60 protein-coding genes (1 of these 60 only partly in view) are annotated in these 55013 nt (G+C 61.3%); 27 read left to right on the top strand and 33 right to left on the bottom strand.

Features of this window, described 5'->3' with window-relative positions; genetic code table 11:
- Positions 1-498 precede the first annotated feature (498 nt).
- The gene (locus tag ACZ500_RS26620; RefSeq protein WP_464230461.1) at positions 499-666 is read left to right on the top strand and encodes a hypothetical protein; all 168 of its coding nucleotides are present in this window, start codon (positions 499-501) and stop codon (positions 664-666) included.
- Positions 667-889: 223 nt separating this feature from the next.
- Here ACZ500_RS26620 and ACZ500_RS26615 read toward each other — a convergent pair whose 3' ends face one another.
- Both ACZ500_RS26615 and ACZ500_RS26610 read right to left on the bottom strand, forming a co-directional pair.
- On the bottom strand, positions 890-1336 hold the full coding sequence (locus ACZ500_RS26615; protein WP_464230460.1) for a hypothetical protein: 447 nt from the start codon (positions 1334-1336) through the stop codon (positions 890-892).
- Between the two features lie 184 nt (positions 1337-1520).
- Entirely contained in the window at positions 1521-2747 is a 1227-nt protein-coding gene (locus tag ACZ500_RS26610) for a D-alanyl-D-alanine carboxypeptidase/D-alanyl-D-alanine-endopeptidase (protein WP_464230459.1), read from the bottom strand.
- A 114-nt stretch (positions 2748-2861) separates the two neighbouring features.
- Here ACZ500_RS26610 and ACZ500_RS26605 point away from each other — a divergent pair, with 114 nt between their 5' ends.
- The 3 genes from ACZ500_RS26605 (at position 2862) to ACZ500_RS26595 (ending at position 5504) form a co-directional block, all read left to right on the top strand.
- Complete coding sequence (locus ACZ500_RS26605) at positions 2862-3293, top strand: FeoB-associated Cys-rich membrane protein (RefSeq protein ID WP_464230458.1); 432 nt, start codon at positions 2862-2864, stop codon at positions 3291-3293.
- 140 nt (positions 3294-3433) lie between these two features.
- Positions 3434-4330 (top strand): AAA family ATPase, encoded by an 897-nt coding sequence (locus ACZ500_RS26600; RefSeq protein ID WP_464230457.1) that lies wholly within the window; start codon positions 3434-3436, stop codon positions 4328-4330.
- Positions 4305-5504, top strand: coding sequence for a vWA domain-containing protein (locus ACZ500_RS26595; RefSeq protein ID WP_464230456.1), 1200 nt, complete (start codon positions 4305-4307; stop codon positions 5502-5504). The genes ACZ500_RS26600 and ACZ500_RS26595 overlap by 26 nt, the downstream gene beginning before the upstream one ends.
- A 39-nt stretch (positions 5505-5543) precedes the next feature.
- Here ACZ500_RS26595 and ACZ500_RS26590 read toward each other — a convergent pair whose 3' ends face one another.
- The 3 genes from ACZ500_RS26590 to ACZ500_RS26580 form a co-directional block, all read right to left on the bottom strand.
- Positions 5544-6227, bottom strand: a complete 684-nt coding sequence (locus tag ACZ500_RS26590) for a LolA family protein (protein ID WP_464230455.1) — start codon at positions 6225-6227, stop codon at positions 5544-5546.
- Between the two features lie 339 nt (positions 6228-6566).
- Positions 6567-8951, bottom strand: coding sequence for a DNA translocase FtsK (locus ACZ500_RS26585; RefSeq protein ID WP_464230454.1), 2385 nt, complete (start codon positions 8949-8951; stop codon positions 6567-6569).
- A gap of 22 nt (positions 8952-8973) precedes the next feature.
- Entirely contained in the window at positions 8974-10626 is a 1653-nt protein-coding gene (locus ACZ500_RS26580; protein WP_464230453.1) for a ribonuclease J, read from the bottom strand.
- Between the two features lie 419 nt (positions 10627-11045).
- Between ACZ500_RS26580 and ACZ500_RS26575 the strand changes: the two genes are divergently transcribed.
- On the top strand, positions 11046-11468 hold the full coding sequence (locus ACZ500_RS26575) for a single-stranded DNA-binding protein (RefSeq protein ID WP_464230452.1): 423 nt from the start codon (positions 11046-11048) through the stop codon (positions 11466-11468).
- Between the two features lie 82 nt (positions 11469-11550).
- On the opposite strand, the gene ACZ500_RS26570 is transcribed toward ACZ500_RS26575, so the two are convergent.
- From ACZ500_RS26570 to sucC, 4 genes are all read right to left on the bottom strand, one after another.
- Positions 11551-11745: a twin-arginine translocase TatA/TatE family subunit gene (locus ACZ500_RS26570; protein WP_464230451.1), complete on the bottom strand. Its 195-nt coding sequence runs from the start codon at positions 11743-11745 to the stop codon at positions 11551-11553.
- Between the two features lie 23 nt (positions 11746-11768).
- Positions 11769-12161 (bottom strand): hypothetical protein, encoded by a 393-nt coding sequence (locus ACZ500_RS26565; protein WP_464230450.1) that lies wholly within the window; start codon positions 12159-12161, stop codon positions 11769-11771.
- Positions 12162-12311: 150 nt separating this feature from the next.
- Positions 12312-13211, bottom strand: a complete 900-nt coding sequence (sucD, locus tag ACZ500_RS26560) for a succinate--CoA ligase subunit alpha (protein ID WP_464230449.1) — start codon at positions 13209-13211, stop codon at positions 12312-12314.
- A 12-nt stretch (positions 13212-13223) separates the two neighbouring features.
- Positions 13224-14390, bottom strand: coding sequence for an ADP-forming succinate--CoA ligase subunit beta (gene sucC, locus ACZ500_RS26555; RefSeq protein WP_464230448.1), 1167 nt, complete (start codon positions 14388-14390; stop codon positions 13224-13226).
- A 157-nt stretch (positions 14391-14547) separates the two neighbouring features.
- On the opposite strand from sucC, the gene ACZ500_RS26550 reads away from it, so the two are divergent.
- A complete protein-coding gene (locus ACZ500_RS26550; protein ID WP_464230447.1) occupies positions 14548-15291 on the top strand; it encodes a YkgJ family cysteine cluster protein in 744 nt (247 codons plus the stop codon).
- Between the two features lie 367 nt (positions 15292-15658).
- Here the strand turns inward: ACZ500_RS26550 and ACZ500_RS26545 are convergent, their stop codons facing one another.
- The 4 genes from ACZ500_RS26545 to orn form a co-directional block, all read right to left on the bottom strand.
- Positions 15659-16126: a CBS domain-containing protein gene (locus ACZ500_RS26545; RefSeq protein WP_464230446.1), complete on the bottom strand. Its 468-nt coding sequence runs from the start codon at positions 16124-16126 to the stop codon at positions 15659-15661.
- A 127-nt stretch (positions 16127-16253) separates the two neighbouring features.
- The gene (locus tag ACZ500_RS26540; protein WP_464230445.1) at positions 16254-16616 is read right to left on the bottom strand and encodes a cupin domain-containing protein; all 363 of its coding nucleotides are present in this window, start codon (positions 16614-16616) and stop codon (positions 16254-16256) included.
- Positions 16617-16695: 79 nt separating this feature from the next.
- Positions 16696-16926, bottom strand: a complete 231-nt coding sequence (locus tag ACZ500_RS26535) for a hypothetical protein (protein WP_464230444.1) — start codon at positions 16924-16926, stop codon at positions 16696-16698.
- 66 nt (positions 16927-16992) lie between these two features.
- On the bottom strand, positions 16993-17595 hold the full coding sequence (orn, locus tag ACZ500_RS26530) for an oligoribonuclease (protein ID WP_464230443.1): 603 nt from the start codon (positions 17593-17595) through the stop codon (positions 16993-16995).
- Positions 17596-18323: 728 nt separating this feature from the next.
- Here orn and ACZ500_RS26525 point away from each other — a divergent pair.
- Positions 18324-18602 (top strand): hypothetical protein, encoded by a 279-nt coding sequence (locus ACZ500_RS26525; RefSeq protein ID WP_464230442.1) that lies wholly within the window; start codon positions 18324-18326, stop codon positions 18600-18602.
- A gap of 254 nt (positions 18603-18856) precedes the next feature.
- On the opposite strand, the gene ACZ500_RS26520 is transcribed toward ACZ500_RS26525, so the two are convergent.
- Both ACZ500_RS26520 and ACZ500_RS26515 read right to left on the bottom strand, forming a co-directional pair.
- Entirely contained in the window at positions 18857-19159 is a 303-nt protein-coding gene (locus ACZ500_RS26520; RefSeq protein ID WP_464230441.1) for a hypothetical protein, read from the bottom strand.
- 12 nt (positions 19160-19171) lie between these two features.
- Entirely contained in the window at positions 19172-19474 is a 303-nt protein-coding gene (locus ACZ500_RS26515; protein ID WP_464230440.1) for a hypothetical protein, read from the bottom strand.
- A 282-nt stretch (positions 19475-19756) separates the two neighbouring features.
- Between ACZ500_RS26515 and ACZ500_RS26510 the strand changes: the two genes are divergently transcribed.
- From ACZ500_RS26510 to ACZ500_RS26495, 4 genes are all read left to right on the top strand, one after another.
- Complete coding sequence (locus tag ACZ500_RS26510) at positions 19757-20416, top strand: MBL fold metallo-hydrolase (protein ID WP_464230439.1); 660 nt, start codon at positions 19757-19759, stop codon at positions 20414-20416.
- Positions 20417-20431: 15 nt separating this feature from the next.
- Positions 20432-21388, top strand: a complete 957-nt coding sequence (locus tag ACZ500_RS26505; RefSeq protein ID WP_464230438.1) for a selenium metabolism-associated LysR family transcriptional regulator — start codon at positions 20432-20434, stop codon at positions 21386-21388.
- A gap of 257 nt (positions 21389-21645) precedes the next feature.
- Complete coding sequence (locus ACZ500_RS26500; protein WP_464230437.1) at positions 21646-22950, top strand: 3-deoxy-D-manno-octulosonic acid transferase; 1305 nt, start codon at positions 21646-21648, stop codon at positions 22948-22950.
- Complete coding sequence (locus tag ACZ500_RS26495; RefSeq protein WP_464230436.1) at positions 22947-24203, top strand: hypothetical protein; 1257 nt, start codon at positions 22947-22949, stop codon at positions 24201-24203. Before ACZ500_RS26500 ends, ACZ500_RS26495 begins: the two co-directional genes overlap by 4 nt.
- A 132-nt stretch (positions 24204-24335) precedes the next feature.
- Here ACZ500_RS26495 and ACZ500_RS26490 read toward each other — a convergent pair whose 3' ends face one another.
- Genes ACZ500_RS26490 through ACZ500_RS26480 form a run of 3 tightly spaced genes read right to left on the bottom strand, consistent with a single transcriptional unit; the run spans position 24336 to position 26006 of the window.
- Positions 24336-25187, bottom strand: a complete 852-nt coding sequence (locus ACZ500_RS26490) for a YeeE/YedE thiosulfate transporter family protein (RefSeq protein ID WP_464230435.1) — start codon at positions 25185-25187, stop codon at positions 24336-24338.
- Positions 25187-25699, bottom strand: a complete 513-nt coding sequence (locus ACZ500_RS26485; protein WP_464230434.1) for a YeeE/YedE thiosulfate transporter family protein — start codon at positions 25697-25699, stop codon at positions 25187-25189. Before ACZ500_RS26485 ends, ACZ500_RS26490 begins: the two co-directional genes overlap by 1 nt.
- Positions 25692-26006 carry a Smr/MutS family protein gene (locus tag ACZ500_RS26480; protein WP_464230433.1) on the bottom strand — a complete coding sequence of 105 codons (315 nt, stop codon included), beginning with the start codon at positions 26004-26006 and terminating at the stop codon, positions 25692-25694. The genes ACZ500_RS26485 and ACZ500_RS26480 overlap by 8 nt, the downstream gene beginning before the upstream one ends.
- 237 nt (positions 26007-26243) lie before the next feature.
- On the opposite strand from ACZ500_RS26480, the gene ACZ500_RS26475 reads away from it, so the two are divergent.
- Positions 26244-26636 (top strand): helix-turn-helix domain-containing protein, encoded by a 393-nt coding sequence (locus ACZ500_RS26475; RefSeq protein WP_464230432.1) that lies wholly within the window; start codon positions 26244-26246, stop codon positions 26634-26636.
- Between the two features lie 14 nt (positions 26637-26650).
- On the opposite strand, the gene ACZ500_RS26470 is transcribed toward ACZ500_RS26475, so the two are convergent.
- The 3 genes from ACZ500_RS26470 to ACZ500_RS26460 are packed head-to-tail and all read right to left on the bottom strand — an operon-like array spanning position 26651 to position 28834.
- Positions 26651-27226 (bottom strand): LemA family protein, encoded by a 576-nt coding sequence (locus tag ACZ500_RS26470; RefSeq protein ID WP_464230431.1) that lies wholly within the window; start codon positions 27224-27226, stop codon positions 26651-26653.
- 1 nt (position 27227) lies between these two features.
- Positions 27228-27959: a nucleotidyltransferase family protein gene (locus ACZ500_RS26465; RefSeq protein ID WP_464230430.1), complete on the bottom strand. Its 732-nt coding sequence runs from the start codon at positions 27957-27959 to the stop codon at positions 27228-27230.
- 20 nt (positions 27960-27979) lie between these two features.
- Positions 27980-28834: a TPM domain-containing protein gene (locus ACZ500_RS26460; RefSeq protein WP_464230429.1), complete on the bottom strand. Its 855-nt coding sequence runs from the start codon at positions 28832-28834 to the stop codon at positions 27980-27982.
- Between the two features lie 847 nt (positions 28835-29681).
- Here ACZ500_RS26460 and ACZ500_RS26455 point away from each other — a divergent pair.
- From ACZ500_RS26455 to ACZ500_RS26435, 5 genes are all read left to right on the top strand, one after another.
- Positions 29682-30902 carry a SpvB/TcaC N-terminal domain-containing protein gene (locus tag ACZ500_RS26455; RefSeq protein WP_464230428.1) on the top strand — a complete coding sequence of 407 codons (1221 nt, stop codon included), beginning with the start codon at positions 29682-29684 and terminating at the stop codon, positions 30900-30902.
- Positions 30838-33699, top strand: coding sequence for an RHS repeat-associated core domain-containing protein (locus ACZ500_RS26450; RefSeq protein ID WP_464233127.1), 2862 nt, complete (start codon positions 30838-30840; stop codon positions 33697-33699). The genes ACZ500_RS26455 and ACZ500_RS26450 overlap by 65 nt, the downstream gene beginning before the upstream one ends.
- Before the next feature lie 86 nt (positions 33700-33785).
- The gene (locus ACZ500_RS26445; protein WP_464230427.1) at positions 33786-34160 is read left to right on the top strand and encodes a HEAT repeat domain-containing protein; all 375 of its coding nucleotides are present in this window, start codon (positions 33786-33788) and stop codon (positions 34158-34160) included.
- A gap of 134 nt (positions 34161-34294) precedes the next feature.
- Positions 34295-34465: a hypothetical protein gene (locus ACZ500_RS26440; protein ID WP_464230426.1), complete on the top strand. Its 171-nt coding sequence runs from the start codon at positions 34295-34297 to the stop codon at positions 34463-34465.
- 165 nt (positions 34466-34630) lie between these two features.
- On the top strand, positions 34631-34897 hold the full coding sequence (locus ACZ500_RS26435; RefSeq protein WP_464230425.1) for a hypothetical protein: 267 nt from the start codon (positions 34631-34633) through the stop codon (positions 34895-34897).
- Between the two features lie 91 nt (positions 34898-34988).
- Here ACZ500_RS26435 and ACZ500_RS26430 read toward each other — a convergent pair whose 3' ends face one another.
- The 8 genes from ACZ500_RS26430 to ACZ500_RS26395 all read right to left on the bottom strand — a co-directional run bounded on the left by ACZ500_RS26430 (position 34989) and on the right by ACZ500_RS26395 (position 41605).
- On the bottom strand, positions 34989-35969 hold the full coding sequence (locus ACZ500_RS26430) for a thioredoxin family protein (RefSeq protein WP_464230424.1): 981 nt from the start codon (positions 35967-35969) through the stop codon (positions 34989-34991).
- A 363-nt stretch (positions 35970-36332) separates the two neighbouring features.
- Positions 36333-37355, bottom strand: a complete 1023-nt coding sequence (locus tag ACZ500_RS26425; RefSeq protein ID WP_464230423.1) for a uroporphyrinogen decarboxylase/cobalamine-independent methonine synthase family protein — start codon at positions 37353-37355, stop codon at positions 36333-36335.
- Positions 37356-37373: 18 nt separating this feature from the next.
- Entirely contained in the window at positions 37374-37565 is a 192-nt protein-coding gene (locus ACZ500_RS26420; RefSeq protein ID WP_464230422.1) for a ferredoxin, read from the bottom strand.
- A gap of 77 nt (positions 37566-37642) precedes the next feature.
- Positions 37643-37957 carry a cupin domain-containing protein gene (locus tag ACZ500_RS26415; protein WP_464230421.1) on the bottom strand — a complete coding sequence of 105 codons (315 nt, stop codon included), beginning with the start codon at positions 37955-37957 and terminating at the stop codon, positions 37643-37645.
- Between the two features lie 106 nt (positions 37958-38063).
- Positions 38064-38819, bottom strand: coding sequence for an ATP-binding protein (locus tag ACZ500_RS26410; protein ID WP_464230420.1), 756 nt, complete (start codon positions 38817-38819; stop codon positions 38064-38066).
- Positions 38816-39553 carry an HD domain-containing protein gene (locus ACZ500_RS26405; protein WP_464230419.1) on the bottom strand — a complete coding sequence of 246 codons (738 nt, stop codon included), beginning with the start codon at positions 39551-39553 and terminating at the stop codon, positions 38816-38818. The genes ACZ500_RS26410 and ACZ500_RS26405 overlap by 4 nt, the downstream gene beginning before the upstream one ends.
- Before the next feature lie 199 nt (positions 39554-39752).
- A complete protein-coding gene (gene hcp / locus ACZ500_RS26400) occupies positions 39753-41378 on the bottom strand; it encodes a hydroxylamine reductase (RefSeq protein ID WP_464230418.1) in 1626 nt (541 codons plus the stop codon).
- Positions 41379-41404: 26 nt separating this feature from the next.
- Positions 41405-41605 (bottom strand): hypothetical protein, encoded by a 201-nt coding sequence (locus ACZ500_RS26395; protein WP_464230417.1) that lies wholly within the window; start codon positions 41603-41605, stop codon positions 41405-41407.
- Between the two features lie 21 nt (positions 41606-41626).
- Here ACZ500_RS26395 and ACZ500_RS26390 point away from each other — a divergent pair, with 21 nt between their 5' ends.
- From ACZ500_RS26390 to ACZ500_RS26360, 7 genes are all read left to right on the top strand, one after another.
- A complete protein-coding gene (locus ACZ500_RS26390) occupies positions 41627-42652 on the top strand; it encodes a DUF2156 domain-containing protein (RefSeq protein ID WP_464230416.1) in 1026 nt (341 codons plus the stop codon).
- A 101-nt stretch (positions 42653-42753) separates the two neighbouring features.
- Positions 42754-42987 carry a hypothetical protein gene (locus ACZ500_RS26385; RefSeq protein ID WP_464230415.1) on the top strand — a complete coding sequence of 78 codons (234 nt, stop codon included), beginning with the start codon at positions 42754-42756 and terminating at the stop codon, positions 42985-42987.
- A gap of 67 nt (positions 42988-43054) precedes the next feature.
- Positions 43055-43672: an arylesterase gene (locus ACZ500_RS26380; protein WP_464230414.1), complete on the top strand. Its 618-nt coding sequence runs from the start codon at positions 43055-43057 to the stop codon at positions 43670-43672.
- Between the two features lie 62 nt (positions 43673-43734).
- Positions 43735-44178 (top strand): PPC domain-containing DNA-binding protein, encoded by a 444-nt coding sequence (locus tag ACZ500_RS26375; RefSeq protein WP_464230413.1) that lies wholly within the window; start codon positions 43735-43737, stop codon positions 44176-44178.
- Between the two features lie 17 nt (positions 44179-44195).
- The gene (locus tag ACZ500_RS26370) at positions 44196-44354 is read left to right on the top strand and encodes a hypothetical protein (protein ID WP_464230412.1); all 159 of its coding nucleotides are present in this window, start codon (positions 44196-44198) and stop codon (positions 44352-44354) included.
- A gap of 318 nt (positions 44355-44672) precedes the next feature.
- Positions 44673-45212, top strand: a complete 540-nt coding sequence (locus tag ACZ500_RS26365) for a YcbK family protein (RefSeq protein ID WP_464230411.1) — start codon at positions 44673-44675, stop codon at positions 45210-45212.
- Positions 45209-46231 (top strand): queuosine 5'-phosphate N-glycosylase/hydrolase, encoded by a 1023-nt coding sequence (locus tag ACZ500_RS26360; protein ID WP_464230410.1) that lies wholly within the window; start codon positions 45209-45211, stop codon positions 46229-46231. The genes ACZ500_RS26365 and ACZ500_RS26360 overlap by 4 nt, the downstream gene beginning before the upstream one ends.
- A gap of 225 nt (positions 46232-46456) precedes the next feature.
- On the opposite strand, the gene ACZ500_RS26355 is transcribed toward ACZ500_RS26360, so the two are convergent.
- Positions 46457-47668, bottom strand: a complete 1212-nt coding sequence (locus ACZ500_RS26355; protein ID WP_464230409.1) for a Tm-1-like ATP-binding domain-containing protein — start codon at positions 47666-47668, stop codon at positions 46457-46459.
- Positions 47669-47876: 208 nt separating this feature from the next.
- Entirely contained in the window at positions 47877-49316 is a 1440-nt protein-coding gene (locus tag ACZ500_RS26350; protein ID WP_464230408.1) for a UbiD family decarboxylase, read from the bottom strand.
- Positions 49317-49541: 225 nt separating this feature from the next.
- Here ACZ500_RS26350 and ACZ500_RS26345 point away from each other — a divergent pair, with 225 nt between their 5' ends.
- From ACZ500_RS26345 to ACZ500_RS26335, 3 genes are all read left to right on the top strand, one after another.
- The gene (locus ACZ500_RS26345; protein ID WP_464230407.1) at positions 49542-50339 is read left to right on the top strand and encodes an IclR family transcriptional regulator; all 798 of its coding nucleotides are present in this window, start codon (positions 49542-49544) and stop codon (positions 50337-50339) included.
- A 93-nt stretch (positions 50340-50432) separates the two neighbouring features.
- Positions 50433-51653 carry an ATP-binding protein gene (locus ACZ500_RS26340; protein WP_464230406.1) on the top strand — a complete coding sequence of 407 codons (1221 nt, stop codon included), beginning with the start codon at positions 50433-50435 and terminating at the stop codon, positions 51651-51653.
- 140 nt (positions 51654-51793) lie between these two features.
- Positions 51794-52585, top strand: a complete 792-nt coding sequence (locus ACZ500_RS26335; RefSeq protein ID WP_464230405.1) for an HAD-IIA family hydrolase — start codon at positions 51794-51796, stop codon at positions 52583-52585.
- Between the two features lie 150 nt (positions 52586-52735).
- Here ACZ500_RS26335 and ppcB read toward each other — a convergent pair whose 3' ends face one another.
- On the bottom strand, positions 52736-54136 hold the full coding sequence (ppcB, locus tag ACZ500_RS26330; RefSeq protein WP_464230404.1) for a phenylphosphate carboxylase subunit beta: 1401 nt from the start codon (positions 54134-54136) through the stop codon (positions 52736-52738).
- Positions 54137-54572: 436 nt separating this feature from the next.
- A protein-coding gene (locus tag ACZ500_RS26325; RefSeq protein WP_464230403.1) for a hypothetical protein crosses the window boundary here: on the bottom strand, positions 54573-55013 show its final stretch. It continues 699 nt past the right edge of the window; 441 of the gene's 1140 nt are visible here — the last part of the coding sequence; the start codon falls outside the window, past its right edge; its stop codon occupies positions 54573-54575.

Here is a 55013-nt window from a genome sequence, read left to right as displayed (position 1 = left end):
CCATCGTTTGAAGTTACCAGGTGAGCAAAAGACCATGCTACAAAACGGGACCTGACCTTGCACCGGTTCTCGACGGGACCAGCATATAACCTTGAGCGAGTTGTTCGGTTTCAGAATGTTGAAGGATGTCAATGTTTCAGATCAAGTATGGAATCAATCGACGCAGCTGACCGAGCGTACTGTTCTTGAATGAAGGGGAATCCACCGCGCTCTCACAGGAGAACGACCCTGTTTCACACCCACGTTGGCCTCAATCTGCCAGCGCTGCTGCGCGCTGACTCGCACACGACACGCATCCACTCAGATTGGGGCCTTGTCCAACTCCGCAGGAAAGTGCGTCTTCCCCGGTGGAAACACTCGGATATATACCAATCGCCCTTGGACGGGCGCAGATTAGAATAGTCAGATTGAAGGAGACGACCTAGATGATTGTGCCAGGAGCACAGGGCACACTATAAATACCGTTTTACACATCTGTCAATGAGTTTCCGTCCGGAAATGGGCTTATCGGCCGATCTCGGCAGCAATCTGCATGTCTGCTTCCGCGGTGACATGCAAGTCGCCCACGCGCAACCGTTTGATTTCCTTGATATTAGCAAAGAGCCCTCATCTCCGCATAAAAAACTCGACCATGATTGCCAACAATTTCCGCTGGGTATCCATTAAAAAACAAGTCCCGCCGGCATCGGCCCACGCACCACGCCCGAAAAAACAGGTGATGAAAACGCTTCCATCCTCAGATTCGAGGCCTTGTTGAAGCAAAGTAAATTTTCGATAAGAGAAGACTTCAAGAACCGAAAGAGCACAGCGCGCCGGAGTCCTTCAGCCGCGGAACGCATCCCCCGCATCTGGAAACGGACCGGCAGGATATCTTCCCCAGCCGGCACGTTCACCGGAAGCGGTGGGGCACCCTGTCGTCGCACTCAGTGACGATATCCACTTCGATGCAGCCGCTTTCGCTCTTTGGCGGCACTCCTCCGAAAGAAACATCTTCGGCCGCCCCCCTGCAGTAAAACCCCGTGCCGCCGATGCGCTGGGCACCCCAGACACGCAGGTCCACCCGTCCGTCCTGCTGCACCGGCAAATCGATACGGTAGGCCCCGTCGGCGCCTGTTTTCGTCTCGCCGAGCCCTTCCTCCGTGCCGTGCCGCCAGGCCGAAACCGTGACCTCAGGATAGGGGACCAGACCGGCATCGACGGGAGAACGATAAAAGACCTTTCCCTGCACGCAGACCACACCCGTCTGCAACTCCGATTCCGACTGCGCGAAGGCGCACAGGGAAACAGCCACCACCAGCATAATCGCCCCGATCAAGGATGAAAGCGAATGTCGCATGGTACAATCCACTCCTGTCTTTAGTGTTTCCGTCCGGAAATGGACCTTCTTGTCCACCTCGGCGTCCATCTGCGCGCTTACTCGATAATTGATGAAACCGGGACACGCCCCGAGGGGGTGGGGTCGACCGGCGAAGCCGATAAAGAAACATTCCCGTTTCCGGATTGGAAACGGCCCGGCCACCCTACGGCAACCCCAGGCGGATGCAGTCCATAAGCCCATCGAGCTGCGCACCGCTCGGGCCCAGAAAGACCGCGAACGCGTACGAAATTCCACTCTGCCCTTCCAGATACCCCGCAAGATTCTTGACGCCGGTCAGGGTCCCGGTCTTGAATAGCATGCCGGGCTTCTTCCGCAGCAGCTCCCGATAGGGGCTGAAAGCCTCGAGGATGCGGATCATCTGAAGCGGGCTCAGCCTATTTTCCCTTGAAAGCCCCGAGCCTTCGGCAATCCGGATGCCGTCCAGATCGAGCACGTTCGAGGCGATATCCTCCATGACCCGCACCCCTTTCGACACCGTGCCGGGCGCCCCGTACCGCCGCGCCCCCATGGCGATGAAGACCTGGTTCGCGACGAAATTGTTGGAGAATTCGAGCATGCGCTCGAGAACCGTCTCGAGGGTGAAAGCCGATTCGAAGCGCAGAACCCGCTCGGCATCGGCCGGGACAGCCCCCCTGCGAACCTCCCCCAGCATACGGCACCCCTCCTTCTCGAGAAAGTGCCGGAGCAGATGCCCGGCGTAATACGTCGCCTCGGCCCTCTCATGGGTGAAGGTCACACGCCCCTCACGAACACCGAGCGCGCGGACCTTTTCGTAGGCAAAAGGGATGAGGGGCGTCTCCGGTTCGGCCGAAACCAGCCGGCCCCGGCCGTCCCGCGTGACGCAGACCGTGTTGAAGTTGGCGCACAGCGCCCCGACGGGCGCATCATACGGGTTCGTGGACGCGCCTCGACCGCAGATGCGGATGTCCTGGTCGAAATAGGTATCGTCCATCACGAGATCGTTGAAGCTGGATACCCTGCCGGACAACCGGTGTGCGAGGTCCGCTAAGGACTCGGAGGTCAGAAGCGGATCCCCCCAGCCCTTGACGATCAGGTTTCTGGACGGGTCGAGAAAAATGTCGGTGGGGAACCGGTGATCCAGCCCCATTTCGTGGATGGCCGCGAAGGCCGTCAGGATCTTCAAGGTCGAGGCCGGCACACAGCCCAGGGATTCGTTCCGCGCCAGGACCGCCCGGCTGGACGGTGCGCTCACGAGCACCGCCTCCCCGCCCTGGAGCGCACCCAGGCACCTCGACCCGGCGGCGACCGTCGCTGCAACCGGCAAGACCCACCAGAGCAGAACCCACCCCATCAGGATACGGATGCCAAGGGCCGCCGCCCGCAGCCGTTTTTCAGGATCCTTTTCCATTCGCACCACCCTCCCGGAGCGTATTCTGTGGCCATTATCCATTTTGGTCAAGCAATGAAACAGCCACGGGCCTTGAAAAGATGTCCGAAAGCCATAGTATTAAGTAATACCAAAATGGTCTTGCTTGTCGACCCGGGCGTCAATCTGCGCGTTTGCTTGTGCGGCGATCACCGGCTCGCTTCAGAGGCAAACGTGCAGATTGACGCCGAGATAGGTAAAAAGGACCATTTCCGGATGGAAACTCATTTGTATTCATCCGCAAATGATTTCCCGGTACAACCCCGTTTCCAATCCGCAAATCCGGATCATCGTTTCCGGACGGCCGCTGGTTCACAAACCATCAGGGGCAAAAACGGAACAGGAGGCATCACCGCCATGCTGGAAACCATCGTCGTTTGGGTGCTCGTAGTCCTGGCCGCCGTGTACGTGGTACGTCACATTTACCGGCGTTTTTCGCGCAAAGACCCCTGCGCCTCGTGCGGGTGCAGCGGGCAGGGGTGTCCCCTCAGCAACCGCGGCCCGAATCGGGACGGCGAAGAGGGTTGACTTTTGTTTCCCTCCCTGATAGGCCATTCCTGCATCTGCACACTCGCCCGGTCAACGCACGGCCCGCCGCGGCCTGTGCTTTATCCATCGCCTTTGAGAGAGCCCATTTCAAGCGCATCGCCTGTCAGGAGGAACCCATCTTGATCGCCCGATTCGAAAATATCGACCAGGTTGTGGAAGAACTGGGCAAAGCCCATTACATTGCCGACCGCGCTCTCGCAACCGTCCTCTATCTCGCTCACCGCCTGGAAAAACCCATCTTCCTCGAGGGGGAACCGGGGGTGGGAAAAACGGAAGTCGCCGTCGTCATGTCGCACCTGTTTCAGACCGACCTGATCCGTCTGCAGTGTTACGAAGGGCTGGACGCCTCCACCTCTCTTTACGAGTGGGACTATCCCAAACAGCTCATGCACATTCGGCTCCAGCAGGATGGAAACAGCAACCCGGAGGACATCGAGCAAGCCATCTACAGCCCGAAATTCCTCATCAAACGCCCCCTGCTGGAGGCCATCCTCCGATCGGACGACAACCCGCCGGTCCTCCTCATCGACGAAATCGATCGGTCGGATGAGGAATTCGAGGCCTTCCTGCTGGAAATCCTCTCGGACTTCCAGATCACGATCCCCGAGATGGGGACCATCAAGGCCCGGAAGCGCCCGATGGTCATCGTCACATCCAACCGCACCCGCGATGTCCACGACGCACTCAAGAGGCGCTGCTTATACCACTGGATCGACTACCCCTCTTTCGAGAAGGAATACGCCATCATCATGGCCAAAATCCCGGACATCGAGGCCCGTTTCGCCGCGCAGATCACCCGCTTCATGCAGAAAATCAGGGGGATCGACCTTCTGAAAAAACCCGGGATCTCCGAAACGCTCGACTGGGCGCAGGCCCTGCTTGCCCTGCACAAAGAGTATCTCGAAGAGGCGGTCGTCATCGAAACCCTGGGGTGCATCCTCAAGTACCAGGAAGACCTGAAGCGATTCCGGGAAGAGATCTGGGTAAGCCATGAACAAGCGGCCGCATTCCTCTGATCCGGAGGGCGGAATCCCCTCCGGCCTGGCCGGAAAGGTCGTCCACTTCGCCGATTTCCTGCGGGGACAGGGCTTTCGGATGTTCCAGAGCAGCGTTCACGACGCGCTGCGGAGCATCGGCTGTCTGAGCCTGGACAGGGACGTGTTCGCGGCCGCCCTGCGGACCAATCTCTGCACCAATCAGATCGAATGGAGCCAGTTCGGAGATCTCTTCGACCGGTTCTGGCAGGATATCGAGATCGATGAACCGCCCCCGCCCGAGACGACCCCGGGGCATCCCACCCAGGACGAAGGCGAAGACGGCTCATCGCCCCCGGATCAACCCGAGCAGGATATGCCGGCCGAGAAGATCGTGCATTCGAGGAAACCGGAGCCCTCCCAGGAGTGGATGGAAGGCAGGACCTACAGCCCGATCTCCACGATCGGCAAGAAGGATCTATCGCGCTTCGACCAGACAGACATCCCGGTGGCAAGGCTGGCCCTCAAACGGCTGATGGAGCCCTTCCGGATCGAGCGGTCGCGCAGGCCCAAGGCCACCGTCAAACACGGCCGGCTGGACTTCCGGAGGATCATGCGCCGGAGCCTCAAATACGAAGGCATGCCGGTCGAGCTCTTCTTCCGCCGCAAAAAGCAGCGCCTCAAGCGGCTCGTGATCCTGGCCGACGTGAGCGGCTCCATGGACAAGTACGCCCGGTTTATCATGCCCTTTCTGCTCGGACTGCGCGGGATAGGCTCCAAGGCCGAGGTGTTCGTCTTTTCCACCGTGCTGCAATCCATCACCTTCGTCGTCAAGCATCTGAACATCGAAAAAGCACTCCAGCGCATGTCGGAAGAGATGCCCGAATGGTCGGGGGGGACCCGCATCGGGTACAGCCTGCACCAGTTCAACACCACACAGGGCATGCGGATGCTGAACCGGCGCACCGTCCTCCTCATCCTGAGCGACGGCTGGGATCTCGGCGGCAAGACCCTCCTGGAAAAAGAGATGAAGGTCCTTCGCCGAAAGGCCCACACCGTCATCTGGCTCAACCCGCTCGCCGGCGACCCCGGTTACCAGCCTGTCTGCCGGGGGATGCAGGCGGCTCTGCCGTATATCCACCACTTCATGCCGGCAACGAGCCTCCAGGACCTGAACCGGGTCGGGCACCTGCTCTCGCATGTCATGGTTCACTGACATCGCACTTCGCCAACGCGCCGGCATCGCCCACCCGGGTTATTGCTCCCCGTTCACGATCGTGCGGACCCCTTCGGGCGGCACAAAACGGAAAAAACCCTCGGGAAAGGACGTCTTGGGTTCGGGTTCCTCGAGGGTGAACGTGGTGACACTCCCCAGCATGTTATGGATAGCCACCTTCCGGATCCTGTGATCCGGGGCGACGCCGATCACGACGTGATCGATCTCCTCCCAGGGCGGATCCGGCCGCAGGACGATCTGCTCGGACCCATCCTCCGCGGCCCCGCCGTAGGAGACGGCAAACCGCTCTTCCACCGTCAGAAGCCCCTGGAAGATATCGTTCAAAAGCCGCAGTTCCTGACCGAAGCGATCGGCGGAGTTGCGATGCACCACCCGCTCATCGGGGACGTACCACCAGATCGTCTCGCCGTCCGTTACAAGGAGTTCCACCCGCGGGCTCGCCTGCTCCATACGCAGGAAATGGGGCGACTTGAAAAAAATCCTCCCCGCGGCCGAGTCGCCGCCGCCCTTGGTGCCCAGCATGCTCATCGACCGCGTGAGAACCTCCCGGGTATAGGGCATCGTCAACCCCGCCAGGGATCCATAACGCTCCCGGATCCCATCGAAAAGGGCTCCCAGCTCCGGCTCGTCCCCGGCATGGGCCAAGACTGCCGGCATCGCCAACATCACCATCAGACAAACAACCAACCACCGTTTTACCATCTCTGCCAAGCTCCTTCTTGCCCGGTTTCCATTGGGAAACTGTCTTCTTGGCGGACGTCGGCGTCGATCTGCAGGTTTCCCGCACAGCAACCTGCAGGTCGTCTCGGCACATCCGCTTGTTTTTATGGGTTTCAACCAAACCATCACCCACCCCGGAGGGGCGGGACTGAGCAGGCGCAGAGGCGCCGGTCACGATCGCAAACCCCTCGGCACCGTATAGACGCTTCCGGATGGGCACACCATCGACCACATCCGGCGCCGCACAGATCCACGGCCGCTCTTCACCCGTCGGGACGGGTGCAGCGGCAAGGGCGCCTCAACACCACGGCCGCCCCCGCCCTATCGGCTGCCGTAGACCTCGCGTGGACGGACACCGTCCGACGGCCCGACGATCCCCTGCCTCTCCATCGCCTCGATCATGCGTGCAGCACGATTGTACCCGACCCGGAGCCTCCGTTGCACCATGGAAATGGAAGCCTGGCCGGTCTGCAGGACCAGCGCGACCGCCTCGTCGTATTTTTCGTCAAGTTCGGCTCCCTCTTCGGCCGCCTCCTCGTCCTGAGCCACCTCCGCCAGAACGGATTCGTCGTACTGCGGCTTCCGCTGCCCCCGCAGAAACTCCGTCACCCGCTGAACCTCCTCCTCAGATACATAGGCGCCGTGGATGCGGGTCAGGCGCCCCACCCCGGGCGGCAGGAAGAGCATATCGCCATCCCCGAGGAGGGTCTCGGCACCCATGCGGTCCAGGATCGTCCGCGAGTCCACCTTGCAGGATACCTGGAAAGAGATCCGGGCCGGAAAGTTGGCCTTGATGACACCGGTCAGGACATCCACGGACGGCCGCTGCGTGGCGATGATCAGGTGGATCCCGGCCGCGCGGGACATCTGGGCCAACCGGGCGATGGCGTCTTCGACCTCCTTGGACGAAACCATCATCAGGTCGGCCAGTTCGTCAATGACCAGGATGATGTAAGGCAGTACCCGCGGCCTGCCATCATCGGCCGCTTCACCCTCCGCCGGAGGGGTGTCTTCCTTCAGCACCTTGGCGTTGTATGTCTGGATATTCCGGACACCCCGGTCGGAGAGCAGCATGTAGCGCCGCTCCATCTCCCTCACCGCCCATCGAAGGGCCTTCGTCGCCTCCTTCGGCTGGGTCACGACGGGGTGGAGGAGATGCGGGATGTCCTGGTAAACGGAGAGTTCGATCCGCTTCGGGTCGATCATCAGGAACCGGACGGTCTCCGGCAGCATCTTGAAAAGCAGGCTGTTGACGATGGTGTTGATCGAGACGCTCTTGCCCGTGCCGGTCGCCCCGGCAACCAGCAGGTGAGGCATTTTGGCGAGATCGGCAATGACCGGCTCCCCGGTGATATCCTTGCCGAGCGCGATGGGGAGCTTGAACGTTGTCTGCTTGAATGTTTCGCTCCACAAAATTTCTTTCAGACAAACCAGTTCGCGCTGATGATTGGGGATCTCGATCCCGATGGCGGCCTTGCCCGGGATCGGAGCGACAATCCGGATGCTCGCCGCCCGCAGGGCGAGCGCGAGGTCGTCCGAAAGCCCCGCCACCTTGCTGATCTTCACACCGGGCGCCGGCTTGTACTCATAGAGCGTGATCACGGGCCCGGGCAGGATCTCCACGACCTCGCCCTCCACCCCGAAATCCCCGAGCTTCTTTTCCAGCATGCGCGCGTTCATTTCGAGGCTTTCTTTTTGAACCCGGGCATCCTGCCTCTCCGGTGGATCGTTCAGGAGGTCGAGAGGAGGAAGCGCAAACCCGCCGCTCTCCTTCACGAAGGCGAAGACCTCCTGCTCGGGGGCCTTTTCCGGGCGCCTCGGCGGCTCGACAATCGTGACCTTCCGCCGGGACTTGAGCCGTTCGTGCGCGGTTTTCGTCTTGTGGATGCGGACCCTCCGTTCGCGGCGCTCGAGGATCCCTTCCGAGACCCTGCGCACGCCCCGCATGACGAAGGACCAGAGGGTATCGCAAAGCCAGCCGAGCGACAAGCGGGTCGATATCATGAACGCGACGACAAACACCGTCAGGCCCAGGATGTAGGCGCCGGTCGGATTGAAAAGCCGGATGCTCATACGGGCCGCCATCATGCCGACCAACCCCCCGCTCATGAGCGTCCCGCCGCGGATCAGGACCCCCCCAGGAAAATGCAGGTGCATCAGAACGGCAGTCGAAACGAGCAAGGCCAGCATCGCCGACGCTGTTTTCAACCCAGGCGGCATCGGGCGCCGCTTGAAGGCCAGGATGGAAAACACCCCCAGCAGCAGCACCAGCCACAAGGCCCCAAAACCCGTCAGGGTCAGGCAAAAACCGGCCAGGTGCGCCCCCGCCGTACCGAAGAGATTGCCTGCCTTCCAGGAAAAAACGGTCACATTCCAGAAAAGGGGATCCTGCGGGTGGTAGCTCAACAGGCTCCCCCCGAGGAAAACCGTCAGGCAGGAAAGCAGGAGACCTTTGATCTCGCTCTTGATGGAATACGTTCGCGCAGCCGGTCTGCCCTCTGTCGCCTCTTTCGCCTTCACGTTCCGCTTCCCCTCTCGATCCGTTTCGGTATTCAGGATTGTCGACAGGCGATCGCATCCCTCCCCGGCAAAAACCGGCTCCCGGAAGCCTGCCGCCCGTTCGCTCGGGCTGATGTCGAACCGGTTGATTCGGCTGCATCCACAATCTTGTGCAGTCGATGGTGCACGCCATGATTTCCGCAGCATCGGAAGCGCATCCGACAGACGATCAAACCGAGATGATCAGTGGCAGCACCAATGGATTCCGCTCGATAGATTTGTAGAAAAAGCGCCTGAGACGCCGTTCGATCTCCTCTTCGACATCACTCCAATTGACAGGCGGGGCCGATGCAGCCAACTCGTCGGTGACGGCCCGCACCAGCTCCCTGGCCTCCTGAAGGATATAGCCGCCCTGATCCTCCAGAACGAAGCCCCGCGACAGGATATCCGGCCCGTAAACCGGCTCGCCGGTCTGTGCATCGATCGCGAGCAGAACGATCACCATGCCGTGACCGCTCAGCCGCCGCCGGTCTCTCAGCACCATTTCGGCCACATCCCCGACGCCCTTGCCGTCCACCATGATGCGGCCGGTCTCCACCTGGCCCTGAACACTCACCTTCCCTCCTTCGCAGACCAGGACGGCGCCGTCCTCTACGACCAGGGTCTGTTCGGGGGCCATTCCCATCTCCACGCCCAGGCGGGCATGCTTGATCAGATGGCGATACTCCCCGTGGACCGGCACGAGATAGCGCGGCCTGACCAGACTCAGCATCGTCTTCAGTTCCTCCTGCCTGGCATGGCCGGAGGTATGGATCTCGGAAACCTTTTCGTAGATGACATCGGCCCCCAGACGGTAAAGGCGGTTGATGATATTGGTGATCGCCCGCTCGTTTCCGGGAATGAACCGCGATGAGAGCACCACCGTATCGCCCGGTTTGATCTGGATCGTCCGGTGGGCGCCCTGGGCCATCCGCGCCAGCGCCGACATGGGCTCGCCTTGCGTGCCGGTCGTGAGCACGGTGATTTTCTCGTCGGCGAACTGGCCGATCTGCCGCTCGCTGATCTCGAGGTCATCCGGCATATCGATGAAGCCGAGCCTCCTCGCAATCATGACATTGGTCATCATGCTCTTGCCGTTGAACACGATGCGGCGGCCGTATTTCATGGCAAGCAGGATCACCTGCTGGATCCGGGTGATGTTCGACGCGAAGGCCGCGACAATGACCCTTCCTTTCGCCTGGCGAAAGATCTCCTCGATCGTCCGGGTCACCTCCCGTTCGCTCAGCGTGGAACCCTCCTTTTCGGCGTTGGTGGAATCCGAAAAGAACAGGAGCACCCCGCTTTCTCCATAGTGCGCAAAACGGACCAGGTCGGTGAACTGACTATCCACGGGCGTCGGATCGATCCTGAAATCGCCGGAATGGATCAGCAGGCCTTCGGGCGTCTGAATCGCGAGCCCCACGCCGTCGACGATGCTGTGGCTGACCGAGATGTACTCGACATGGAAGGGCGGCACACTGGTCCGCCCCCCGGCCCGGACTTCTCTCAGATCCACCTTTCCCGCCAGGTTGTGCTCCTTCAGCTTTTCCTCCAGAAGGGCCAGGGTAAACCGCGTCCCATAGACAGGCACATCGAACTCACGGAGGAAGAAGGGCATGGCACCGATGTGGTCCTCGTGGCCGTGCGTCAGAATCACCGCCTTGACCCGCTCCCGCTTGTCCTCGAGATACCCGAAGCTGGGGATCACCAGATCGACCCCCGGCATATGTTCATCCGGGAACATCAAACCGCAGTCCACCACCAGGATGGTCTCCGCGGCCTCGAAGAGCATCATGTTCAACCCGATCTCGCCCAATCCCCCCAAGGGAATCACCTTCAGCATGACAAACCTCCAAACACCACCACCAATGCAGGACATCCCACGAAGACGTCTGAACCAAACCCCAAACCGGCAGGTGCAGACACCTTCAAACCGGCTCTCGGCCCGCCGCCGGGCAACGAAAGTCCAAAGCGCCGGGGAATAGTTTTATTCATAAAATAAACAGGACCTTACCCTTTTCGTTCACCTGAGTCAAGCAAAGAACCGCCCGTACGCCGAAGGTCGACCCGCCTTCCGGGGGATTGATCAATATGCGATCCCGTGATATAAGAAACCCCCAAACCGGATGCCACCGCTCAAGGGTCTTAGCCCGCCGGTTTTCGGCTCTGAAAGGCCCCCCTGCCTCGCATTCGCTCTCGAATCGGAGCAGCGCAGAGGCATCGACATCAATCCGCAATTTAAAACACAAGGAGAGAAAAGGCATGGCGGGAGTCAACAAAGTCATTTTGGTCGGGCGACTGGGAAAGGATCCTGAGATTCGCTATACACCGGGCGGTGACGCCGTGGCGACTTTGAGCCTGGCCACCTCCGATGAGTGGAAAGACAAGAACACCGGGGAAAGGCAGGAAAGGACCGAATGGCACCGCATCGTACTGTGGCGCCGGCTGGCTGAAGTCAGCGGCGAATATCTCAAGAAAGGCAGTCAGATTTACATCGAAGGCAAGCTGCAGACACGATCCTGGGAAGACCGCGACGGCAACAAGCGGTACACCACCGAGATTGTTGCCCAGAACATGCAGATGCTCGACTCGGCCTCCGGCGCCGGGCGCCCGAGCGCCCCGGACAAACCGCCGTTCCCGGATGAGGCACCCGGTTCCATGCCCGAGGACGATATCCCGTTCTAGAGCCTGTCCAAGCAACGCCCATACCCGGACGAGGGTCCCGGTATGGGCGTCTTTTCAACCTTAGGCAAACCCCGCATGAGCATCAGGATTTACCCTTGTCTTCCTTTTCCTGATCTGCAGGGGCTTCGATCTCTTCCTGTGCTTCGTGTGTCGCCTTCTTGAAATTCTTGATCCCCTTGCCGATACCGCTCCCGATCTCCGGAAGCTTTCCCGCCCCGAAGATGATCAGGATGATGATCAGGATGATAATCAGTTCGGGCATGCCGATGCCAAACATACAGCGACCTCCAACCTCAGGAATCAGACATCCAATTCCTGGATCAAACGCCTGAATTCGTAAGATTTCCTAAAATTCACGATGGCTTCACGATAGTCGAGCCAAGCCGACCAGAGCTGAACCCATTCCTTGTTATGCCAGAACATCCGGCGGCCCTTCCTGCCCGACACCTGCGCCAGAAAGTCCTCGAACTCCTCTCGGCAGCTTTCGCAGAGACTGATCTCGGCAGTAGCGGTTTCCGGAGGGCAAAAGGCATCGGTGCTGTTGAAATGATGCCCGCACATGCCGCACTTGAAAGAGCAAAGAGAACAATGGATCGTCCTCTGAATCGTTTCCAGCTTCTGGCGGTTCGCTTCGATCTGCTCTTCGCGCTGCTTTTCCTTCAGGCGTTCAGCGATATCCAGGATCTTGTTCATGCGTCCCCCCTCAGCCGCAAATGCAAAGATGACATCGGAAAGGCGGCTCTTATCGTCCTGGCAGGATGCTTGCCTCCGCAGTGCAAAGCTCGGCAAAGGCCCCATCCCCGCTTACGAATAGAAATATGCTATCACTCGCCTATGCAGGAGTCAAGCAAGGTTCGGTTGGACGCCCGCGGCCGCCATCACCTCGAGGGCGGTCTGCCCGAAGCGGCCGAGGTCGTGCGCCACGGTAACTCCGGCCCGTTCGAGCGCCTCGATCTTGTCCTGGGCCTTCCCCTTCCCGCCGGAGATGATGGCGCCCGCGTGGCCCATCCGCCTCCCCGGCGGCGCCGTCCGCCCGGCGATGAAAGCGATCACCGGTTTGGGGAAAGACGCCGCCACATAGCTGGCAGCCTCCTCCTCGGCGGTCCCGCCGATCTCTCCGATCAGAACGACCCCTTTCGTCTCCGGATCGTCCTTCAGCCGTTCGAGGTGGTCGATAAAGCAGGTCCCGACGATGGGGTCCCCGCCGATCCCGATGCAGGTCGACTGCCCCAACCCCACGCGCGTGAGTTGGTCGACCACCTCGTAGGTGAGGGTCCCGCTGCGCGAGAGGACCGCCATCGGCCCCGGCCTGTGAATATCCCCCGGCATGATCCCCACCTTGGTCTTGCCCGGCGAGATGATGCCGGGGCAGTTCGGCCCGATCAGAACGCATTCCTTCCCGCGCAAAAAATGCGCGACCCGCACCATGTCCAGCACCGGGATCCCCTCGGTGATGCAGACGATCACCCGGATCTGCGCCGCAGCGGCCTCCATCACCGCATCGGCCGCAAACGGAGGCGGAACGAAGATGCAGGCGACGTTGACGCCCTCCTCCGCCACCGCCCTGGCAACGGAGTGGAAGACCGGCACACCGCGCACCGCCTTGCCGCCCCCCTTGCCCGGGGTGACACCCGCCGCCACCACCGTGCCGTAATCGATCATCCGCTCCGTATGGAAGGTGCCTTCCTTGCCCGTGATCCCCTGGACCACCACCCGACTTGTTTCATCCACCCATATACTCATAATCGACCCGCTTCAGGAAAGATTTCTGGATACGAGTTGCGCCGCTTCGGCCAGATCGTGGGCCACCAAGAACTTCAGATCCGACGCCTTCAGGATGGCCCGCCCCTCTTCGACATTCGTGCCCTCGAGGCGCACGATCAGCGGGACCCCGATGCCGGTCTTGCGGGCCGCGGCGACGACGCCCCTGGCCAGGACATCGCAGCGCAGAATCCCTCCGAAGATATTGATCAGGATCGCCTTGACCCGGTCATCCGACAGAATGATCTCGAACCCCCTGGTGATCATCTCCTCCGTGGCCCCGCCTCCCACATCCAGGAAATTCGCCGGCTCGGCCCCAGCCATCTTGATGACGTCCATGGTCGCCATCGCAAGGCCCGCGCCGTTGACCATCGCCCCCACGTTGCCGTCGAGGCGGATGTAGTTGAGGTGATGCCTCTCGGCGATCAGTTCGAGCGGATCCTTTTCCCGCGGATCGTCTAGCTCGAGCAAGTTTTTCTGTCTGAAAAGGGCGTTGTCGTCGATCGTCAATTTGGAATCGAGCGCCACGACCTTCCCGTCACGGGTGATCGCCAGCGGGTTGATCTCGACCAGGGAGCAGTCATGGGCCATGAAGATCTCGTAGACACGCTGCATCACCTGCATCAATCCCTTGACCGCAGCGGGTTCGGGCAGCGGATCCAAGGCGTAGGCCAGGTTCCGACCCTGGAACGGCATCCACCCCGTCGCCGGGTCGACACCCTCTTCGAAGATACGCTCCGGCATCTCTACCGCCACCGCCTCGATGTCCATCCCCCCCGAAGGGCTGAAGATCATCGCAGGGCAGGCCGACGTCCGATCGATCACCATGCCGAGGTAGAGCTCCCGGTCGATCTCCATCCCCTCCTCGATCAGGACCTGGTTCACCCGCACCCCCCGGGAACCCGTCTGTTTGGTAACAAGCGGCGCCCCGAGAAGCTTTCCAGTAGCCGCCACCGCCTCCTCCGGACTGCCGACCACCTTGACGCCCCCTCCCTGACCCCGTCCACCGGCATGCACCTGGGCCTTGACAACCCAGGGCGGACCTTTCACGCGCCGCACCGCTTCGGCAGCCTCTTCCGGCGAACTCGCCACCACTCCATCGGGCACCGGGACACCGGCCCCCCTGAAGATCTCCTTGGCCTGATACTCGTGTAACTTCATGTCAGCGGACACCCCCTCGAAAATAAGGTCATCCAAGTCTGCAAAGGCACGCAAGCCATTCGCCGCTTGCAGAGACCAGCCCGCAGGGATACAATACTTCCCCGTGCCGTGTCCGATCTACGGCTGTTTTGCAATCCACCACCATCACAGAGGCATCATGTTCGTCGAAACCGCACCACCCCCCGAAAAACGCCTGACCCTCCAAGACACCTTCCGCTTCGACTGCCACCAGGGGTTGTCCTGTTTCAACACATGCTGCCAAAACAAACATCTCCCGTTGACGCCCTACGATGTCCTCAGACTCCGCAGGAATCTGAACCTGCACTCCGACACCTTCCTGGAGCGGCACACCCTCTACCGTACGGACCCCCACTCCGGGTTTCCCGTCGTCCTGCTGAGGATGAACGAAGCCGCCGGCGGGCGGTGCCCCTTCCTTGGCGTTGAAGGATGCAACGTTTATGCCGATCGGCCGACCGCCTGCCGCCTCTATCCATTGTGCCGCGTATCGGGTTACGCCCCGGCCAACAGGCGGCCCGAAGCCTTTTTCTATATGCTCGACCTGCCCCGGTGCCTCGGCAGGCAGGAAAGCAGGACATGGACGGTGGGCGCCTGGCATGCGGCGCAGGGGCTCGACCCTTACTCCGCGATGAACGACAGGATGCTGGAGCTCATTTTTCACCCGCGGCGCGCCTCGGCGCAAGGCCTCGACGAACGTCAGCTCCAGAAGATCCTGGTGGCATGCTACAATCTGGACATTTTTCGTGAATTCGTCTTGACGACCGGCTTTCTGGATCGTTTCGAGGTCCCGGCGAAAGCCAGAGAGCATATTGCCGAAGACGACTCTGCCCTGCTCGACCTGGGCTTTGCCTTCCTGCGGAAAACCCTCTTCCCCCCCGATTGACGACCACCCTGAAAGGCTCCAGCCCCTGGAAAATGTCCAGCCGGAAATGGTGATGAGCCACGACCCGGTTCCCAATCCGGAAATGAGGATTTTTCTTCTCCAGCCGCGCGTCGTCGGTTCCACCCTTTCGAGGCCGGTCCCACTTCGGTCCATATCGCGGCGTCGGCATCAGGTTGCCTGAGGAGTGGCCTCCCGGTGGTTGCACATGAAATTGTGCAAACCTTCATCGGGCTCGGCAAGACCCAGCCCCGCTCAAAAGGGATAGACCCGAATAGGCGCAGCCCGTGAATAAACCCCGCCGCGCCCTCGAGGGCTTATGCTCGGCAGGCGCAGCCGGCGGGGGAAACCCCTTGTCGGATGGGAACCGCTACAACCAGCTCTTGCAGAGGTAGTGGAAGACGTCCGAAAGATAGACCATCCCGATGATCCGGTTGCCCTCCACCACGGGCAGCCGCCGGGCTCTTTTCTTGACCATGCGGTCCATGACGATCATCACGTGGTCATCCGCCTCGGCCGTGGCAACGGGAGAAGTCATCACCTCTTCGACCTTCAGATTTTCGAACCGCTCGAGGTAGGGCGCCAGCTCGCCTTCCCAGACGGAAAAACTCTCCAGTTCGTAATTCATGAACGGCGGGCGGAGGTGATAGATGACATCGAACATGGAGAGCATTCCCACTACATGCCCGATCGAATCGACCACCGGGATGCCGAAGGCCTTGTAACCCGTCGGCCGAGCCTTGGCCTCGAAGAGCTTCTTGACCGCCTCTTTCAGCGGCGCATCGGATGCTACCGTCTCGAACTCCTTCACCATGATGTCTCTTGCCTTCACGTCCATATGCACACCCCATCCTTTTCGGGTTCAGGACCTGCTCCGGGCTCGCTCAGCGAGGGCGCAGCGGCAGGATTGCCGCTCAGCAAAGGTCCCGCCATGATCTTCGAAAACAATCGCACCAGCAGGCGCTTCAGGGCCTGGCGGCGGACACCGGTATCCCGCACAGAAACTTCAGCACGGTGCTCCCCGTGTTCCGATAGCAGTGGCGCAGCCCCCCGGGGACAAAAACGACGCTTCCCTCGCCGATCTCGTGCCACTCCGACCCGAGGCGCACCTGGCCGCTCCCGGCGACCACGTAATTCTCGTGCTCGAACGGGTGCGTGTGGTCAGGCGTCTGACACCCCGCGTCCACCTCGATCATCCTCAGGGCATAAGTCGGCGCCCCGTCCGCCTCCCCGATCACCCAACGGATGGATACACCCGGGGCCTCGGCTCCAAAATCCTTTGCCGGCACATCCTCGCAACGGCAAACCTTGGGTCTGGCCTCTTTCATCGTTTCAACACGCCCCCTTCAGCGCTGCAGGAGTCCAAAATCCCTTCCGGATCGACACTAAATGAAGTCCCGGCCCTTGTCAAACACCCCTCTGATGCGATTGCTGATCGCGCAGCATGGCCTTCAGCTTTTTCCGCAGCAGGGAATAGCCGACAACCACCGCGATCAGGCCCAGCACAAAACCGGTGTCGCTGTCCAGGATCAGGCCGCAGGCCGCGAGCCCGACGCCTCCCGCGCAAAGCGCACCGATCAGGATCTTTTCGGTCTTCGGACTCAACGCCATCCTCTGAAACCCCCATTCTGCCGTCACGACGGTGCCGGCTGCCGACGGTCCCGATTTCCGCATGGGTCTCGGAGGGCCTGCCGGGCCACACACTCACAAAGCGGTTTCTCTCGGCGGATCTCCAGGGGCCGCTTGCCGCCCCGCTCCGGCATCCATTTTTTCAGGCAATTTGAACACGCTCCGCCGGTAGTAGGCCAGTTCCTGAATGGACTCGTCGATATCCGACAGGGCCAGGTGTTTCTTTTCCTTGCGAAACGGCGGCAGCTCCGGATACCAGCGCAGCACCAGCTCCTTGACCGAACTCACATCGATGTTTCTGTAGTGGAAAAACCCTTCCAGGCGCGGCATATGACGGATCAGAAACCGGCGGTCCTGCCAGATGGAATTTCCGCAAAGGGGGGCCTTGCCGGGCGCACAGAACCGTGAGACAAATGCGAGCGTCTCTGCTTCGGCCGCCTCGCAGGTCCAATTTGAGCCGCGCACCTCTTCGAGCAGGCCGGAGGCGCTGTGCTGAGCGGCGCTCCAGCTGTCCATCCCCGCGAGGACGTTTTCCGGATGATGGATCACCCGATGCGGCCCGGCCGCAAGGACGCACAGTCGAATATCCGTAATGACGGAGGCGATCTCCAGAATCACATGCCGTTCGGGGTCCAGCCCCGTCATCTCGAGATCGATCCACACAAGCGGCGTCTGCATACCAACTCCCCTCCGTCAGGCCCATGATCGGTCCGCCTTTGGGCGCGGTCCGAGGCAAACGATGCGCGCCCGGCAAAAAAAGTGCAGGAGGAACGGGATACCTTATGCCGCCTCCCCTGGCCCCTGTCGGCGGGAACCCGGATCGCCTCACGCCCAGGCGCGGTTTACATAGAGCGAAGAAAGGAGGCGTACACCGCTACCGCCAAGCGCCACCAATATAACACACCCGACCGGCGCCCTCCAGCGAAATCCCGGGATCGAACGCTGGGATGGATTCCTTCGTGGGATGGTTTTTTTGACCCATCTCGCAGTCAACCTGCACGGTTGCTTGTGCGGCGACCTGCAGGTCACAATGCTACAATATATTGATTATATGTATTTTTACTAAACTGACGCCCGTCCTGAAGGGGCGGGACCGAGCAGGCGCAGCCGGTGAAGCAACCGCGACCGGTCCCGGTGGGATGGGACTGAAAACGCGCAGGCAGCCGGTGAAGAAAAATCCTTATTTCCGGGTTGGAAACCTTGTCGTGTCGGATGGTCTTTTTCGGGTGGGAACCAGATGGTTTGCAAAATGGCCGGGACGTCTTATGTTTGTTTCATTAAATATCTCAAGGAGGAAACCACGGATGGAGCATCCCCGTAAAACCGTAAATCATCTTTTGAAAATAAGCACTACAATCCGCAAATTCCCTGGTGCTACCCATCCCGAGGCAGAAACACAGGCCAGCTTGATCTTCGTATTCGGCATCGCGCCCCAAGGGCTGACACCCTTCGAGTTCCAGCTGGCAGGCAAAACGGTCGGCGAGACGTTCCGGGTCGAACCGGGTGAGGAGCGGTGGTCGGACGTCTTCGGACATTTGTGGCAGTTCCTGCCTGCCCCGATGCAGATCGAGGAGGGGGGGTATTTCGAGGTCGAGGTGTTGGACATTCAGGAAAGCGATCAGCGCGAGATCATCCGCGCAATGGCCGACACGGCCCGCTGCGAAGACAACTGCTGCGGGCACTGAGGCCTCGTCGCGATGCACAACGGGAAGCACCCCGGATCGGTTTACAGCTGGCCAGCCCTGGTGCAGCCTTTGTAGCCCATCGGGGCGTACTGGGAGCCCGGAGGCCCGTCTCACCGGCCTCGCCGGGGCATCGGGCGTATCCGCACTCCAAACCCCCGCCCCAGGCTCCGGCCGCTGGACCCTTCACAAAAAACAGGAAAGTTCAAGGAAGGTATTGCGAGTGATTCGTGTTTTTGCAGTCACCCCCCGATCTTTCAATTGTAGATCGCGCCCATGAAGACGTAGTCCCCGTCGTCTTCGAGCGGCTCGTCCAGGTAATGGATCTTTCCGCGGTATTCTTCCTTGATCTCCATCTCTCCGAATTCATCCATCTTCATCAAGGCGCTGGAACAACCAGCGCACGCGGGACCGTGCTGATCGTTCCCTTCATAGAAGAAAGGCGCCCACTCACAATCGAGGGCCTCCTCCACCGAATCCACCGCAACACCACAGATCGAGCATCGAATCACGCCGATCTCGTCCTCTTCCTCAAACCAGGCCATTGCCTCTTGTGTCATAAACCGAATCCTTCAAACCGTTTCTTCATGGCCGAGCAGTCGCATACGCTCCTGCGCGGCATCTTTCCGCTCTTCATCCCAACGCTCCCACTCCGCCTTGAGAGTGTCGAGCGTCGCTTCGATCTCCTCAACCCTATGCGACCGGTCTCCAACCCCTTCCTCCCGGATGGAGTCGAGGCTGCCCTTGAGCACCCGCACCCGTTCCTTGATCGCCCGCAGCTCCGCCAGCGCAGCCATTTCCCTCTCCGTGGGAACCTCTATGCTGCCCGGGCAGACCTGGCACCCACAGGATCCCTTCTCTTCTTCACCCGCCATTTTACAGCTCCATCCTGCTGACAATCTCCATCTGGAAATGGCCTTTACGTTCGCCTTCGCAGCGACCTGCAGATCGCCTCCGCACAAACGCTTGATTTCCTTGACATCGTCCGAACCGGGACCCGCCCCGGAGGGGCGGGATCGAGCACGCGAAGCGTGTGAAGAAACCGCCTCCGGACGGAGACTCTTTACCGCTTGACATCACCACGATGCCTTTCTAGTATCCAGGACAACCTTTCGAAAACCTGAGACTGATTATATTTTTATCTTTTTGAGGCGCTCATGCAAATAGAAAATGACCTGCACGGTTTTTTCTGGTTCAACCCGACCGCCAACAACGCCAACACCTATTTCATCAACGGGAGCAGCAGGATCCTGATCGACCCCGGGCATGACCATTTGTTCGGGCATGTACAGGCGGAGCTCGAAAAACTGGGTGTCACACCCGCCGAGATCGATGTCGTCATCATCACCCATGGCCATCCGGACCATATAGAGGCCGTTCGGCGCTTTGTGGACGGTCCGGCCCAAATCGCGCTGCACACAATCGAACTGGACTTTATCCGCCGTCTGGCCCCGCGCTATGGTCAGGCCCTGGGGGTTGAGGATTTCGCGCCGCAGATCCTCCTGACCGAAGGCAACCTCGAGATCGGTGACCTGTCGTTCGAAGTAATCCACGCGCCCGGGCACTCCCCCGGCTCCATCGCCCTCTACTGGCCGCAGGAGAAGACGCTTTTTACGGGCGATGTCGTCTTCCAGGGGGGAATTGGCAGAACGGATCTCCCGGGTGGCGACGGCGCCCAGCTCAAGCAGAGCATCCAGCAGCTCGCCGCACTCGACGTGGATCTGCTCCTCCCTGGCCACGGCGGCATGGTCAAGGGGCGTCAGGCCGTGGCTGACAACTTCAGGGAGATCGAAGCCTTCTGGTTCGGTTATCTGTAAGGATCCGGTGGTTCCATGATGATGAAAAAGGCGGAGCAGCCAGCCCCCGACATCGATTTCGACCTGCGGCAGTTGGAGATCTTCCGCCAGGTCGTCGACCTGAAGAGCTTCTCGAAAGCGGCCAAGGCCGTCTTCCTCTCGCAGGCATCGGTCAGCGAACGGATCGCGACCCTTGAAACCCACGTCGGAACCCGGCTGCTCGACCGCCTCGGCCGCCAGGTCATCCCGACGAAGGCAGGCGAACTCCTCTACAAGCACGCCACGCTGCTCCTCGAGATGAAGCGCAACGCCCTGCTCGAGATGCAGGAGTTCCTGGGCGTCCAGCATGGAGAGATCCGCATGGGCGGCAGCACAATCCCCGGGGAGTACATCCTGCCCAAGGTCCTCGGGGCCTTTCGCAGGCACTATCCGCTCCTGACGGTCAACATCATGATCGGCGACAGCAGCGAGATCGAAACCCGCGTCCTCGAGGGCGAACTGGAACTGGGGGTCATCGGATCCAAAGGCAGGCATCAGGCCCTGATCTACGCCCCGCTCTGGGAGGACGAACTCCTCGTGATCGTCCCAGCGGACCACCACCTGGCCGGCCAAAAGGAGCTGACGCTCGAGACCCTTTTCAAGGAGCCGTTCATCCAGAGGGAGATCGGATCGGGCACCTTGGAAATCCTGGAAGACGCCTTGCAGGGGGCTGAGAAGGGGGGATCGCTCCCGCTGAATGTCGTGGCGCGCTTCGGCACCTCGACCGCGGTCAAGGAAGCCATCAAGGCCGGGCTCGGCATATCGGTCCTGTCGTGGCGCGCCGTCGAAACCGAGCTTGCCGGCGGCGTCCTGAAGGCCCTGCGGGTCGAGGGCGTCACGATGCAGCGCCGTTTCTATCTCATCCGGGACCGCAGGCGCACAGCCTCGCCGCTTTGCCAGGCCCTGCTGGATTTTCTGCGATCCCTTCCCAAAGAACGTGTGGAGCAATCATGAACCCGAATGAAAAGGTGATCGATTACAGAGGAGACTGCTGAAAGGCCTATCTGGACATAAGTTTATGTCTTCGCATCATCCACCCCGGAGAAAGTTTTGCCTTCATCGTCGAGCGGGATAAACTCGAAAAGGTCAACAAGGTCATCGATCACAACGGCGGCAAGGTCGTCGACAAGGCGCCCGTCGGCGCGGACGTGCGGATCCGGGTGCAGAAGACGGCCGACGCAGATTGAAATGGAGGGTTGCCGACTTCTCTCATGCTGATCCAATGCTATACTACTCTGGGCTGGATCCTTTTCTACAGCCTCTCCCCGCTCCTGCTCTGGATCCCGCTTTCAAAGCGCCGGTATCGGGACCATTTCAGGGAGCGGCTCGGGCTGCTGCCCCTTCCCCGCCTGAAGGCCCTGGGAGGCGGCCCCCGTTTCTGGATCCACGCCGTCTCGCTCGGGGAAGTCAAGGCAGCCGAGGCCATCGCCCAGGCGATCCGAAAGCATGTGCCGGATGCGGTCTTCGTCGTTTCGACGATCACCCCGCATGGGCGCCGCCTGGCGGAATCGGTTTTCAAACAGCAGGCGGTGGTCGTCCACTCCCCGCTGGATGCGGCGCCCTGCGTGAAGCGGGCGCTGAAGGCCGTCCGGCCCGACGTCCTCGTCCTGCTGGAGACCGAGATCTGGCCGCTCTGGGTCGCCGCGGCCGAACGTATGCACATTCGAACGGCGATCGTCAACGGCCGCATCTCCCCCCGCTCCATCCAGCGCTACGTAAAGCTCCGTGCGTTTTTCCGGCCGGTGCTCGAGCGTATCAGCCTTTTCAGCATGATCACCGCGGCCGACCGTGACCGCATCCTTGCGATGGGCGCACCCCGGGAGCGGGTGGTCGTGAACGGAAACGCCAAATACGACCTGCTCGGAAAATCCATCAGGGCCGAAGACAAGGACCGGTTCCGCCGGCTGCTCTCTTTGGAAGAGGGCCAACCGGTCATCGTGGCGGGCAGCACCCGGACGGGCGAGGAAAAATCGATCCTGAAGGCCTTCGAACGCGTCCGCAAGGCCTTTCCCGAGGCCGTGCTCGTGATCGCGCCGCGGCACCTCGAACGGGTGCGGGAGATCGAAGCGCTCGTGAAGCGGGCAGGCCTTCCCTGCGAGCTGCGGACCGGGCTCGACGGCGTCGGCCGGCGGCGCTCCGCTCCGGTCGTGATCCTCGACACCTTCGGGGAACTTTTCAGCCTGTACAGCGTCGCGACGCTGGCCTTCTGCGGGGCCAGCCTGGTGCCGCTCGGCGGTCAGAACCCGCTCGAACCGGCGGCTTGGGGAAAAATGGTCCTCTATGGCCCGTCGATGGAGGATTTCACCGACGCCCGCGCATTGCTGGAGGGGGCGGGGGCCGGCGAAACGGTGCAGGACGGCGACGAACTGGCCGAGCGGATTATCTGGTATCTGTCACACCCTGGAACGCGCGAGGAGCGGGCCGCCAAAGGCCGTCAGGCCGTGCTCCAAAACCTGGGGGCGGCGGAGCGCCATGCCCTCGAGATCCTGAAGCTCACCGGACCTTTCACCCTATGAATCAAAGAAAGAAAACCACCATGGAAATCGATCGCAGCACCCTGGCGGACATCCGCCGGTCCCTTCGTCCCGAGGTCCTGGAACGGCTGGATCAGGCCGTCTCCCGGATCGTCGCCGCCAAACAGAAGGGCGGCAAGGTCGTGGCCGTCCTCGGAAGCGGACCGAACCTCCACGAGGGGGTCACCACGCTGGTCGCCGAACTCATGCACAAGGGGCTGATCGACGGCGTAACCACCAGCTCGGCCGTCATCGATCACGAGATGGGAGGAACCCTCGAGCGCGTCAAACGCATCGAAGGGGCAGCCCTCGGCCTTGCACCTGAAAGGCTCCCCTCTGACGGGAAGGTTGAAGCGACCCTTCTGAACGACGCGCAGATCGCCGGGATCGCCAAAGAGATCTCCTTCGACGCGGACCTCTACCGGCGCATGCTGGCGCTGCCCGGTCACACGATCATCAAGGTGGCCGGGAATCTCGCCTATCCAACCGGCCTGCGCACGGAGCGGATCGCGCGCGAGATCCTGCTCCTCGCCCGGCAGCACAAGATCCCGTTTGAACAAATGGCGGGCTACGGCGCCGACCCCCTGACCATGATCGGGGCCGGGACCGCGCTCGACCTGCCCGTCCTGGTGACCATCCCGCAGCTCGTGGGGGGCGGAGAGGTCGGCCTGGCGGTGGGGGACTCGCTGTCCCTCTCGGAGCGCGCCCGGCGCGTGGCCGGGATGCTCGCCGATGCGGACGTCATCATCGAATCGGCCCTGGCGCTTTCGCAGGAGATCCACGACGGGCCGTTCGAACGCTTCACAGGGCACGGTTTCTGGGTCGACTGGGAAGGTGGCTGGACTTACTCCCTCGAACGGAAGACCATCATCCGCATCGACCTCGATCCCAACCTCGAGGTCGTCTGGCAGCGTGAGCGGACGGCACACACCGTCACCGACGCGGTGGACCAGGGGCTCCCGAAGACCAAGACCTTCGCCGTGCCCTTCCGGATGGAGATGTCGGGGTTCGCCCGGATCCCCGGAAGCATCCCGATTGTCGGGGACATCGGGGAGATCTGGCCCCTGATCGCCCTGGACGCTGCGGACGCCCTCGGCATCGAACTCGACTTCATGTGCTACAAGCAGTCCCTTCCCGTCGGCGCGCGCATGCGGGAATGGATCGTCGAAAACATCCGGCCGCTCGACCGGGACCGCCTCATCGCCGCCGCCCCGCCGCTCGAAGGCAGCCGGGGTCAAGAAGCCGCCGCCGGCTAGATCCATCCGGAAACGAGGATCACTCTGCACCGGCTTCGGCGCTTGCTTCCACCGCTTCGCCGCGTCTCCCGGCCTGGCCGATATCGAGGGGGGGACCAAGCGCCTGAGCCGAGACGGCCTGGTGGTCGTCCGCTAACAGCCTTCGTCGTGGAGAATCCGGAAGCCCCCCGGCGCCGGTGCGGGCGGTTCGGCCGCCCGCGGAACCGGGGCCGCTGCATCGGTTTCGGCGGACGGAGCGTTTTCCGGCTGGGCCGTCGCCTCGATGCTTTCGGCCTCCGGCTGGGCCTCCGGACGCGAGGAAACGAAACGATCCGGATTCACGACGGCGAGGACCAGGCCCAGCGCCACGAGGAGGGCCGCCCCGCCCAACTTCATCCGCCGCGACCCGCCCGGCAGACGCTCCGGATCGCCGAAACGGCCTTCGAGGCGCTCGCCGAGCCAGAAGGCGCCGACGGCCATCAGGCAGGCGCCGAGAGCAACGATCCCCGACTGGATGCCGAGCACGTCGGAGAGGGTCACGACCCCCATGCCCCCGGCCTCATAGAAACCGGCCAGCAGCGGGAACAGCTCCGCGAAGATCACCGAGCCGAGGACCATCCCCCCCAGGAAGACCAGACCGTCGAGCTTCCCCGAGACCGTCGCCACCACGGACGTGGTCGGGCAGTACCCGCCCATCACGAAGCCGACCCCCAGGAGCAGACCCGCCGCGATCTGCGGCCAGATGTTCGTCTGGAGCAGATAGACCCGGCCGAGATCGATCCAGCCGAAGACGGAAAAATAGAGGAGTCCAAGCATGCAGACGACGATGGCGGTGAACATGACCTTCAGGACTGCGAAGTCCCGGAGGTAGAAGATGGCCGTCAGTTTGCGGGCGTTGCCGAAGCCGGCCCGCTCCAGCACGAACCCGAAGCAAAAACCGGTCAGGACCGCCAACTGAAGGGCGTAGGCGTAATCGAACCATCCGAACTTGTATAGAGGCCCCATCACAACCACTCCTTTCTGAAAAACCAGGCGGTGGCATAAGCACCCGCAAAGATGCAGAACATGAACACCCAGCTGCCGAAGGCCAGTTCAGCCGCCCCCGTCAGCGCCTGCCCGCTCGTGCAGCCGCGGCCGAGGCGCGCGGCGAAGCCGGACAGGATCCCGCCGCCGAAGGCCAGCCAAAGCCGGGCCGACACCCCGATCGAAGGGCCTCTCGCCACCTCACCGTGGACCCGGCGGGCGATGAAGGCCGAAAAAAGCCCCCCCAGCCCGGCGCCCAGAGTGAGGAACACGAGCCAGTCCATCAACGGGGACCGCCCCCAGGCCAAGTACTTCGAAAGATAGGGGTTGGCCTTCGCATGCTCCGGGGCCACCCAGTACACCCCCGCCGCTCCGATGCGCGCAAAGGACGCCGAGGACCCGAGGCCCCGCCCCATGGTATAGAACGTGAAAAGCAGAACCAGGCCCAGCAGGATCCCGATCACATAAGGGTTGCTGTACCGCTCGTCATTCATCGCCTGCACCCTCCTTTCCGTCCGATGCCTCCAGCTGTTTCTTCCGCAACCAGACCACCGTCGCCCCCCACCCGGACGGTCCCGCATCGAGGCTGTAACGCACGACGTGCGCGTTGCGCCTCAGCCGCGCATGGACCGTCTCCCGAAGGACCCCCTTCCCTTTTCCATGGATGAACCGCACCTCCAAAATACCTTCCAGCAGACAGGCCTCGATGTAATCCTCCACCAGATCGCCGGCCTCGGACGGGGCGAAGGTGTGCAGGTCGAGGCACCCATCTATCGGGATGCTGACAGGATCGTTCTCCATTCGTCGCCCTCTGCGGTGAGCCGGCCGGTCCGGCCGGTTTCAAACTTGACATCACTACCACAAAGTGGTCCACTGGAATCCAATCGGAAACACTTTATCCGGCACGTGCCCGTTTCCACCTCGGAAGTCCGGACACCCACTTTGCACCGGGAGAGTCCTTCACCAGGAACCTTTTTCGCGCACCCTCGCGCACCGGGAGGGAACCCTTTCCATTTTCCCCCTTCCAGGAGGCCATCGATGGAGGCCCATGAATTCGCCGCCATCCGCAGGAGGCTCGGGAAGACCCAGAAGGAGCTGGCGGAGCTGCTCGCCACCTCGCTCAAAACCATCCACAGCTACGAACAGGGCTGGCGCACCATCCCCCCGCACGCCCAACGGCAGATCTATTTCCTGCTCTCGAGGGCGGGGACGGCCGGCGAAAAGCCCCGCTCCTGCTGGGAAGAACGGCACTGCCCCGAGGAGGTCAGATCCCGATGCCCCGCATGGGAATGGGATTCGGGCGACCTCTGCTGGTTCGTGAACGGGACGTTTTGCGAAGGCGCCGCACATGCCAGTTGGGAAGCAAAGATGCAGATCTGCCGATCATGCAGCGTCTTCAAGGCCTTCCAAAAAGAACGGCAAAACGCGTAGAGCGGATTTCCCCTCTAAAAGCGAATCTTCGGAGCCTCCTGCCGCTCCGCCGGCACCTCGAAAAAGGCCGCCTTCTCGAAGCCGAAAAGCCCGGCCAGCACATTGGTCGGGAAGCTGCGGATCTTCGTGTTGTACTCCCTGACCATCTCGTTGAAGCGCCGCCGCTCCACGGCAATGCGGTTTTCCGTCCCTGCCAGCTCGTCCTGGAGACGGATGAAATTCGTGTTCGCCTTCAGATCGGGATAGCGCTCCACCACCAGAAGCAGCCGCGACAGGGCGGATGAAAGGGCGTTGTTCGCCTCGATCTTCTCAGGGATCGTACCGGCGCCGGCGACCCGCGACCGGGCCTCGGTCACCTCCACGAAGACCTCCCTTTCATGCGCCGCATATCCCTTGACCGTTTCGACATAATTGGGGATCAGATCATAGCGGCGCTGGAGCTGATTTTCCACCTGTGCCCAGGCGCCTTTGACCGACTCGTCCATGGCGACGAGGCCATTGTAGGTCCCCTTGATCCACGAGAACGAAACCAGCCCCAGCACGACGATGATCCCGATGACCACCAAGAGGGTCTTTCCGGTCTTGCCCATATCAGCCTCCCATAGCGTCCACAACGTCGGACAGTTTTTCCATCTCCGCCAGATACTGTTTGAAAAGCGCAAGCATTTCCGCCTGCGTCAGTTTGATCCTCTTGTCACGGACATCCAGCAGTCGATCGAACACATCTCCTCCCAGGTCGAAGTCCCTCGAGATTTCCGCGAAAAGCGCCCGCCTGGAGCCAGACATCTCCAACCCTTTCAGGACCGCGAGGGCCCGGAAGATCGCCGTCAGGGCGCCGATCGAACCCGCGATCAGCGATTCGAGGTGCCCGCGCTTCCCGTCGCTCTCTACGAACCCTTCGCGGATCAGCAGCAGCTTGCCCTTGATCTCGCGTTCGCACTGAAGCCTCAGCAGCGCGGGCTTCAGCTCCAGCCCCCTCAGCACATCTTTGCCGTAGACCATGACATAACGGGATTTGAAATTCAGGTATTCGATCGGGAAGACATCCAGGGAACCGGCGATATAGCTTTCGGTCAGGAAAAGCGGCACTGCGCAGCCTTTCCGGCGCCACTTGCGGATGAGCCCGAAGGCCTCGTCGAGCCGCCCCATGGCCTCCGGCCGCAGGACTACCATCAGGTTGACGTCCGACCGGCCCGGGTCATAGTCGGGGCCGGCGGCACTCCCATAAAGAATGAGGGAGATCAAACCGTTTCCGAATGCCTCCCGGAAATCCTTGGTGATCTCCGGCAGAAATGTCTTCGGATCCTTCGGACTTCGAGCCATCATCGCCTCCCTGCCATCTCTCAGAAGCCGCCCCCGGCGCCGCCCCCACCGCTCATGCCTCCCCCGAAACCGCCGAAGCCGCCGCCGAAGCCGCCAAATCCACCGGAGCCCATCCCTCCTCCCCGGGCGCCCCCCACAATCCAGGGTAGCGCGGCGGCCCCCGTGCGCGAGCGTCTGCGCACTATCGTCAGAAAAATCAGGATGAAGATCAGAAAAGGCCAGAAGGGCGCGCTGTCTTTGCGGCGGGGGGATGCTTTGGGCTGGGGGGCCCCGGTGAGGGTCATGCCCGCATCGTCGGCGAGCACCTTGGCCACGGCGAGTGTCCCGTTCAAGAGGCCCTCACCGAATCGATCCTCTTTGAAATAGGGAAGCATGTATCGGTCGCGGATCTCGCCCACCAGCCCGTCGGGGAGGACGCCCTCGACACCGTAGCCCGTTTCGATCCGCATCTTCCGCTCCTGGATCGTCACGAAGATCAGGACGCCCTTGTCTTCGCCCTTCCTGCCAACGCCCCACGCCGCATAAAGGCGGTTGACATAATCGTTGTACTCGGCCCCGCCGATGTCGGGAAAGGTCGCAACCACCACGGCCACCCCCGTCTTCTCGAACACCTCCCGGGTGATCGCGTCCAGCCGCTGACGCTCCTCCGGCGAAAGGACCCCGGCAAAATCGTTCACCGGACCCTCGGGCCGAGGGAAGGGCCTCTCGGCGACGGCCGGGGCGGCCCAGACCGCGGCCGCGATGAGCAGCAGACCAATTGCGGCGGCGAGCCGTCTTTCGGCACCCGGGCTCATGACAGCCACCCGCGTCCTGCGGACGACGCAGCCCGAGGCGCACAGACCTGCCCCACCCCCCCGGACTCTGACCAAATCCATCCCATTGACCTCTGTCCCCATGGCAGTCAGTATAACGGCGGCCCACCGCTTCGTCACCCCCTTTTTCACCCCGCCGCTACGCGGAATAGCTCCAGATCGGCATCGAGGTGACGCAAGAGCCCTCGACGGCCGACGGGGAGTCATCACGCAACTCTGAAAAGAATGAGGCGGGTGTCATCAGCTCAGCCGCTATCCTGGCCGTTTCCCGCTTCTTTAACGGCTCCGGGTGCCTACATCGCCCAAAAAAGGGAAAACCCTGCATTCGAAAAAGGGCGGCCGGTCCAACGCCCCCTCACTCCAGGGCATGCCCTGAAAAAGGTGCAGCGATGCATCGGATGCCGGGCGATATCGCTGCGCCTGGCTGTCTTTCGTGGCCGGTACCATGGATAAAAATGCTTTTACCATCCTCTGACAAGAAACCTAATCTTCACACAACCCATTGGGATACCCAGCAACTTTCGTGCGGTGATCTGTCTACCGAGGGATTTCCGCCCGGTTTTTGCCCACTCGGCACAAATCTTGATCCATCTCCATGCCGGAAAACGCATCGCACGTTCAGGGATATAGATTCCGCACCGTGTAGAGTCGCGGAGGACGTCTGCATTCCTGGCTCTTGAATAACCGGCCTCAGCTTTCTGTTGAAACCGGCCCCATTCAGTCGATGTCCTGGGCATTTTCATAAAAGCGACCACATAGTAGACCCGTAAAGGCGATCCCTAAACGACTGCGTGTGCTACGCGCCTTGAACCTCTAATCGGACTCGCCCCCCGTGTCATGAAGGCCACAGAGTCTGAAAGCAGGCACCCCGTTTCCCTGGCGCCTGCGGCCTTCCCGAGGGGGTTGGATCGTGAACCGGCTGTTCGACCGCGGTGCGGGTCTCCGCCCGATTGCGTGGGTGTTGGGATGGATGCTGATGGTGACAACGATTCCGGAGATTGAAACGGGATACTGCAAAACCACCACGGGCGGCGATGCCCGGCTGGTTGAAGCCGGATGCGAAGCAGGACGGCTCGCAGCCGCTTCCGGCGCCTTGGCCAGCCCGCTCCGGCAAAGCCTCCAGGCATCCGAACAAGTGCTCGAAGCAAGCTCAAAATCCCCGAAACCCACTCCCGAACCATCGGAGCCCCCTCCGGAGGATCCTCAGCGGAGCAGCCCGGCCGAACCCATGCCTTCGGATCAGGATACGAGTGGCACGCTCGGCGTCCTGCTCCCGGGAAGCCCCTCTTTCGGGGGGTCGGCCGCCTGCGCCATCCCGATCCTCGTTCCGCCCGGGAGATGCGCCCTCTCGCCCGAACTCGCCCTCACCTATGACAGCTCCCGCACAAACGGCTGGGTCGGCGTCGGGTGGTCGTTCGACCTCGGCGCCATCCAGCGTTCGACCAGACACGGTCTGGATTACGCAGCCGATGACTTCATCGCCACGATCAAAGGGGCCGCCTCCGAACTGGTTCGAAGGCCCGAATGGGGCCAGGGGTACTACGGCGAGCGGATCGAGGGGGCCTTCTCGAAATATTACCGCAACCCCTCTTCCGGAGGCTGGGAGATCCTCTCGCGGGAGGGGCTGAGGTACTTCTACGGATCGAGCGCCGCCTCCAGGCAGGGAGGCCCCTTTGGCATCTTCAAGTGGTGCCTCGACCGGGTCGAAGACCCGAACGGGAACTTCATGACGGTGACCTACCGCAAGGACCAGGGGGAGATCTATCCCCTTGGGCCGCAGCACGCGCACCACTTACGACACCGACACCTGCACCTACCCCGTCAAGGTCACCTATCCCCGGACGGGAACCATCGATCATATGATCGAGAAGGGCTACGATCCCCGCTTCGGCTCCCTTTTGTGGGAAAAGGACGAAAACGGCCGCGTCCTCCAGTATGCCTACGACCCGCTCGGACGCCTCGTCCAAACCGCCTATCCGGACGGAGGGGTCACCTGGTCGAGCTACGGCTTCGAAAGCCTTCCCCGATATACCGCCACGGCCCGCCTTCAAGACAGCGAAGGGAACGTGCAGGCCGAATATGTCTATGTCGATGGTCTCGGCCGCCCCATCCAGACCATCGGCTTCGGTGAAGAAGGAAAGCCTGTCATCGCCTACCGCCATTACGATGCGATGGGCCGGGAGGATCTGACGGCCGGCCCCTACTTCCTCGAGGACGGCAAGCCGCCCGCCCGCTACCCCTATCGGCAGACGGTCTACGACGAGCGCGGGCGCCCGCTCTGGGTCATCGGCCCCGACGGCGAACACGGTCAAATAGCCACTGCCTATACCTATCAGGGCCTTTCCACAAGCGTGTGGGGGCCCGACGGCACAGGGAAAACCATCGTCAAAGACACGCTCGGCCGCGTCCTCCAGGTCATCGAACAGGCCGAGAGCGGCTGTTTCTATACGCGCTACACCTACAACGCGGCCGGCGACCTGCTGAAGGTCATCGATCACGAGGGCAACCAGACGCAGATCGTCTACGACACCCTGGGCCGAAAAACCGCCATGCGCGACCCTGATATGGGTGCGTGGCGATACGCCTATGACCCGAACGGAAACCTCGCCGCCCAGACCGACGCCCGCGGGCTGACGACCCGCTTCGGCTACGACGCCCTCAACCGGCTGGTCCTCAAGGCCTATTCGAACGGGGAGCCGTCGATCACCTTTACCTATGACGACACCTCCATCCCGAACGGCCGCGGGAGGCTGCGAAAAGCGGCCCGGGGGCCTCTCGGCACCCTTTACGAAGCCTATGATCCTCTCGGGCGGGTGCTGGCCGTCACCACCGACCTCGGAGAGCAGCAAGGCACCACCCGCTACACCTACGACATCGCCGGCCGGCTCCGCACCCTGACCTACCCGGACGCCTACCGGGTCGACTACACCTATCACAAGGGCACGAGCCTTCTGGCGGCCGTCAGCGGCTCCGACGGCCGGGAATTCGCCCGGTTCACCGATTATACCGCCGCAGGCCGGATCGGCCGCACCGTCTGCGCCAACCGGACCGCCGCCACCCGCTCCTATGACCCCTCCTCGATGCGCCTGACCGCGATCCTCACCACCGATCCGAGCGGGATGCCCTCGAAGGATATCCAGCACAAGACCTATCGGTACACGAAGGGCGGGAACCTCTCCGAGATCGTCGACAGCGTCCAGGACGTCACCTTAACCTACCGCTACGACCGCCTCGGCCGGCTGACCGCGGAAACTCCCTCCACGGCCTCCCTCCCTCCGTTCTCGTTCTCCTATGGGCCCACCGGGAACCTCCTCACCCGGCGCTGCGGGGAAGCCACCTTCCGCTATGCCTACGATTCGGTCCGTCCCCACGCGGTCTCATCCCTCCAGGTCGAGCAAAGCGGCGCGGGAGGCGGCAGAATCCTTTCCCGGAACCCCTTTCAATACGACCCGAACGGCAACCTCCTCAACGGCCCTGATCTCACCGACCCCCTCGCCCCCGCGGAGCGGCTGATCACCTGGAACGCGGACAATCAGCCCGTGCAGATCCTTCAAAAACGCCCGTCCGGGACCCTCACCACCCAGTTTGTCTACGGGCCCGAAGGACGCCGGGTGAAGAAGATCGTCCAGGGGACCCCCGACACCTGGTATATGGGCGAGCACTTCGAGATCCGGGGCGGCATCCGGACACGATACATCTTTGCCGGGGCCCTCAGAATCGCCCGTATGGACTCTGGAGGCCTCCTCTTCTTTCACCAGGACCATCTGGGCGGCACCACGGCCCTCACCAATGCCAACGGCCAGGTGGTCGAGCGGGCCGACTATGCGCCTTTCGGCGCCGAACGGAAAGCATCCCGAAGCCAGATCGCCGACCACCGCTACACCGGCCAGGAGCACGACATCGAAACCGGCCTCTACAACTACAACGCCCGCCTCTATGATCCCAGCATCGGGCGCTTCATCTCCCCGGATTCCATCGTGCCTAGCCCAAGCGACCCTCAAAGCCTAAACCGATATTCTTATGTTCGGAACAATCCATTAAATCGGATTGATCCGACAGGCACTTTCGATATTGGAGAGTTCTTTGAATCACTGTTCAGCGGATTCATCGGCGGAACGATTTTCGTCGTTTCCGGTGGAAATCCTGTATTGGCTGGTATGGCTGCTGGAACTTTCAAAGGCATCCTCTGCGGTGATTTGAAGAATGTGGTCCTTGGCGCCGCTATGGGCGGACTCACCGGGGGACTCGCAGGCGGAGCCAACCTGGCGTTTGGTAATCTCGGGACATATGCGGTGCTTGCCGGAGGAGTAGGCATAGCAACTGCCAGATATGGCCTGGATGGATTAGCATACTTCTCGGCAGGATTGGCTGGGGGAGTAGCAGGTGCCGTGGTGGCAAGTAATTTTACAGTCCCGGCAACAGCTCAAGGCCAGGCGGTCGAGGATGATCCGTTGCATTTCGACGGTAAGCTACTGACGGCAACCGATGCTGAAGGCGATGTGGTGGACTCTTGGCTGGCCACCTCTGGCCAATCTGGGTCAACTACTTCTCTAGCAGATCAAATGAGACCTGGTTTCGGGCCAATTCCGGAAGGAATTGCATACAGAGTAAACCCAGCCGCAATTCAGAGGTGGGCTGATTTGCCGTGGTATCAGAAAGCTGCCGCTTATCTGCCCGGCAAGCATGGTCAGTGGCCCGGTGGAGTTGTAGCCTGGGGGCATACTCGTGTGCCTATCGATATCCCTGGAGGAGCTGTGGTATTCAACGGCCCAACCGGACCATACGTTCGCGCCAACTTCTTCATTCATGGTGGCTGGTATCACGGATCAGCTGGGTGCATTGATCTTGGCGCTTACGAAGCAAGCTTTTTTAACTATTTTTCCGCGCAGACAGGGGCAATGCCTATGACTGTAGATTTCAAGAATTAGAGGTAGCGATGTTAAGAGAGTATTTTTGGCCGTTAGTTTTTTCGGTGGCAGTCATATCACGAATTCTGGGTTGCTCCCCACTGACAATGGATGAAAAAGAGGCTAGAAAGGTACTCAATGATTTTTATACTGACAATGTACCGGAATCCATCAACGACCGACATCTCCTGAATGCAGGAAAAGCAATCGTGCCCTATCTTATCACCGAAATTCAAAAAGAGGACATGCCAAAGCGCGGCTATGCTGCTCTAGCTTTGGGGAAAATTGGAGACCGGCGGGCTTTACCCGTTTTAATTAGGATGTATGAGAATCCAACCTTGATGGGGATCCCTCCAGGCGTGTTATTAACGGCAATTTGGCACATAGATCCAAAACTTGGAGAAGAGCTTGCCAGCAAATACAGAGGCAGCGATAAGTTCATGAATCGAACTATTGAGTTGCTGAGGAAAGGCATAATTTGAGAATCAATGTCATTGACTTAAGCTATGGGCTTGCAAGCCATAGCGGCAATTCTCAATTTCGACCTCCTCTTTTTGGGATTCCTCCGGCCAGGTCAGACAATCGATAAAGATTTACGGAGGGGCAACAGGAGGGCTTGAACGATCTTGGTAATGTGTCGTCGAGTCAAGAGGAGCACGATCTTTTTTTTTTCATAGACGAAAGGCCATGTCCATTCAGTGGGGGCGGAAAGGAAATCGGGTCCGTGAAGGATGGAGACTTCGCGGTCGAAGAGCTTGCAGAAAAGGAGCAACGGTATTTGGCTTGACTTTCACCCCGCCGAAAGCCTATCACTAAGGCAGTTTCCACGCTGAAACAGCGCACCGGGCGATCGGCGGTCTCCTGCCGGACATCGGGATCTCCCGGCTGCGATCAGGCCCGAAAGCGCATAATCAAACCCTTCACTCTTCCAATCAGGGATGCAGCAGCCAGGATGACCCGCGCACGGAAACCGCCGATTTATGTCACCTGCCACACCAAAAAGGGGGCCCCGCGCCTCACCCCGGCGGTCTGCCTGCGCTGCAGACGGATGAAGGCCTGCCGGGATTATCAGCGGTTCGTCCAGCCAGGTCTGTTCCCCGAAACGGAGTCCGAGGCCGGTGCGCCCGCCCCGCCTCTCGCGCCTGCCCTCAACGCCATGCCCTCCCCGGCAGCACCCTCCAATCAGAGTGCACCGGATCAGCTGACCTTCGATTTCTGACAACGGGCCGATGCGCGGCATCTGCCGGATTTCGATCCGCCACTTATGAAATCCGCCGCGCTCCCTTCCCAAAATTCCGAAACGGACAGGATCATCCCTCGCCTCTTTGCGGCTCGAGCATTTCGAGCGCCTCTTCGGCGGCTTCTTTGACGGCATCTTCATAGGGACCCGCCGCGACCGCCTTCAGCCGGGGGATCTCGGAAACAGCCCCCAGCTCGCCCAGCAGGTAAAGCATGTCCCCTTTGCGGGCGTCATCGAGGGCCTCGAAACGCGTCCACAAAGGCTCCACCAGTTGAGGAGCGAGTTCAGGGGCCATTGCCGCCAGCTCTTCGGCCGCCACCATGGCGGCCAGCCTGCGCGGCCATTGGGGATGAAGGAGGAGTTCGATGAAGGCGGGGAAGACAGCCCCGCTTTGCTGCATGAGAGCGGCCACCTCTTTCGCACGGCCGTCTCCCAGCATACCGGCCAGGGAGTCTGCGCTCAGTGTGGCCGGGTCCCGCTCGAGCAGGATGGCAAGGATTTCCTCCCGCTTCACGGTACCCGTCCAGCGGAGACGGTCGTCGAGGATCAGGGTGGGAACCGACTTGACGCTGTCGGAAGCGGCGGCCTCCTGAAAACGTTCACCGTCGATGACGGCCAGATGCACCTGGGGATTGAGGAAAGGCAAGGGGATGATGGTCTTCAGCACAGCGGGGCAGAAAGGGCATTGCGGCGTGACATACAGCTTGAGGAAGGCAGGGAGCTCGACGCCCTTCAGCGCCTGCTCCAGCTCGGGGTCCGAACCCTGCCGCAGCCCCGCCGCCCAGGCAAGCGCTTCGAGAAAGGGTGAAAGCTCTCCGCCGACGGGCACCGCATGGAATTGGAGGCCTTCAGCCGGGACGATCGCAGGGAGCCCGCCAGGGTCGGCCTCCGTTCGATCGATCTCAGCGCCGGGGATCCCCTCTTCCAGTTCATGGACAAATTCCAGAAAGGGATCCACCGCCGCGTCATGCGTCAGGTGCAGGCCGATGCGCACACCGTTCTGGATCGTTTTCCCGAAAGCATGAATAGCCTCTATTTCCCCGGGTCTCATCAGAATTCCTCCTTCAAACGAACGGCCCGGGCATCCAGACCAGGCCGTTCCGCTGCCGTCTCCAATCCATGGATATCGGGCCTTGTTTGCACACCCGGCTGCATGCCCGTTCGCAAAGTTCGGAGGGACCTGAATCCGCGACATGCAATGCCTGCATCCTGCCGGCGTGATCGGACGCATGCCCATCCTTAAAGGACCTGCTAGGGGGCAACTGCGGATCGTCCCCGGGCCACCCGCTCCAACCTCACATGGTCCACGGTTCTTCGACCACGGCCGGACCGTTATCGGCCCCGAAACGAGGCCGAAGTCATCGCGCTGAGGGGACGCGCGCGCAAACCCGGCCCGCGCGCCCCCGGGAGGATATCACAGACCGAAGCGCTCGCGCAACCGCCGGGACAGTTCCTTGATGACTAAAAAGGCCTTTTCGACGGTCTTTTCGCGGTCCGGGTTCACGAGACAGCAGGTGGCCGGGGAAAGCAGACTCCGCGAAAGCAGAAAGTCCCGGTCGATGCCTTTCTTTCCGAGCGCCGACCAGATCTCGTCCAGCCGCGCTTCGAGGGATTTCAGGTTCTCCCGTTCGAACGGCTCGAAGTTGGTCGGTGCAATCCCCCAGACGAGGGTCGCCCCCCGGTCCAAAAACCGCCGGATCGATGGTGCGTAGTTGGCGAACACCTCGCCGTTCGAATAGACGTCGAGCGAGAGGATGTCGAGGTCGAGGCTCAGCAGGAAATCCCAATCCGGGTTGCCGCACAGGTGTACCCCGCGCGGCCGGTCCACCATGGCGAAAAAGCCTTCCATATCGGCATGGGCCGCGACGTCGCCGTAACCGGCCATGGCGTTGAACAGGAACTGCAGGCCCGGTTCGTCGACGAACATGAAGGCATTCGGGTTCCGCTCCTTCAGCCGAGCGAGCTGTACGTTGATGCGCCGTGCCATGAACTCCAGCATGAAGGGCCGTACGGTGTCGTCGAAGAGGATCGGACGGTCATCCTGGTCGACAACGTTCAGTCCGAAGCTGATCGGCCCTTCGAGCTGCCCCCGGATGGCCGGCCGGTCCGAGAGGTCCAGTTCCAGAAAGCGGTGGTAGACGACGGAGTAGGCCTCGCTGATATCGAAGTAATCCGGCTCCTCGAAATGGGCCATCGCCTCTTCGAATTCGGCGATGAACTTCTCCATGGAGAACCGGAGAGTCCGCTTCTCCATGTCCAGCACAATGCCCGGGAAGTGCTCCGAGGCCTGCACGTACATGTCCTCGGTGTAGCTGTAGAGCGGCAGCTGGAGCCAGAAGGGGATGTCGAGCGAAAGCGCCGTTTCGAGCGCCCGGTCCACGTCCGTGTGTGGCATGACGGCCATGGCCGTCGTCAGCAGATTCCCTGGAATGGGCATATCCTTTCTCCCTCTCCGTCACGCCCAGTGGATGCACTCGACCGGGCAGGTATCCATCGCCTCCTGGATCTCGTCCTCCGGGCCGCCTTCGGGTTTGACCACCTCGGCCTTCTCCGTATCCGGGTTCAGTTTGAAAACCTCCGGGCAGATCTCCTCGCAGGAGCCGCAGCCGATGCATTCCTCTTCTTCGATCACAACTCGTTTTCCCATGACAGACTCCTTTCCTGTTTGGTGTTCTTATGAAAACCACCGGCCAGGCCACGACAGCCCGGCCTCCGATTTGCTTCTCAGATGGGCGGCGCGATGGTGACGAGGACGCGCATGTCGCTCTTCGCCCTGACCCCATGCGGTTCGCTGATATCCGAAATCAGGACGTCCCCGGCCTTGGCGGGCAGGGTGCCGTCCTTGGCCAGAAACTCTCCGGTCCCCTCCAGCACGACCAGGCTCAGCTGCCCTTCGATATCGTGGGAGTGGATGGGCAGCTCCTGCCCGGCCCTGAAGTTGAAGTTGAGAATCTTGAAGTACGGCGAATCGTGCACCAGGAAACGCTTCATGTGAAGGTCGTTGAATGTGTTTTCCTCGTAGAGGTTGATCTTTTTCATGTCGGAATCCTCCTTTCGGATAGCCTGCATACATGTTACGCACCGATTGCGGAAGATCGCCCGGACCGGCGGCCCTGCAATCCTCCGCAATCGGGTTCAACCGGGCTCATGCGGCGCTCTGCACGCGGTCCAGAATCGCGCCTCTACGGCCGATGAGGACCTCTTCGACGGGGATGCTCTTCCCGGCCGCCGCCATGGCCTTTTTGACGATGCCCGGCAGGGCCGAACAGCACGGGACCTCCATGCTCAGGATGGTGACCGAGCGGATGCCCGCCTGCTTGAAGATGTCGGTGAATTTCTGCAGGTAGGCCGGGACATCGTCGAACTTCGGGCACCCCATCAGAACGACCTTTCCCTGGACGAAATCCCGGTGGAACGCCCCGTAGGCGACCGGCACGCAGTCGGCCGTCACGAGGAGGTCCGCGCCTCTGAGGAAAGGCGCCGAAGGCGGCACCAGGTGGATCTGGACCGGCCAGTGGGAGAGGGCCGAACCGCTCGAGGCCGCCGCGGCGTCTGACGCCCCGGCAGCAGGGAACGGGGCGCCGGGCTCGAAGACGGCGATCTGCTGCGATGGACAGCAGGCCGCGGCCGCCCCGGCCTCCGGCTGACGCTTTTCCTGCTTCTCCAGATACTCCTCGACCGCCTCCTCGTCAAAGTCCTCGGCCTCCCGCTCGACAATCCGGATAGCATCCCGCGGGCATTCCCCCAGGCAGGCCCCCAGCCCGTCGCAGTAGCGTTCAGCCACCAGGCGGGCCTTTCCGCCCTCGACCCTGATCGCCCCCTCCGCGCACGCAGGCACACACTGCCCGCACCCATCGCACTTCTCTTCGTCGATCTCGATGATCTTCCGCATCACCTTCATGCCTGTCCTCCCATCAACACTTCACGCGCGAGGGTCTTGCCGCTCTCCGTGTAAAAGCGTTCGCCGATCGTCCGCTCCAGGTCCGCCTCCGTCAGCGGCCCCTCCTTGTGTTTCTCTTCGAGGTTGGCGATCAGATCGGCGTCATAAACGCATTTGAAATTGATGTCCTCATCCGAGCGCGGGTGATGGTGGTGCGCGATGATGTCGCAGACCTCCTCGATCAGTTCCTCCCGCGCACCCAGCCCCTCGAGGATCCCGCGCGCAACCGGCACCCCCTCCTCCTCATGATCGCTGGCGTTTTCACCCGGGTGCTTTTCCTCCGAAACCTCGATGCCGACGTCATGGAGATAGGCGGCCGAGAGGATGACGGCCAAGTTCCCCGCCTCCTCCTTCCCGATCCGCTCCGCATAACGCGCCACGCGGCCGGCATGCCCGATGCGCTTGAAGTCCCGTTTGAAATAGCGCTTCATCTCGATGGCCACCCGGTCCTTGAGGAGGTTCTCCTTCTGGGCCAGCAGCTCCGGCGGTAGATTCCCGATGCACTGTTCGGCATAGCGGCAATAGGCCGCACACCCGAAGTCCATGTTCGGGTTGAGCATCCGGTGCCCGCACGCCTTGCACAGACGGGTCGTGTCATCCTTGAAGAACTCGACCGTGTTGCCACACTCCGGGCATTTGGCCTCGAAGATGGCCCCCGGCTTCCAGTAGCGGCTATCCTGTCCGGGACATTTCATTGCTTCGCTCCTCTCGTTTGCAGGCCCCGCCGTCCGTGCAGCATCCCTGAAGCGGGGCGCCGCACAGCCGGCCAAGGTCATGTTGTTTCGTTCCCGGGGTTGACCCGTGGGGGGGTCAGCACCCGCTCGGCCTCCCGAGCGGGCGCCTCTCGCTCCGGATTGGAAACCGGGTTGTACCGGGAAATCATTTCCGGATGGACTACCCCAAGATCGCCTTCAGATCTTCATCCACCGTGCTGATGGGCATGATATTGAAGTTCTTCACCAGCACGTCCAGCACGTTCGGGGTGATGAAGGCCGGCAGGCTCGGCCCGAGGCGTATGTTCTTGATGCCGAGGTAGAACAGCGTCAAAAGGATGGCCACGGCCTTCTGCTCGTACCAGGAAAGGATCATGGACAGCGGCAGATCGTTGACCCCCACGTTGAAGGCCTTCGAGAGCGCCACGGCGATCTGGATCGCCGAGTAGGCGTCGTTGCACTGCCCGATGTCCAGAAGGCGCGGGATGCCGCCGATGTCGCCCAGATCCTTGTCGAAGAAGCGGAACTTCCCGCAGGCCAGGGTCAGGACCACCGTGTCCTTCGGGGCCTTTTCGACGAACTCCGTGTAGTAGTTGCGACCCGGCTTAGCGCCGTCGCACCCGGCCACGAGGAAGAAGTGCCGGATGGCGCCGCTCTTGACCGCGTCGATCACCTTGTCGGCGACGCTCATGACGGCATTGTGCCCGAAGCCGCACATGACCGACCGCCCGTTCGTGTCCTCCGTAAAGCCAGGCATCTCCAAGGCCTTCTGGATCACCGGGGTGAAATCCTTGTCGGCGATGTGCCGAACGCCCGGCCAGCCGACGAGTCCGGTGGTGAAGAGGTTGTCCTTGTAGGATTCCTGCGGCTTCTGGATGCAGTTGGTCGTCATGAGAATCGCGCCCGGGAACTGCGCAAACTCCTTGATCTGGTTCTGCCAGGCCGTCCCGAAGTGCCCGTAGAAGTGGGGGTACTTCTTGAGCCCCGGGTAGGCGAGCGTCGGCAGCATCTCGCCGTGGGTATAGACGTAGATGCCCTTCCCCTCGCTCTGTTTGAGGATCTCTTCCATGTCTTTCAAATCGTGGCCGGATACCAGAATGGCCTTTCCCTTCTTCGTGCCGAGGGGCACCTTCGTGGGCACCGGGTGTCCATAAGCCTCGGTGTTGGCGGCATCCAGAAGCTCCATGACCTTCAGGTTGACCTCGCCGCACTTGAGCACCAGGCCCACCCAGTCGTTCAGGCCGAGGTCCGTGCGCAGCGTGGAGGCCAGCCCCTCATGGATGAAGGCATAGACCTCATCGCTCTCCTTGCCGAGGATGTGGGCGTGATCGGCATAGGCAGCCACGCCCTTCAGCCCGAAAACAAGGGTCCACTTGAGAGCGTGGACATCCGGATCCGGTTCGCCGTCTGCCTTGATGCCTACCCCTTCGCCCTGTTTGACCAGTTCGTCGAGCGAGGAAGCGGGTTTGAAATCCGCCGCGCCTCCGAAGTCCGTTTTGCCGCCCGCGGCCCGCACTTTCGCCTTCAGGCCTTCCCGCAACGCGACACAGCGGTCCAGCAGTTTTACAAAACGCTCCGCATCGAAATCCACGTTCGTCAGGGTCGAAAAAGTGGCTTCGCAGGTAAAGACGTCGACATCGCGGTCCGTCACACCCACCCTGCGTCCTTCCACCGCCACCTGGGAAAGCCCCTTGAGGGCATATATCAGGAGATCCTGCAGGGCCGCTACCTCCGGCTGCTTCCCGCACACGCCGATCTTGGTGCACCCTTCGCCCTTTGCCGCCTGCTCGCACTGGTAACAAAACATGTTGACCCTCCCTTTAAAAATTGGATTCACTGCCTTGGGCATCCCCACAAACCGATGCCTGATTCCCGCACGTTTTGGTGCCATTCTGGCAGGTCAGGCGGAAGATCGCCTTGACTTAAGTCAACAGCATACCTTTTTTCGCTCTTTTTTTTAATTTTTCGATTTTCCCGCCCCATCCCCAGTGGATCAGCTCGCCGCAAACATTCGATTTCTTTGACGATCGTCAAACAGCTCGTTTCCATTCGGAAATGGTCTTTTTAGGCCATTTCCGGGTGGAAACCAGCCTATTTGACAGCCAAAGTCGAAACGGGTTACATAGTGCAGGAGACAAAACCGCTCCGAGCCTATTCCAACCGCTCTGCAAGGGAGACGCTATGCCCCTGGACGACTTCAAACCGCTTACCATCGAGCACAAAGACACCTTCGACGCCTTTTTCCGAGAGGACCCGCCCAGGATCTCCGAACTGACTTTCACCAACCTTTTCATCTGGCGGCACAAATATCGTCCTGTCTGGTGCCGCTGGCAAGACTGCCTGCTCGTCCTCTTCGAGCCCGAGGGTCAAGCGCCCTTCGGCCTGCAGCCCATCGGAAGCGGCGATAAGGCGAAGACCCTCGGGGCCCTCGAAGACAGCCTCATAAGCCTTTCCTCCAACGCCGTGAACCTCGTCCAACGCGCCGATGAAGTGTTCGTCGAGCGCTTCATCGACCCGGCACGCCACACTGCCCTTTTTGACCGGGACAACAGCGATTACGTGTATCGCACGACAGATCTGATCGACCTGCCCGGGCGGCGATATCACCGCAAGAAGAACCACCTGAACCGATTCCTGAAGACCTTCGCATTCGAATACCGCCCCATGGACATGGAGGTCGTCGAGTGCTTCCTCGACATGCAGGAAACCTGGTGCCAGATGCGGCAATGCTCCGAGCATCCGGATCTCCTCTCCGAAGACTATGCGGTCTATCAGGCCTTGACCCATTTCGAGGAACTGGGCTATACAGGGGCGGGGATCCAGATCGAGGGGCGGATCGAGGCATTCACCCTGGGAGAGATGCTGAATCCGGAGACGGCCGTCGTCCACATCGAGAAGGCGAACCCGGAAATCCCGGGGCTTTATGCCGCGATCAACCAGATGTTCTGCCAAAGGGCCTGGGCCGGCGTCCCCTTCATCAACCGGGAGCAGGACATGGGGATCGAGAGTCTGCGAAGCGCCAAGGAATCCTATTCGCCCGACCACCTGATCAAGAAATATTCCATCCGGCTGAAAGGATGAGCAACGCGCCGACCGGCACAGCCCAAGCTGTAGAAAGGGGGGGACGTTGTCCCCCTCCCCGACGCCCCAGCTGAAACGAGACTCAGGACGAGGATATCGCCGTGGACAATTATATCAAGGCAGCCATTCTGGACAACGAAATCGAGGCGCGCCTTCTCGAGTCCATCCTCGAGGAGAGGCAGATCCCCCACATCCTCCAATCCTATCACGACACCGCCTACGACGGGCTTTTTCAGACGCAGAAGGGATGGGGCGTCATCCGCGTGCCGCCGGAGCATCGCAGCGAGGTCCTCGAGATCCTCGAAGACCTCCGCGACGCCGCCGGCAAGAGCTGATCCGGTGTGGGGGATACCGGAGGTCGTTTCCATCCCGAAAAAAGGGGACTAGAAGAGGCACCCTGTCATGCGCAAATACGTGTTTGCAGCCGCTCTGGCCGTCGCCCTAATCGCAGCGGGCTACGGCCTATTCGAACCAGCGCCCGTTATCCGGAATTCTCAACCGCTCGGGGAGAGCATCGTGTGCTTCGGGGACAGCCTGACCTATGGAACCGGGGCTGAAGAGGGGATGGACTACCCTTCGCAGCTTGCAGACCTCATCGGAGGGCCCGTAATCAACCAAGGGATCCCGGGAGACACCACCTCCAGGGCCCTCGAAAGGCTGGACCGTGACGTGCTCGCCCTGTCCCCTCGCATCGTTTTCCTGACCCTCGGCGGAAACGACCTCAAAAACGGCGTTCCAAAAGCGACGACCTTCCGCAATCTCGAGGAGGTCGTCACCCGGATCCAGGCCGAAGGGGCGCTCGTGGTCGTCGGAGGGATCGATCTCCCGTTTTTCGGACGGGGTTTCGGCAAGGCCTACCGGGCGCTCTGCGAAGAGACCGGGGCCCTTATCGTCCCCGATATCTACGACGGGATCATGGGGAATCCGGGCATGATGAGCGACCAGATCCACCCGAACGGTGCGGGTTACGCCATCATGGCGCGGCATTTTCACGATGCGGTCAAGCCCTATCTGCAATGAGATCAGGGCAAGGGACGCCCCCCACCGCCAATCGGCGGCGCCCCATCCAATAGGAGAAATCGATGAAGTATTCCGAAGCGCAAACGGGGCGGGTTTTCGTCATCCGCCTCGAGGACGGCGAGATCCTGCATGAAACCGTGGAGGCCCTTGCTGAGAGGAAAAACATCCGGGCGGCCGCTTTGATCGCGCTCGGAGGGGCCGACAAGGGGAGCCGGCTGGTCGTCGGCCCCTCCGACGGACGGGCGCAGCCGGTCGTTCCCCTGGAGCACATCCTCGCCGATGTCCACGAGATCAGCGGCACGGGGACGCTTTTCCCCGACGAGAGCGGCAAACCCGTCCTGCACATGCACATCGCTTCAGGACGGAGGGACCGGACCGTAACCGGCTGCGTCCGCAACGGCGTCAAGGTCTGGCAGGTCATGGAGGTCATCCTTTTCGAACTGCTCGGATCCTCGGCCGCTCGGGTCATGGACGAAGAAACCGGCTTCAAGCTGCTACGCCCTTAGACGATAACCAACCGGAAATGATCTTTCTTGCCGATCCCGGCATCGACCTTTACGGTTGCTTGTGCACTGATCTACAGATCACCTCCGCACAACCGACCGATTTCCTTTATATGAACAAGAAATGCCCATTTCCGGGCTGGCAAGGGCCTATTCTGCGCAGGCGATGCCTCTCATGAACCACAAGGAAAGTATTTGCAAACCCGATACCTGGGCGTGGTGAGGCCCTGTGACACTCAAACCATAGTCAAGCACGTTTCAGTGCTGAAACGGACCATCGCAAGGCAAAGCAATCGGTCAAAAAAAAGGGTTTGAAGGGGAAAAGGCCTGTTTTCAGGCGAAAACAGGTTGACAAATCGGGACCGGCGGATAAAATGGCGCTATTCAGCCTCTGGCGGAACAACGCTTGTCCCATTCAGGTTCGCTGCGGGTTTTGACCCACGCTGTGTTTCTTATGGAATTCAACCGACTAGCCGATCTTCGAGCAGGACAGACATATGGATCGACGATTTTTCCTCAAATCCGCTGCGCTGGCTGCCGCTTTGATCCTTTCCCGAAAGGATTCCGCATGGGGCGCGCTTTCCCGTAAAACCTCCAGCAAGGAACTGGCGCTCTACAATGCCCACACCGGTGAAGACCTGGAGGTCTGCTACTTCTCGAAAGGGGAGTACCGCACATCGGCGCTCCGGCACATCAACTACATCCTGCGCGACCACCGCACGGACGAGATCAAGCCTGTCGACCGAAATCTCCTCGATATCCTGAGCGCCCTCCGCAAAAAACTGCATCTCCAGGAACCCTTCCACGTCATCTCCGGCTACCGATCCCTCTCCACCAACGCGATGCTCCGCAGAAAAAGCCGCCATGTGGCCAAAAACAGCCTCCACTGCCAGGCCAAGGCGGTCGACATCACCATCCCGGGCGTCCCCCTTCACACCCTCCGTCAGGTCGCCATGAACCTCCAGCGAGGCGGTGTGGGCTATTATCCCCGGGCCGGCTTCATCCACATCGACACCGGCCCCGTCCGATACTGGTGAACATCTCCGATCAGGACCCGACAACCGCTCCTCTCTTCGAGGACCCGGCTGCACTGTGGGAGGTGCCCGAAAGCGCCCGATTCGTCTCCGAACGCGCCCGTGATGTCCGCATCGATGAAGAAAACCTGCACCGATTCTGCTCCCTTCTGGCCGACCGACCGACGCTCGCCGTCCCATGGGATGCCCGGTACCATTTTCAGGGGGAAGAGGCGGAAACCTGCGCCTATCTCCTGGTCCTCGACACCCTGAACTTCTGCTTCTGGGCTCCTCCGGGAACCAGGCGCTGGCAGGTCGAAGATGAGCGAGGTGAAAGCCTGAACGGTTATTACGCCCTGGCAGCCGCGCTCAAGAAGGCGATGGAGGCCGGCATCCCGCTCGCCGACGCATCCTTTCTCGCCGCCCTTCGAATGGACGATCTCGTGCAGATCCTCGGCGGACGAGGCGCCCTCCTATTGATGCCCGAACGTATCGAGGCGCTCAACGAAACGGGAAGGGTCCTGATCCGCGCTTACGATGGCCGCGCCGAACGGCTTGTCCGATCCGCCGATCGGTCCGCCCTCGCCCTGGTCGGACGCCTCGCCGCGGATTTTGCGTCGTTCAAGGATACAGCCGTCTATGGAGACAGGAAGGTCTTCTTCTACAAGCGCGCCCAGATCCTCGCCGCTGACCTCCACGGCGCGTTCGGCGGGCAAGGGCTCGGGGAATTCGAGGATATCGGGGAACTGACGGCCTTCGCGGATTACAAACTGCCCCAGGTCCTGCGCGCCGAGGGGATCCTGGTCTACAGCCCCGATTTGTCGACACGCGTCGACCGCATGGAGCCGATCCCCCACGGGTCGCCGCGGGAGGTCGAGATCAGGGCCTGCACCATCGAGGCCGTCGGCCGCATCTGCCGCCGGCTCACCGGCATGGGCAAACCCTGCATCCCGGCCGTAATCGACGCCCTCCTCTGGACCCTGGGCCAGGAAGGGCGCTACCGGAAAAGCCCCTACCACCGCACGGAGACCCTCTTCTACTGAAATCTCTTCGATGGCTGTTCAGGCAAAATCCCCCCTGACCCCTGCCGTTACAAAGGCTCATCCATCGATGCGCATCAGGTCCAGCTGGAAGCGGAAGAGCCGAAAAAGATCTTCGTGGAACGCGTCCAGCAGAGGCAGCATGGATCATCAGCCTGCCGCAGGAAACCATCCCCTGACCGGGCTGGAAACCACCTTACCCCAGGCCATCACGTCCCGACGTCTGAATCATGTCTTCAGGATTTCTTCAACGGCCTGGGCGACCGCCTCCGAAAAGGCCGAATCGTTGATGTAGGCCTCGACCTCCTTGATCGGTATCGACGGATCGAGGCGCTGTCTGAGTGTCTCCAGCAGCGCCGCGTCGGCCTCCGGATCCCAGTAGGGCTTACCCTCCCGGTCGAGCGTGGAGAGCCCCCTTCGAGGCCAAAGCACCATCACCGGACCGCGGGTCTGGTTCAGCTTTTCCGCAAGCTCCTCCCCGAGGCGGCGGTTCTCCTCCGGACTCGTGCGGACAAGGGTGGCCATCGGGTTGTGGCAGTATAGGTTCCGGCCCTGGAAGCAGGCCGGGACGGTTTCGGGCCCCAGAAAGTTGATGAAATCCGCGCTTCCCGGCACCACCACCTGCGGGATGCCCCGCCTGCCGGCTGTGGTGAGCCGATCCGGCCCGGCCGAGGCGCGCCCCCCGAGCATGAAGTTGGTGACCTCGTTCACCCCCAGCTCGACGACCGCCTCCACTTCATGGGAGGCTACATAATCTTCGAGGGCCTCCCCGCCCGTGCCGATGGTGTGGTAGACCAGCACGGCATACCCTTGGGCCTCCAACCGATCTTTGACCGCCAGGCCGCAGCCGGTCACCGTTCCGTTCATGCTCATCACCACGAGCGGGCGGTTGCGGTCAGGGAGAGACGCCATGTTGACCATGCCCACCATCGCCCCCGCCACGTTGACCAGGATCCGCCGCGTCAGCCGGTTGATGCCCGCCAGATCCGCCACCGGGGGCATGACCAGGACATCCTTGGGGCCGATGTAGGGCCAGAGCCCCGCCTGGGTCACTTTGGTAGAAACGAGGAGTTTGGGAAATCCCAATGGCAGGCATTTCAGGGTGGGGGCGACAATGACGGACCCCTGGCCGCCGCCGATGGCCAGCAGCCCGTGGATCCGCCCTTCGGCCAGGAGGCCGGAGATGACAACCTGGAGCCCGGTCGCCATGATCCTCTGGGCGAAGGCCTCGTCCCCGGTTTCCACCAATTGCCGGATGGTTTGCCCGCCGGCCTCGGCGATCCGTTCGCGGGGGATGTCCGCCGGGAGATAGGGTTCGTCCAGAATGCCCGTATCGACAACGAGCGCCTGGACGCCCTCATGTGTAATCAGGTCCCTTAGAAGTTCGATCTCGGGGCCCTTGGTGTCCAGGGTCCCCACAACGGCAACGGTCTTCTGCATGGCATCCCCCAAGGGGTTGGCGAGGGTTTACAGCCGGTGCAGGTGCCCCCGGGCCATATCGTTTTCAGACCCGCGGGCGCCTTTCCTTTGACCATGATGACCGGTTTTCGATCGATCTGATTCCCCCCGCCATCGACGACGGGGGGCTGTGGAGGCTTGAATTTTCCGGGCTTCGGAAATGGCACGTATTCCTCCGCCCGCGGCGGGGCTATACGTTCGCGAAGAGGTCGGACCACTTCTCGAGAGTCTTGCGCCTCAACTCCGGACCGGCCGTGTTGACCGGCGGGAACTTGTCCTTCCAATGGTAGGGGCGACAGGCGTTGATGAACACCTTGGCCGTCGTGTAGTCCTTGCGCGCGCGTTTATCCGGATTGATCATCGGATCGAGCGGGCTCGTGAGGAAGCCGGGGACGATGTCGATGTAGGCCTCCGGGTCGCACCGTGTGGTCACCGCCCAGAGCACCTCGTCCAGGTTCGACGGGTCGATGTCCTCGTCGACCGTGATGATGTAGCGGCCCGTGCAGGCGCCGCCCTGCAGGAACGCGCCCGCCAGCGTGGCCACCTGCTTGGCGTGCCCGAGGTAGCGCTGTTTGAGGGATACAACCGCGATAATCCGGTCGCCAGGGCCGTGGACGTAGACGCCCCGGATATCCATCATGCCGGCCTTCTCGAGCTCGTTCCAGAGAAAGGTCGCCGAGTGGATCGGGATCGGGAACCAGGTGTTGACCGGGGGCTTCACGGGCGGCTGACCGAAGAGGATCGGGTCGTTGCGGTGGTAAAGCTTCTTGATCTGCACCACGGGCTCGTTCCGGGTTCCCGAGGCGTAATAACCCTGCCACTCCCCGAAAGGCCCCTCGGGCCGGCTGTCTTCCTCGGGCGGCGGCGAGAACCCGCAGGCCACGATCTCCGCCGTGGCCGGGATGGGAAGGCCCGTCACATCGTCGATGACGACCTCGACGCCCTGGCCCTTGATGTACCCGGCCATGTCGTATTCGGAGATCCCCCACGGCAGCGGCATCGTGGAGAGCGCGAAGAGGAGCGGATCCTGGCCGAAGCACATGGCGACCGGGCAGGGCTTGCCCATCGCCCAGTATTTCTCGCGCATGATGGTGGCATGCTTACCCGGCGATGCATAAAAGGCCAGGGTCGTCTTGTCCTGGATCATGACCCGGTAAGTCCCGAAATTAACCCAACCTTCGTCCGGGTCGCGTGTGATGGTGATGACGCCCGTGCCGATGTAGCGGCCGCCGTCCAGCGTGTGCCACTTGGGGGTCGGGATCTTGAAGATGTCGATGTCATTCCCGGTCAGGACGTTTTCCTTCACGGGGCCGTTCTGCACCTCGACCGGCGGCACCGGCTTGAACCCGTTCCACTTCTTCTTCCAGTCGGCCACACACTCCAGACGGGACAGGTCGTCGGGGAACCCGAAGGCAATGCGCTGACCCACCTCGTGATGCAGCAGGTTGGTGGCCACCCGAAACCCGGCCGGGTATCCTTTGATGTTGTCAAAGATCAGGCCGGGACCCTGCTTTTCCGCCATCAGCTCATTGATGGTGCCGATCTCGAGATCCCAGTCGGCATTGTTCACCACGCGCAGTCTGCCCTTACGGTCCAGCGCCTCCAGCAAGCCTCTCAGGTCGTTGATCATCGCATCCCCTCCAGCATAAAAGTTTCATATTATGGAACATGGTTTCACTTTTAGATTGACATTATCCGCCCGAACTGGTATGTGTCAAGCAAAAAGTGAACGATACTCATTCGGCATGCGAAAAAATTTGATGAAACGGGGGATAAGCAAGTCTTAGGGGGCTCCGGGCAGCCAGTGCGGAAAACAGAAAGATAATAAAGAGGCAGGAAAAAAGGAAAAACAGCTATGACCCCTCACCACAAAGAAACCGAAACAGCGTACCGCGTCCAAGTTCTCGAGCGGGCGCTGGACATCCTGGACTGCTTCAGCTTCGAAAGGCGGGAGATGAGCCTGTCGGAGGTCGTCCAGAAGACCGGGCTCAACAAGACCACGGTCAAGCGGCTCCTCGCCAACCTCACGGCCAGGCGCTACCTCCGCCAAGACCCCCTGTCGAAACGCTACCACCTGGGGCTGCGCCTCTTCGAACTGGGGAGCATCGTGTTCTCGTCCTTTTCCCTGCGCAAATCCGCCGACCGCGCGATGTCCCAGCTCCGGAACGAGACCGGCGCCACCGTGCTCCTCGGCATCCTGATGGACAACCAGCTCGTGTATGCCGACAAGAAGGAGGGCAGCGGCGCGATCCGCGTCGTCTCCGATATCGGATGGCGCAGACCGCCGCACTACGGGATGCTCGGGATGGTCCTGATGGCCCACCTCAAGGAGGACGCGGTGGATCGCACCCTGGAAGAGAGCCCGCTCGAATCCTACACCGTCCACTCCATCGTGGACAACGATCGATTCAAGCGGCGTTTGCAGCAGATCCGGGAACAGGGCTATGTGGTCGAACACGAAGAGGCCTTGGACGGCGTCATCGGCATTGCCGCCCCCATCCGCGGATACCCGCAGCGGGTCGTCGGGGCCTTGGGGGTCGCCTTGACCGCCACGGAAGGGAAATCCGAAGAACGCCTGAACACGATCGTCGACAAGCTGAGACTGGCCGCCGAAGAGATCTCCGCCGACCTCGGCGGCGGCATGAACCCGTAGGAGGCCGGCCACGCAGACGGGAACACCTTTTGTTTTTTCTTGTATTTTTGCATTTCAAATGCAAAAATACCACCAAAAGGAGGAGCGTGGCTATTGAACCGATATATTCAGAGATCCCTGGAAGAGGCGCTTCGAAGAGCCGTCGACCAGTTTCCGGCGGTTGTCTTGACCGGGCCGCGTCAATCCGGCAAGACCACAACGCTCAAGCATCTTTTCGGCGCCGAATACGGTTATGTCTCGGTAGAGCCTCCCGATATCAGGGCTTCAGCCGAGGAAGACCCGCGCGGTTTTCTGGAGCTCCACCCGCCGCCGGTCATCTTCGACGAAATCCAGTACGCCCCCAGCCTCCTCACCTACATCAAGGAGCGTATCGACAGCCGGCGTGAAGAACCCGGGCAATATCTCCTGACGGGTTCCCAAAACCTCCTGCTCGTTCAGAACGTAAGCGAGTCGCTCGCGGGCCGGGCCGCCGTGCTTCGCCTTCTGCCCCTGGCAGCTCGAGAAGTCTTCGGCCGGCCGTTCGCACCTCTTCCCTGGGAAACCGAAGGTGTACAAACCAACCCGGTCAGCCTCTCCTATCAGTCGTTCTGGAAGGCCGCCCTGCGGGGAGCCTACCCCGAACTCGTCGCGAACCCGGAGAGGGACATCGGATTATGGCATTCGAGCTATGTGCAGACCTACCTGGAGCGGGATGTCCGTTCTCTACGGCAGGTGGGGGATCTTACGCAGTTCCAATCCTTTCTGCGCGCGCTCGCCGCCAGGAGTGCGCAACTGCTCGGCCTGACCGACCTGGCCCGGGACCTCGGGGTGGCGGTCAATACGGTCAAGGCCTGGCTCTCGGTTCTCGAAGCCACCTACCAGATCATTATCCTGCGTCCCTATTTTGCGAATGTCGGGAAGCGGCTCGTGAAAACCCCCAAGGTCTATTTCACAGACCTGGGTCTGCTTTGCCACCTCACCGGCATCAGCGATGCGCGGCATGCATCCGCCGGACCCATGGCGGGGCCGATCATGGAGACCGCAGTCCTCACGGAAATCTACAAAACCATCACCCACCGCGGGCTCGATCCGCAGATCTATTTCTGGCGGACCTCCAGCGGCTCGGAAGTGGACATCGTTGTCGAGCATGCCGGGAAAATAGTCCCCATCGAAGTAAAGCTGACGGCGACGCCCCGTCCAGCCTCTGCCGCCGCCATTCGGACGCTTCAGAACGACCTCGAAGACAAAGCCATGCCGGGCTACGTTATCCACCCAGGGGATGTCACCCTGCCCCTTGCCCCAAACGTCACCGCCATACCCTTTTGCGCGCTGTAAGTTTGGGCAGAGCCCTTCAGTGACTTGTACTCGGTGATCGAGGGGCGCTAACAGACTGAAACCCAAAGGCGGGCCCCTGTGCCCGACCGGAGCCCGCAGCGGTATAGAATGAGTGCCATACAGAAGACAAGGAGATGCGTGTGAAACCGATTCGAGCCATGCTCCTGGACATGGAAGGAGTCCTGGTCCACGGCAGCCGGTTGGAGCCCTTTCCCGATGCGGGCGCCTTCATGGCCGCCCTCCGCAGCAAAGGCCTCCCCGTCCGCCTCGTCACCAACCACACGGTCCGCCCCCCTGCCGAGATCGCCCGGCGCCTCAGGGAGGCGGGCATCCCCCTCGCCGAAGACGAGATCCTTTCGCCCCTGTCGACCTGCCCGCAAATCCTCGAGGCCAACGGGGCCAAAAGGCTCTTCGTGATGGGAACGGACGGGCTGAAGCGCTTTTTAGCCGAAGCGGGTTTCGAAATATCGGCAGACCCTAGGGTCGACGCCGTCGTCCTTGCGAAGGACCTGTCGATGGGCTTCACCACCATCAAGACCGCCGCCACCGCCTTGAAACGGCACGGCGCCCTCCTCTGCGCCCTGAACGACAACCGGTTGATCCTGGACGACGACGGGCTGGTCTTTCCCGGCCCCGGCGCGATGGCCGCCCTGTTCACCCACGCCTGCGGCTACCCAAAACCGGTTCTCCAATGCGGCAAGATGAGCCCCCTTTATAACGACATCCTCTTTCGAGACATCGGCATCGCACCCTCCTTCCTCGCCATCGTGAGCGACGACCTCGAGACCGACATCCGCGGCTACGCCGGACTCGGCCTCCAGACCATCCTCACAACCACCGGGAAATGCAGCCGGTCCGACGCCCGGGGCGGCCCGCCCCCCGATCTCGTCGTGGACAGCCTGACGGACCTCATGGCTCATCTGGGCTGGTAGCATTGGCGACCCATTCCTCACCGTCCGTCGCCCGGTCCGGCTGGTTGTGCGGATTTCCCGTCCGACTCGTTCACTGACAAGATAGCGCGCCCCCGGTCCGGGCGACCGGAAGCGCGCCTTCAGGGGGAAGCTTGACGGAGCGCGGGGTCTTTAGAATCCCAGCTCCGACCATCGTGCCTCGACCTTCTTGACCACGTCGGGGTCGAGCTTGATCGGGATGGGCTTTTCCTTCCAGTCATAGGGGATGGTGGCATCCAGCAACAGCCGGCCGGTGATGTCGCGCTGGTCGATCGGCAGCGACGGATCGAGCGGTGTCGAGCGCCCGCGCTTGATGACTTGGCAGCGGTTCGGCTGGAAGCGAAAGCTGAGGGCATACAGGACGCGGGGGATGTCCCACGCGTCGATATCCTCATCCACGGCGATCACTGTCTTGAGCCCATAGGCCCCCATCTCGGTCGAGATCGCGGCGGTGAGGACCTGATCGGTGTGGCCGGGATACATCTGCTTCAAAGAAATGATGGCCAGGAACCTCCCTGCCGCCTCGGGCGGGCAGTAAACGGACTGGATGCCGGGGATCCGCATATCCGAGAGCTGCTGCCACAGGGTCGCCCCGTAAGTCAGGGCCAGGGCCATGTGCGAGTCGGTGACGGCGCGCCCGACGGTGGTCGACATGAAGATGGGGTTGGTCCGGTAGGTGACCGCCTTGACCTGGATGAAGTTCCGCGGGTCGGTCCCCACGCCGGAGTAGTACCCGGTGTACTCCCCGAATGGCCCTTCCGGGTAGAAGGCATCCGCATCGACCTCCCCTTCCACGACGATCTCGGCCGTAGCCGGCACGAGGAGGTCGTTCGTCTCGCACTTGACGACCTCGATCGACTCGCCCCGGATGGAGCCTGCCAGGTCGTATTCCGACTGGAAGGCCGACACCCGGGCGGCGCCCATCAAAAAGAGGAGCGGGTCGCAGCCGACGACCACCGCCACGGGCATGGGTTTGCCCATGGCCTGGTACTTCTTGAGCATGATGTCGGCGTGCTTGCCCTTGATGAACTGCGTCCCGAGCTTGTCCTTTTCGAGAAGCTGCAGGCGGTAGGTGCCGAGGTTCACCCAGTCCGAATCGGGGTCCTTGGTGACCACGAAGTGGGCCGTGCCGAAGAAGCGCCCCCCGTCCCGCGGGTAGAACTTCGGCACCGGGAACTTGAAGAGGTCCACCTGGTCCCCCTCCATCTTGTTCTCCTTGCAAGGCCCCGTCGCGACGACCTTGGGCGGGATGCCCTTCTTGCCCTTCTCCACCCAGTGGCGCATGAGGTCGACCAGGGTCGCGTCCTTGTGCATCCCCATGATCATCGCCAGCCGCTCGGTGGTCGTACAGGTGCTCATGAGAACCGGGGAGCTGTATCCCTTCACGTTCTCAAACAGGAGGGCCGGCCCCTTTTTCTCCTCGTTCAGCTTCGCGATGTGGGACATCTCGAGGTCCCAGTCCACCTCGGCCTTGATGCGCTGGAGAATTCCCTCTTTTTCACATGCCGCGATGAAATCCCTGACGTCCTTCATATTTGCCTCCTGCTGATAAATGGGTTCAATAAATCCGCATTCTCGAAGGCAGTTTGGAGACCCGAGCAAGGGCCGAAATCCAGCCCCAAGGTCCTCCAGCCCCGCCTTGTTTCGCAGTAAAGCCAGTCCTATCGACTATAGGAAAAAATCAAACAGGATGGCAAAATAATAATAGTTATTCGAGATAAACTATTGGTTAACAAGCTTTGCCGGGAAAAGGCCTTGCCTCAAGAAGCGGGCCGCACCGGACCCCGCCCCTTCCCACAAGGCCAATCCGTACCTTTGCCTGTTTGGCAATTCCCCCCGGCGGCCGCATGCCGCCGAAGGGGGCAACCGAATGATTTATTGACCTTGTTTTAGAGTTTTTCCTCGGGACAGGAGATGCCCTTGCAAAGGACAATCCCCTCGTGAGGGCAGGTTGACATCCCGATCGGCCTCATGATGCGGGGCCTGCATCCGGCGGCGGCGGGGTCGGGGGCAAAGGCCAGAAATCCCACAAGGCCGAATAGGCGGCCCATGCCGGGAACGTCAATCCGAGCATCAGATTCGCAATGACGAAAATATTGTTCGGATAATGCATCGCCTCCGCCTCAAAATGCGATGCGCAAAATGATCCTATGCCATGGTAGGCGATTATCCCTATTATGACCGCTGCGGCAATATTCAGCAAACCGCAAGCCAATGCGCTCTTTACCAGTCTACCAGGCCACATCTGAAACATGAATACAATCATCAACAATCCGAAGAGAAAGGATACTATGTAGAGCATGAACTGGAGAGGAACTATTTTCATACCAAAAACACCAACCGCATAGAGGATATAACCCAGCAGAGCGCACATACAGGTTACAGAAATACCCATCAGCGGCTGTTTCCT

Source organism: Desulfatiglans parachlorophenolica, from assembly GCF_055394735.1.
Note: the sequence above shows the minus strand (reverse complement) of the source record. Positions and strands in the feature narration are given on the sequence as shown.

Coding starts and splice junctions, on each gene's coding strand:
- ACZ500_RS26620 (WP_464230461.1), top strand. CDS start 499: ATGGGCTTATCGGCCGATCTCGGCAGCAATCTGCATGTCTGCTTCCGC.
- ACZ500_RS26615 (WP_464230460.1), bottom strand. CDS start 1,336: ATGCGACATTCGCTTTCATCCTTGATCGGGGCGATTATGCTGGTGGTG.
- ACZ500_RS26610 (WP_464230459.1), bottom strand. CDS start 2,747: ATGGAAAAGGATCCTGAAAAACGGCTGCGGGCGGCGGCCCTTGGCATC.
- ACZ500_RS26605 (WP_464230458.1), top strand. CDS start 2,862: ATGGTCTTGCTTGTCGACCCGGGCGTCAATCTGCGCGTTTGCTTGTGC.
- ACZ500_RS26595 (WP_464230456.1), top strand. CDS start 4,305: ATGAACAAGCGGCCGCATTCCTCTGATCCGGAGGGCGGAATCCCCTCC.
- ACZ500_RS26590 (WP_464230455.1), bottom strand. CDS start 6,227: ATGGTAAAACGGTGGTTGGTTGTTTGTCTGATGGTGATGTTGGCGATG.
- ACZ500_RS26585 (WP_464230454.1), bottom strand. CDS start 8,951: ATGCTGCGGAAATCATGGCGTGCACCATCGACTGCACAAGATTGTGGA.
- ACZ500_RS26580 (WP_464230453.1), bottom strand. CDS start 10,626: ATGCTGAAGGTGATTCCCTTGGGGGGATTGGGCGAGATCGGGTTGAAC.
- ACZ500_RS26575 (WP_464230452.1), top strand. CDS start 11,046: ATGGCGGGAGTCAACAAAGTCATTTTGGTCGGGCGACTGGGAAAGGAT.
- ACZ500_RS26570 (WP_464230451.1), bottom strand. CDS start 11,745: ATGTTTGGCATCGGCATGCCCGAACTGATTATCATCCTGATCATCATC.
- ACZ500_RS26565 (WP_464230450.1), bottom strand. CDS start 12,161: ATGAACAAGATCCTGGATATCGCTGAACGCCTGAAGGAAAAGCAGCGC.
- sucD (WP_464230449.1), bottom strand. CDS start 13,211: ATGAGTATATGGGTGGATGAAACAAGTCGGGTGGTGGTCCAGGGGATC.
- sucC (WP_464230448.1), bottom strand. CDS start 14,390: ATGAAGTTACACGAGTATCAGGCCAAGGAGATCTTCAGGGGGGCCGGT.
- ACZ500_RS26550 (WP_464230447.1), top strand. CDS start 14,548: ATGTTCGTCGAAACCGCACCACCCCCCGAAAAACGCCTGACCCTCCAA.
- ACZ500_RS26545 (WP_464230446.1), bottom strand. CDS start 16,126: ATGGACGTGAAGGCAAGAGACATCATGGTGAAGGAGTTCGAGACGGTA.
- ACZ500_RS26540 (WP_464230445.1), bottom strand. CDS start 16,616: ATGAAAGAGGCCAGACCCAAGGTTTGCCGTTGCGAGGATGTGCCGGCA.
- orn (WP_464230443.1), bottom strand. CDS start 17,595: ATGCAGACGCCGCTTGTGTGGATCGATCTCGAGATGACGGGGCTGGAC.
- ACZ500_RS26520 (WP_464230441.1), bottom strand. CDS start 19,159: ATGACACAAGAGGCAATGGCCTGGTTTGAGGAAGAGGACGAGATCGGC.
- ACZ500_RS26515 (WP_464230440.1), bottom strand. CDS start 19,474: ATGGCGGGTGAAGAAGAGAAGGGATCCTGTGGGTGCCAGGTCTGCCCG.
- ACZ500_RS26510 (WP_464230439.1), top strand. CDS start 19,757: ATGCAAATAGAAAATGACCTGCACGGTTTTTTCTGGTTCAACCCGACC.
- ACZ500_RS26505 (WP_464230438.1), top strand. CDS start 20,432: ATGATGATGAAAAAGGCGGAGCAGCCAGCCCCCGACATCGATTTCGAC.
- ACZ500_RS26500 (WP_464230437.1), top strand. CDS start 21,646: ATGCTGATCCAATGCTATACTACTCTGGGCTGGATCCTTTTCTACAGC.
- ACZ500_RS26495 (WP_464230436.1), top strand. CDS start 22,947: ATGAATCAAAGAAAGAAAACCACCATGGAAATCGATCGCAGCACCCTG.
- ACZ500_RS26490 (WP_464230435.1), bottom strand. CDS start 25,187: ATGGGGCCTCTATACAAGTTCGGATGGTTCGATTACGCCTACGCCCTT.
- ACZ500_RS26485 (WP_464230434.1), bottom strand. CDS start 25,699: ATGAATGACGAGCGGTACAGCAACCCTTATGTGATCGGGATCCTGCTG.
- ACZ500_RS26480 (WP_464230433.1), bottom strand. CDS start 26,006: ATGGAGAACGATCCTGTCAGCATCCCGATAGATGGGTGCCTCGACCTG.
- ACZ500_RS26475 (WP_464230432.1), top strand. CDS start 26,244: ATGGAGGCCCATGAATTCGCCGCCATCCGCAGGAGGCTCGGGAAGACC.
- ACZ500_RS26470 (WP_464230431.1), bottom strand. CDS start 27,226: ATGGGCAAGACCGGAAAGACCCTCTTGGTGGTCATCGGGATCATCGTC.
- ACZ500_RS26465 (WP_464230430.1), bottom strand. CDS start 27,959: ATGGCTCGAAGTCCGAAGGATCCGAAGACATTTCTGCCGGAGATCACC.
- ACZ500_RS26460 (WP_464230429.1), bottom strand. CDS start 28,834: ATGGATTTGGTCAGAGTCCGGGGGGGTGGGGCAGGTCTGTGCGCCTCG.
- ACZ500_RS26445 (WP_464230427.1), top strand. CDS start 33,786: ATGGATGAAAAAGAGGCTAGAAAGGTACTCAATGATTTTTATACTGAC.
- ACZ500_RS26435 (WP_464230425.1), top strand. CDS start 34,631: ATGACCCGCGCACGGAAACCGCCGATTTATGTCACCTGCCACACCAAA.
- ACZ500_RS26430 (WP_464230424.1), bottom strand. CDS start 35,969: ATGAGACCCGGGGAAATAGAGGCTATTCATGCTTTCGGGAAAACGATC.
- ACZ500_RS26425 (WP_464230423.1), bottom strand. CDS start 37,355: ATGCCCATTCCAGGGAATCTGCTGACGACGGCCATGGCCGTCATGCCA.
- ACZ500_RS26420 (WP_464230422.1), bottom strand. CDS start 37,565: ATGGGAAAACGAGTTGTGATCGAAGAAGAGGAATGCATCGGCTGCGGC.
- ACZ500_RS26415 (WP_464230421.1), bottom strand. CDS start 37,957: ATGAAAAAGATCAACCTCTACGAGGAAAACACATTCAACGACCTTCAC.
- ACZ500_RS26410 (WP_464230420.1), bottom strand. CDS start 38,819: ATGAAGGTGATGCGGAAGATCATCGAGATCGACGAAGAGAAGTGCGAT.
- ACZ500_RS26405 (WP_464230419.1), bottom strand. CDS start 39,553: ATGAAATGTCCCGGACAGGATAGCCGCTACTGGAAGCCGGGGGCCATC.
- hcp (WP_464230418.1), bottom strand. CDS start 41,378: ATGTTTTGTTACCAGTGCGAGCAGGCGGCAAAGGGCGAAGGGTGCACC.
- ACZ500_RS26390 (WP_464230416.1), top strand. CDS start 41,627: ATGGTCTTTTTAGGCCATTTCCGGGTGGAAACCAGCCTATTTGACAGC.
- ACZ500_RS26380 (WP_464230414.1), top strand. CDS start 43,055: ATGCGCAAATACGTGTTTGCAGCCGCTCTGGCCGTCGCCCTAATCGCA.
- ACZ500_RS26375 (WP_464230413.1), top strand. CDS start 43,735: ATGAAGTATTCCGAAGCGCAAACGGGGCGGGTTTTCGTCATCCGCCTC.
- ACZ500_RS26370 (WP_464230412.1), top strand. CDS start 44,196: ATGATCTTTCTTGCCGATCCCGGCATCGACCTTTACGGTTGCTTGTGC.
- ACZ500_RS26365 (WP_464230411.1), top strand. CDS start 44,673: ATGGATCGACGATTTTTCCTCAAATCCGCTGCGCTGGCTGCCGCTTTG.
- ACZ500_RS26355 (WP_464230409.1), bottom strand. CDS start 47,668: ATGCAGAAGACCGTTGCCGTTGTGGGGACCCTGGACACCAAGGGCCCC.
- ACZ500_RS26350 (WP_464230408.1), bottom strand. CDS start 49,316: ATGATCAACGACCTGAGAGGCTTGCTGGAGGCGCTGGACCGTAAGGGC.
- ACZ500_RS26345 (WP_464230407.1), top strand. CDS start 49,542: ATGACCCCTCACCACAAAGAAACCGAAACAGCGTACCGCGTCCAAGTT.
- ppcB (WP_464230404.1), bottom strand. CDS start 54,136: ATGAAGGACGTCAGGGATTTCATCGCGGCATGTGAAAAAGAGGGAATT.